This window comes from Streptomyces sp. NPDC037273, assembly GCF_055603625.1.
On sequence record NZ_JBVJVO010000004.1, the window covers coordinates 285,825 to 341,435 of the forward strand.

Sequence of the window (55,611 nt, forward strand, 5' to 3'; positions counted from 1 at the left end):
CTACGAGGAGATCTTCGTCCGCGCCCTCACCGGCCTCCCCCAGGACGGCCTCGACCGTGCCCTGCGCGGACCCCGGCACGACTGAACCGGGCCGCACCGGCGCCGGGGTGCCGGGCCCCCCGGCGCGGCGCACCATGAAGGCATGGACGGAACCCTCAGCGGTCTGGGCGACATCAGCGTGCCGGGGCGGGTGGCCGGCCCCGATGAGGGCATCAGCGAGCAGGAGCTGGCGCTCGCCGCCCGCAACCACGGACTGCCCCTCGAAGCGCTGAGGTACGACGTGACCCCGCCCGGGCTCCACTACGTCCTGGTGCACTACGACATCCCCGCCACCGACCCGGACGGCTGGCGCCTCACCGTCGGCGGCCGGGTCCTGCGACCGCTCTCCCTCGACCTGGCGGCGCTCCGCGCCCGGCCCGCCGTCACCCGCCGCGTGACGCTGGAGTGCGCGGGGAACGGCAGGGCCAGGCTCATGCCCCGGCCCGTCAGCCAGCCCTGGCTCGTCGAGGCCGTCGGCACGGCCGACTGGACGGGCGTGCCGCTCGCCGAGCTCCTCGCGGAGGCGGGCATCGCCGAGGAGGCCGCGGAGGCGGTGTTCACCGGCGCCGACCACGGGGTCGAGCGGGGCGTCGAGCAGGACTACCGGCGCGGCCTGCCCCTCACCTCGGCCGCCGACCCCGCCAGGGACGTCCTCGTCGCCTACGCCATGAACGGCGCGCCGCTGCCCCCGCAGCACGGCAGCCCGCTCAGGCTCGTCGTCCCCGGCTGGTACGGCATGGCCCACGTGAAGTGGCTGCACGACATCACGCTCACCGACACCCCGTACACCGGCTTCCAGCAGAGCGTGGCCTACCGCCTGCGCCAGGAACCGGCCGACCCCGGAGAGCCCGTCACGCTCATCGCGCCCCGGGCCCTCATGGTCCCGCCCGGCTTCCCCGACTTCATGTCCCGCACCCGCGTCGTCCGCCCCGGGCCCGTCACCCTGACCGGGCGCGCCTGGTCGGGCCACGGACCCGTCACCCGTGTCGAGGTCAGCGAGGACGGCGGGGCCGCCTGGACCGAGGCCGACCTCACACCCGACCCCGCGCACCCCTGGGCCTGGTCCGCCTGGAAAGCCCACTGGACCGCCACCCCGGGCCTGCGCCACCTGACCGTCCGGGCCACCGACGCCGCCGGGCACGTCCAGCCCCTCACCGCGCCCTGGAACCGCGGCGGCTTCGCCAACAACCTCGTCCAGCGCGTCGAGGTCCTGTGCGCCCCGGACGCGTCCGCCGCGTGAGTCCCTGGACCGGACCGGGCCCGCGGCGCGGAGTCCCCGGACCGCACCGGCCCCGTGGCGGCGGAGTCCCCGGACGGGTCCGCGGCGCTCGCCCGGCGGCGCGTAGAGTCGACCCCGGCGCACGCCGTACTCCCGGCGCGCCCGCCCGTTCACCGCGTACATCCCGTACGTCCCGCACACCCCGGTCCGCCGCCGACCGAAGCCCGACGAGGAGACCTCCGTGACCGACCCGGCGTCCACCGCCCTCCAGCAGCAGATCGCCCGGGACCTCCAGGTCTCCGACGCCTTCGACCCGGACGTCGAGATCGAGCGCCGGGTGGCCTTCCTCGCCGAGCGGCTCACCTCCACCGGACTGCGGTCGCTCGTCCTCGGCATCAGCGGCGGCGTGGACTCCACGACGGCCGGCCGGCTCTGCCAGCTGGCCGTGGAGCGCGCCCGCGAGACGGGCCACGACGCCACCTTCTACGCGATGCGCCTGCCGTACGGCGTCCAGGCCGACGAGCACGACGCGCAGACCGCGCTCGGCTTCATCCGCGCCGACCGGGTCCTCACCGTGGACGTCAAGGCGGCGAGCGACGCCGCCCTCGACGCCGCCCTCGCCGGCGGCGTCACCTTCCGCGACGCCCACCACCAGGACTTCGTCCAGGGCAACATCAAGGCGCGCCAGCGGATGATCGCCCAGTACGCGGTGGCCGGCGCGCACGACGGGCTCGTCGTCGGCACCGACCACGCCGCCGAGGCCGTCTCCGGCTTCTTCACCAAGTTCGGCGACGGCGCCGCCGACGTCGTCCCGCTCACCGGCCTCACCAAGCGGCGCGTCCGCGCCATCGCCGACCGCCTCGGCGCCCCGGCCGAGCTGGTGTGGAAGACCCCCACCGCCGACCTGGAGACCCTCGACCCCGGCAAGGCCGACGAGGACGCGCTCGGCGTCACCTACGACGACATCGACGACTTCCTGGAGGGCAAGCCCGTCGCCGAGGCCGCCTACGCCACGATCGTCCGCCGCTACGAGCTCACCGAACACAAGCGTCAGCTGCCGATCGCTCCCTGAGCCCGGCCCGCGGGGCGGCTCACAGCGGGCCGCCCCGCCCCCGAACGGCCCGGCCAGGCGTGCGCCGTCCCCCATCGCCGTCTCGAATGGGAGGGTGACGGCACCCCCCGACGACTGCCTCGCCCGCAACGAGTGGATCTGCGGCGACTACGTCTCGACGCGGAGCGAGATCCTCGGCGACGCCGTGGTCCAGCACGTCCAGCTGGCCGGGGCGTCCGTCGCCATCGGGCTCGTGCTCGCGCTGCCGCTGGCGGTCGCGGCGCGCCGCTGGGGCTGGGCCGCGGGGCCCGTCCTCGCGGTCACGACGGTGCTGTACACGATCCCCGCGCTCGCGATGTTCTCGCTGCTGCTGCCCGCCTACGGGCTGTCCGCCGCCCTCGTCGTGGCCGGCCTCGTCCTGTACTCCCTCACCCTGCTCGTCCGGAACATCCTCGCCGGGCTGCGCGCCGTGCCCGAGGAGACCCGGCAGGCCGCGCGCGGCCTCGGATACGGGCCGATCCGGCTGCTCCTCGCGGTCGAACTGCCCCTGGCGCTGCCCGCCGCGATGGCCGGACTGCGGATGGCCACCGTCTCGGCGGTGTCCCTGGTGACGATCGGCGCGATCGTCGGCCACGGCGGCCTGGGCAACCTCATCTACGCCGGGATGAACACCTACTTCAAGGCACAGGTCCTCACCGCCTCCGCCCTGTGCGTGGTGATCGCCGTCGTGGCCGACCTGCTGCTCCTCGGCGCGCAGCGGCTGCTCACCCCCTGGGCCCGCGGGCAGGCCTCGTGACGACGCTCGCGGACGCCTGGTCGTGGCTGACCACGGCGGCGAACTGGTCGGGCGAGAACGGGGTCTGGCACCGGCTCGGGGAGCACGTGTTCCTCACCGTCGTCTGCCTGCTCCTGAGCTGTCTGATCGCCCTGCCCGTCGCGCTCGTCCTCGGCCACCTGGGCAAGGGCGGCGCGCTCGCCGTGAACCTCGCCAACGCCGGGCGGGCCGTCCCCACCTTCGCCGTGCTGGTCCTGCTCCTCCTGAGCCCGCTGGGCACCCACGGGGAGTGGCCGACGGTCATCGCCCTGGTCCTGTTCGCCGTGCCGCCGCTGCTCACCAACGCGTACGTCGGAGTGCGCGGGGTCGACGCCGATGTCGTACGGGCCGCCAGAGGCATGGGCATGACCGGCGGTCAGACGCTGCTGCGGGTCGAGCTGCCCCTCGCGATGCCGCTGATCCTCACCGGGGTGCGGATCGCCGCCGTCCAGCTGGTCGCCACCGCCACCGTCGCCGCGCTCGCCGGCGGCGGCGGGCTCGGCCGGATCATCACCGCCGGGTTCAACCTCGCCTCCACCCCGCAGGTCGTCGCCGGAGCCTGCCTGGTGGCGGTGCTCGCGCTGATCGTGGAGGGGATCTTCGAAGCGGCGCGCAGGCTCGCCCCCACGGGGGCGCGGGGGAGCGGGGCGTGAGGGCGGTCCGGCGAGGCCTCGTCTGCCTGCTGGTAGTCCTGGGAGGTGCCGGGGGCTGCGCGGAGGGCCCCTCCCTCGAGAACCGGGACGCGGTCACCGCCCCGCCCGGCGACAGCCGGGACCTGGTCGTCGGCTCGGCCGGATTCACCGAGAGCGACCTCCTCGCGCAGATGTACGCGCTGCTGCTCCAGGAGGCCGGCTACCGGACGAAGCTCCTGTCGGTCACCAACCGCGAGCTGTACGAACCGGCCCTGGAGAGCGGCCAGATCGACGTCGTACCGGAGTACGCGGCCACGTTCGCCGACTGGCTGAACGCCAAGGTCAACGGGGCGGACGCGCCGACCGTCGGCTCGCCCGACCCGGCCGCCACCATGAGCGCCCTGCGGGCCCTCGCCGGACCGCGCGGGCTCACCGTCCTCGACGCCGGCCGCGCCGTCGACCAGAACGCCTTCGCCGTCACCGCCGCCTACGCCGCCGAGCACCGCCTCAAGACCCTCAGCGACCTCGGCGCCGCCCGCCTGCCCGTACGCCTCGCGGCCGGCGACGAATGCGTCCGGCGGCCTTACTGCGCGCCCGGCCTCAAGGAGGTGTACGGCATCGACGTCACGGCCGTCGACCCCAAGGGCGTCGGGACGACACAGGCGAAGCAGGCGGTCCAGAGCGGCCAGGACCAGCTGGTGCTCACCACGACCACCGACGCCACGCTCGACACCTTCGGGCTCGTCCTCCTCGACGACGACAAGAACCTCCAGAACGCCGACCTCATCGTCCCGGTGGTCAACCGCGCCCGCGCCGGCGGTGCCCGCGTCACCGGGGCCCTCGACCGCCTCAACACCGTGCTGACCACGGCCGATCTCGCGAACCTCAACGAACAGGTGGACAGCTGGCGGCGGCTGCCCGAGGACGTGGCCCGGAACTACCTCGTCGGCAAGGGCCTCCTCCCGCGCTGACACCGAAACCGCCACCCCGTGTGATCCACTGTCCTCGCGGGGGGTCGTACCGAACAGGAGCAGGCACAGCGTGACCACCTACCGGCAGCCGGGACTCGTCCTCACCGACCACCGCTTCCCCGTCCCCCTCGACCACGCGCGCCCCGACGGCGAGCGGATCGAGGTCTACGGCCGTGAGGTGGTGGCGAGCGACAGGGACGGCAAGGACCGCGAGCGGCTGCCCTGGCTGGTCTACCTGGAGGGCGGGCCCGGCTTCGGCGCGCGCCGGTTCATCGGGCCGCAGGCCTGGCTCGGCCGGGCGGTACGGGAGTTCCGCGTCCTGCTGCTCGACCAGCGCGGCACCGGCCGCTCCACCCCCGCCAACCGCCAGACGCTGCCCCTGCGCGGCGGCCCCAAGGAGCAGGCCGACTACCTCGCGCACTTCCGCGCCGACTCCATCGTCAAGGACTGCGAGCTGATCCGCCGCCGGCTCACCGGCGGCGCGCCCTGGACCGTCCTCGGCCAGAGCTTCGGCGGCTTCTGCGCCACCCACTACCTGTCCACCGCGCCCGCAGGCCTGGACACCGTCCTCATCACCGGCGGCCTGCCGTCCCTGGACGCCACCGCCGACGAGGTCTACCGCGCCGCCTACCCGCGGATCCGGCGCAAGAACGAAGCCCACTTCGCCCGCTACCCGCAGGACGCCGAACGGGCCCGCGTGATCGTCACCCACCTCCTCGAACGCGAGGTGACCCTCCCCGGCGGCGGCCTCCTCACCGCCGAGGCCTTCCAGTCCCTCGGCATCCTCCTCGGCTCGGGCGACGGCACCCACCAGCTCCATCTGCTCCTGGAGGGCGCCTTCGTGCCCACCCCCGACGGCCCCGCGCTCGCCGACGCGTTCCTTGAGCAGGTCCAGGCCCACCTCTCGTACGCGGGGCACCCGCTCTACGCCGTGCTTCACGAGGCCATCTACGCGCAGGGGCAGGGGCCCACCGGCTGGGCCGCCGAGCGGGTCCGCGCGGAGTACCCCGAGTTCGACGCCCGTACGGCGCTCGCATCGGGCGCGCCGCTCCTCTTCACCGGCGAGACCGTCCACCCCTGGCACTTCACCACCGACCCCGCGCTGCGCCCGCTCCGCGAGACCGCCGAACGGCTCGCCGACCGGGACGACTGGACTGCGCTGTACGACCCGGAGCGGCTGGCCGTCAACGAGGTGCCGGTCGCCGCCGCCGTCTACCACGACGACATGTACGTGGACACCGGCCACTCCCTGGACACCGCGCGGGCCGTGCGCGGGCTGCGGACCTGGGTGACCGACGAGTTCGAGCACGACGGGGTACGGGCCGGCGGGCCGCGCGTCCTCGACCGGCTCCTGTCCCTCGCCCGGGGCGAGCTCTGACCTCGCGTCGGGCGGGACGCCGGCGCGGCGCGCAAAAGTCCAAGCGGTGACCACCCGTTGCACATGGTGCGTCGCCGTCCGGTGCCGGTAGAACTCGGTCCGGACCCCGCGAGGGGAGCCCACGAGGAGAGGACCCGGACATGAGCACCCACGTCAGCGCGGAGATCGCCGGCCAGCCGGACTGCTGGCGCCGTGCCGCCGACCTGGCGGGCGGCCTCGGCGACCGGCTGCCGGCCCGGGGCGAGCGGGTGGCGGTCGTCGGCTGCGGCACCTCGTACTTCATCGCCCGCGCGTACGCGGCGCTGCGCGAGTCCCTGGGGGCGGGGGAGACCGACGCCTTCCCCGCCTCCGACCCGACGCCGCTGGGCCGGGGCTACGACCGGATCGTCGCCCTCACCCGCTCCGGCATGACGACGGAGGTCGTCGACCTGCTCGCGGCGGCGGCCGGCCGGATCGCCTCCGTCGTCCTCACGGGGACGCCGGAAAGCCCCGCCGGGCGGCTGGCCGACCGGGTCGTCGACCTCGGCTTCGCCGACGAACGCTCCCTGGTCCAGACCCGGTTCGCCACCACGGCCCTCCAACTCCTGCGCGCGGGACTCGGGGTGGACCTCGGGTCGGCCATCGCGGACGCCGAACTCGTTCTGTACGAGCGGCTGCCGGCGGCCTGGGAGCGGCGCGGTCAGTTCACCTTCCTCGGCACCGGCTGGGCCGTCGGGCTCGCCGACGAGGCGGCCCTCATCCTGCGCGAAGTGGCCCGCGCCTGGACCGAGTCGTACGCGGCGATGGAGTACCGCCACGGGCCGATCAGCATCAGCGACCGGGCGAGCCTGGTCTGCTGCCTCGGCCCGGCGCCCTCGGGGCTGCGGGAGGAAGTGGAGTCCACGGGCGCGCTGTTCGCGGCCGACGCGATCGACCCGGTGGCCGCGCTGGTACGGGCCCAGCGGCTCGCGGTGGCGCTCGCGGACCGGCGCGGGCTCAACCCGGACCGGCCGCGGCACGTCTCCCGTTCGGTGATTCTTTCCGGCTCGTTCCGCCCGACGGCCGCTGAGGCGGCCCGTATCCTGCGTTCATGATCGACACGAATGCCACGGACCTCCTGGAGATGCCCGGCGACTGGCAGCGCGCCCTCGCCGTGGTCGCCCACCCCGACGACCTGGAGTACGGCTGCGCGGCGGCCGTCGCCGACTGGACGGACGCCGGCAAGGAGGTCGTGTACGTCCTCGCCACCCGCGGTGAGGCGGGCATCGACTCGCTGGCGCCCGACGTCTGCGGTCCGCTGCGCGAGCGGGAGCAGCGGGACAGCGCCGCCGTCGTCGGCGTGGACACGGTCGAGTTTCTCGACCACCGCGACGGGGTGATCGAGTACGGGCTCGGGCTGCGCCGGGACATCGCGGCCGCGATCCGCCGCCACCGCCCCGAGCTCGTCCTCACCCTCAACCACCGGGACACCTGGGGCGGCGGCCCCGGCGCGCCCTGGAACACCCCTGACCACCTGGCCGTCGGCCGCGCCACCCTGGACGCCGCCGCCGACGCGGGGAACCGCTGGATCTTCCCCGAGCTGACCGAGCGGGGCCTGGAGCCCTGGAACGGCGTGCGCTGGGTGGCGGTGGCCGCTTCCAGCACCCCGACGCACGCCGTCGACGCCGGTCCGGGCCTGGACCGGGCGATCCGCTCGCTGCTGTGCCACCGCGCGTACATCGAGGCCCTGACGGACCAGGACCCCGATGAGTACGTGCGGTCCTTCCTCGCCTCGGCGACCGGCCGCGCGGCGGACCGTTTCGGCGGGCGTCCGGCGGTGACCTTCGAGCTCTTCGCCCGCTGAGGCTCCGTACGGGCGTGGTCAGGGCATCGGCGCGGGCTTGAGGACGGCGAAGGTCGCGCCGAAGGGGTCGGCGAGCCAGGCGATGCGGCCGACGTCGGGGATGTCGGCGGCGGGCATGACGACCGAGCCGCCGTTGCCCCGGGTGGAGAGCGCGATGGCGTCGGCGTCCTCGACGGCGAAGTACGGGACCCAGCGGGGCGTGTCGCCCTGGAGTTCGGCCGCGCCGCCGAAGGAGGCGTCCTCCTGGTCGCCTTCGGCGGTGGAGATCACCCGGTAGGTCATGCCGGGTGCCTCCATCTCCGCCCACCGCCAGCCGAACAGGGTCTGGTAGAAGCCGAGGACGGACTCCGGGTCGGTCACGTGCAGTTCGGCCCAGACGAGGGTGTTGGTGGACGAGGTGCGTTCCAGGCCCTTGACGGCCGCGGGCTCCCAGACGGCGAATTCGGCGCCGCCCGGGTCGGTGAGGCAGGCCATGCGGCCCGCCGGCATGACGTCGAAGGCGGGGAGGCGCACGGTGCCGCCGGCGGACTCGGCGGCCTTGACGCTGGCGTCGGCGTCCGGGGTCTGGAAGTACACCGTCCAGGCGCTGTGGGCGCCCTCCTCGGTGAGCGGGCCGAGGGCGCCGACCGTCTTCCCGTCCTGGCGGAAGAAGCCGTAGTCGCCGGTGTCCGGGCCGGCCGACTCGTACTCCCAGCCGAAGACGGAGCCGTAGAAGGCGGCCGCCGCCTGGATGTCGGTGGTGCCGAGGTCGATCCAGCTGGGGGAGCCCTTGGTGAACTGCGTACCGAGCATGGGAGGTGTTCCGTCCTTCCGTCGTGACCGGCCGAATGCGGCCACCCTGGCCGATCCTCGTCCTTCCACCGGGAGGGCGCAGCCGCTGCCGCGGGGGTTCATCCGGTCGGCCGACCCGACGCCTTCTCCTCCAGGCCGGAGAGCAGCAGCTCGGTGTTGATCGCGACGCCGGCCCGGTAGCCCCGGCTGACGGCGTTGACCACCTGCTCCTGGGTGCCGGTCACGTTCCCGGCCGCCCATACGCCCGGCACGCTGGTCCTGCCGGTCTCGTCCACGGCGACGAACTCCCCGAAGGGTGTCGTCCGCAGCTCGGCGCCCAGCTGCCGCAGCACCCCGTCCCGGGGCGCGAGGCGGGCCGCCGCGGCGAAGACCACGGAGCGGGGGACGATCCGTCCGTCGGCCATCCGTACGCCGGTCAGCGCGTCGTCCGTCACCACGAGCCCCGCCACCTCGCCCCGGACGACCTCGACCCCGGCCGCGTCGAGCAGGGCCGCCTCCTGCGCGGACGGCTCGACGGCGGTGTGCAGGAAGAGGGTGACGTCCTTCGACCAGTGGGAGACCATCAGCGCCTGGTGCGCGGGCATCGCCGGGTGGGCGAGCACGCCGAAGGGACGGTCGCGGACCTCCCAGCCGTGGCAGTACGGGCAGTGCAGGACGTCCCGGCCCCACCGCTGGGCGAGCCCTTCGACGGCCGGCAGGTCCTCGTCGACGAGCCCGGTGGTGACCACGAGCCGCCGTGCGCCGACCGTGGTCCCGTCGGCCAGGTCGACGGTGAAGCCGCCCCGACCGTCGGCGGCCGCGCCGGTCACCAGGCCGGCCCGCCACTCCACCCCGTACGCGGCGATCTCCTCGCGGCCGGTCGCGAGGTACTCGGCCGGGCTCATGCCGTCCCGGGACAGGACGCCCTGCATGTGGGCGGCGGGCGCGTTGCGCGGCTGGCCGGCGTCGACCACGAGGGTGCGGCGGCGGGAGCGGCCGAGGACGAGGGCGGCGCTGAGTCCGGCAGCTCCGCCGCCGATCACCACCGCGTCGTAGCCGTCTTCGATGTCGTTCGTTCGTGCGTTCATGGGACCGAGCGTCGGACAGCGCGGACGGTCCGGCAAATGGTGTTGCCGTTTCTGCAACACTCGACGCATGACCGAAGACGACCGCATCGACGCCGTGCTGAACGAGGTGGGTCCCCGGCTCCGCCGGGTCCGCCGTGACCGGGGGGTGACCCTGGCGGAGCTGTCCGCCGCGACCGGCATCTCCGTGAGCACCCTCTCCCGGCTGGAGTCCGGGCAGCGCAAGCCCAGCCTGGAGCTGCTGCTCCCGCTCGCCCGCGCCCATCAGGTGCCGCTCGACGAGCTGGTCGGCGCCCCGGCGGTGGGTGACCCCCGGGTCAAGGCGAAGCCGATCGTGCGCCACGGGCGCGTGATGTACCCGCTGACCCGGCAGCCCGGTGGCCTCCAGGCGTACAAGGTGATCCAGGAGAAGCCGCAGGAGCCGCCGGAGCCACGGGTCCACGAGGGGTACGAGTGGCTGTACGTGCTGTCCGGGAAGCTGCGTCTGGTGCTCGGGGAGCACGACGTGGTCCTGGGCGCGGGGGAGGCGGCCGAGTTCGACACCCGGGTGCCGCACTGGTTCGGACCGACGGCCGACGGGCCGGTGGAGTTCCTGAGCCTGTACGGGCCGCAGGGGGAGCGCATGCACGTCAGGGCGCGCCCCAAGAAGTCCGGCTGACCCGTTCCCCCCGGGGCAAGCGACCGCTTAGTATGCCACCGACCGCTCGGTACGGAGGAGGCATTCCGGATGCAGGCATGGCGTGTGTACGAGAACGGCGAACCGGGTGCGGTGATGCGCCTCGAAGAGGTGGAACAGCCCACGCCCGGTGACGGCCAGGTCCTCCTCAGGGTCCGCGCCGCCAACGTCAACTTCCCCGACGCGCTGCTCTGCCGCGGCCACTACCAGGTGCGGCCCCCGCTGCCCTTCACCCCCGGCGTCGAGGTCTGCGGCGAGACCGAGGACGGGCGCCGGGTCATCGCCACCGTCGCCCTGCCGCACGGCGGCTTCGCCGAGTACGCCCTCGCCGACGCCGCCGCACTGCTTCCCGCGCCCGAGGCCCTCGACGACGCCGAGGCCGCCGCGCTGCACATCGGCTACCAGACCGGCTGGTTCGGCCTGCACCGCCGCGCCGGACTCCGGGAGGGCGAGACGCTCCTGGTCCACGCGGCGGCCGGCGGGGTCGGCAGCGCCGCCGTCCAGCTCGGCAAGGCGGCCGGCGCCACCGTCATCGGCGTCGTCGGCGGCCCGGACAAGGCGGCCGTCGCCCGCGACCTCGGCTGCGACCTGGTGATCGACCGCCGCTCCGAGGACGTCGTCGCCGCCGTCAAGGCCGCGACCGGCGGCCGGGGCGCCGACGTGATCTACGACCCGGTGGGCGGCGAGGCCTACCAGCAGTCCGCCAAGTGCGTCGCCTTCGAGGGGCGGATCGTGATCGTCGGCTTCGCCAGCGGCACCGTACCCGCCCCCGCCCTCAACCACGCCCTGGTGAAGAACTACTCGGTCCTCGGCCTCCACTGGGGCCTGTACGCGCAGAAGGAACCCGCCTCGATCGCCCGCTGCCACGAGACCCTGACGGCCTACGCCGCCAAGGGCCTCATCAAGCCGCTCATCGGCGAACGCGTCCCCTTCGCCCGGGCGGCCGACGCCGTCCAGCGGGTCGCCGCCGGCACCACCACCGGCCGCCTCGTCGTCCTCCCGGAAGGGGCCCGCGCATGACCGACGCCGACGAACTCCGGTCCCGCGTGCGGCGGTTGCTCGACGAGAATCCGCCCGCGACCACCGACCGCACCGACTTCCTCAAGGCTCGCTTCGACGCCGGACTCGCCTGGGTGCACTACCCCGTGGGCCTCGGCGGGCTCGACGCGCCCCGCTCCCTCCAGGCCGTCGTCGACACCGAACTCGCCGCCGCGGGCGCGCCCGACAACGACCCGCGCCGGATCGGCATCGGCCTCGGCATGGCCGCCCCCACCCTCCTCGCGCACGGCTCCGACGAGGTCAAGCGCCGCTTCCTGCGGCCCCTGTGGGTGGGCGAGGAGGTCTGGTGCCAGCTCTTCAGCGAGCCCGGCGCCGGCTCCGACCTCGCCGCGCTCGGCACCCGGGCCGTCAAGGAGGGCGACTCCTGGATCGTCGACGGGCAGAAGGTGTGGACGTCGAGCGCCCACGTCGCCCGCTGGGCCATCCTCATCGCCCGCACCGACCCGGACGCGCCCAAGCACCGGGGCATCACCTACTTCGTGTGCGACATGACCGACCCCGGCGTCGAGGTCAGGCCGCTGCGCCAGATCACCGGCGAGGCCGAGTTCAACGAGGTGTTCCTCACCGGCGTCCGCATCCCCGACGCCCACCGCCTCGGCGCCGTCGGAGACGGCTGGCGGGTCGCGCAGACCACCCTCATGAACGAGCGGGTCTCCATCGGCGGCGCCCGCATCCCGCGCGAGGGCGGCATGATCGGGAAGCTCGCCGCCACCTGGCGCGAGCGGCCCGAGCTGCGCACCCACGACCTGCACCGGCGGCTCCTCGACCTCTGGGCGGATGCCGAGGTGGCCCGCCTCACCGGCGAGCGGCTGCGCCAGCAGCTCGTCGCGGGCCAACCGGGCCCCGAGGGCAGCGCCATGAAGCTCGGCTTCGCCCGGCTCAACCAGGCCATCAGCGGCCTGGAAGTCGAACTCCTCGGCGAGGAGGGCCTGTTGTACGGGGACTGGACCATGCGCCGCCCCGAACTCGTCGACTTCACCGGCCACGACGCGGGCTACCGCTATCTGCGCTCCAAGGGCAACTCGATCGAGGGCGGCACCACCGAGGTCCTCCTCAACATCGTCGCCGAACGGGTCCTCGGCCTGCCGCCCGAGCCCCGCAACGACAAGGACGTCGCCTGGAAGGACCTCGCCCGATGACGCAACAGCCGCTGGACCTCCTGTACTCGGACACCGAGGACGACCTGCGGGCGGCCGTCCGCGCCCTGCTCGCAGACCGGGCCGGACACCCCGAGGTCCTCGCCCGGATCGAGACGGACAGCCCGTACGTGCCGGGCGTGTGGACCTCGCTCGCGGCCGGCATCGGCGCCGCCGGACTCCTCGTCCCCGAGAAGCTCGGCGGGGCGGGCGCGGGTCACCGCGAAGCCGCGGTCGTCCTGGAGGAGCTCGGCCGGGCCGTGACACCGGTCCCGTACCTCACCAGCTCCGTGGTGGCGACCGAGACGCTGCTCGCGCTCGGCGCGGAGGACGGCGGCCCGGCCGCCGACCTCGTCACCGCCCTGGCCTCCGGTGACCGTGTCGCGGTCCTCGCCGTACCGCTCCCGACCCCGCCGGAGGGCCTCGGCGCGCCCGCCGCGTCCGTGCCGGCCGTCGCCGACGCGGTGGCGGCGGACGTGTTCCTCGTACCGCGCCACGACGGGCTCTACGCCGTCGACGCGGCGGAGGCCGAGGTCGAGCCGCGGACCCCGCTCGACCTCACCCGGCCGCTGGCCGGGGTCACCACGCGGGAGGGGAGCGGCACCCGGCTCGCCGGAGCCGACGCGGGCCGCGCGGCCGTGCGGCGCGGACTGCTCGCCGGGGCGGGACTGCTGGCCTCCGAGCAGCTCGGGCTCGCCGAGTGGTGTCTGGAGGAGACCGTGCGGCACACCCGTGAGCGCCACCAGTTCAACCGGCCGGTCGGCTCGTTCCAGGCGCTCAAGCACCGCATGGCGCAGCTCTGGCTGGACCTCGTCGGCGCCAGGGCGGCGGCCCGCGCCGCGGCCGACGCCCTGGCCACCGGGAGCCCGGACGCGCCGCTCGTCGTGGCGGTGGCGCAGGCCTACTGCTCGAAGGTCGCGGTCCGCGCGGCCGAGGAGTGCGTCCAGCTGCACGGCGGGCTCGGCATGACCTGGGAGCACCCCGCGCACCTGGCGCTCAAGCGGGCCAAGTCCGACCAGATCGCGTTCGGTTCGGCCGGAAGCCACCTGGACGCGGTGGCCGCCCTGGTGGACCTGCCGGCGCCCGCGTGACGGGCGGGGGGCCTCGGTAAGGGGCCCCCTGCGTACGCACCCCTTTACATACTGTTTAATTGCAATCGCTTCGCAATAACAGTCGATCTTCAAAAGGGGTGTGGACCCGATGGCCGCCCGATCCGTTCGCCGCGCGACCGCCGCGCTCGTGACGGGGGCACTCGCCCTCGTCACGGCGGCCTGCTCGAACCCCGGCGGCACCACCGCCGGCTCCGGCGGACCCAAGGACTCCGCGGTCGTCGGCATCGCCTACGAACCCGAGACGCTCAGCCCCCTCCTCGGCTACGGCAAGGACGGCAACTCCAAGATCTTCGACGGGCTCCTCGCCCTCGACGCCGACATGACGCTCAAGCCCGCCCTCGCGAGCGAGCTGCCGAAGATCAGCGCCGACGGACTCACCTACACCTACAAGCTCCGCTCCGGCGTCACCTTCAGCGACGGCGCCCCCTTCACGGCCCAGGACGTCGTCTACACCTACCGGACGATCCTCGACCCGAAGACGAACAACGCCTCCCGCACCGAACTCGACGCCCTCAAGGACGTCCGTGCCGTCGGCGACCACACCGTCGTCTTCACCCTCAAGTACCCCTACGCGCCCTTCGCCGAGCGCACCGTCCACGCCATCGCGCCCCGGCACATCGCCGCCCGGCAGGACGCCAACACCGGCGCCCTCACCACCAAGCCGATCGGCACCGGACCGTACGTCCTCACCGGCTGGTCCAAGGGCGAGAAGCTCACCTTCGCGGCCAACCCCACCTACTGGGGCGGCGCGCCCGCCGTGAAGCGCCTCACCATGGCCGTCGTCAAGGACGACGACGTCCGCGCCACCAGGCTCCGCGCCGGAGACCTCGACGGCGCCGTCCTGCCGCCCAACCTCGCCGCCGGCTTCGCCCGGGACGCCGGGCGCACGACGTACACCGCCAAGACCTACGACTACCGCACGGTCACCCTCCCCACCCACCACCGGGTCGCCGGCGACACCGCCGTCCGCCGCGCCCTCGACCTCGCCGTCGACCGGCAGACCATGGTCGACAAGATCCTCGAAGGCGCCGGAAAGCCCGCCTACGGACCCGTCCCCACCGACAGCCCCTGGTTCGCGAAGGGCACCGAGCGCCGCCACGACCTCGCCGGCGCGCGGAAGATCCTCGACGAGGCCGGCTGGAAGCCCGGCCCCGACGGCGTCCGCGTCAAGGACGGCGTCCGCGCCGCCTTCCCGCTCTGGTACCTCTCCGGCGACAAGCTCCGCCAGGACCACGCCCTCGCCTACGCCTCCGACGCCAAGAAGGCCGGCATCGAGATCACCACCCAGTCCGGCACCTGGGAGGTCATCGAACCCCGGATGAAGACCGACGCCGTCCTCGCCGGCGGCGGCGCGCCCGGCGACCCCGACTTCGACCAGTACCCCCTCCTGAAGTCCACCCTCGCCGGCGACGGCTTCAACAACATGGCCTGGTACGCCGACAAGACCGTCGACAAGGCCCTGGAGGACGGCCGCAGGACCGACGACCCCGCCAAGCGCCGCGCCGCCTACGACACCGTCCAGCGCGAACTGGCGAAGAACCCCGCCTACACCTTCCTCACCCACATCGACCACCTGTACGTCGTCAGCGACCGCTGGGAAGGACTCACCACCCAGGTCGAACCGCACGACCACGGCCTCGCCTCCGGCCCCTGGTGGAACGTCGAGAAGTGGCAGCCGAAGAAGTGAGCCGCCGCCTCCCCTGGGGGGCCATGGCCCGGATGACGGGACGGCGCGCCCTGGCCGCCGTCCCCGTCCTCCTCGCCGTCACCTTCGCGGTGTTCGCCGTCGCCGAAGCCTCCCCCTTCGACCCCGTCAAGGCCTACGCGGGCACCGCAGGACTCACCGCCTCGCAGGAGAACCTCGACCAGCTCCGCGCCAACCTCGGCGCCGACCTGCCCCTGCTCACCCGCTGGTGGGACTGGCTCACCGCCGCCCTCACCGGCGACCTCGGCGACTCCGCCGTGATGCGCAGGCCCGTCGCCGACGTCATCGGCGAACGGCTCGGCTGGTCCGTCCTCCTCGCCGCCACCGCCTTCCTGATCGCCCTCGCCCTCGGCACCCTCCTCGGCGTCCTCGCCGGCCGCCGCCGCGGCGGCCTCCTCGACCGGGCCGTCAGCTCCGCCGCGTACACCCTCGAAGCCGCCCCCGCCTTCTGGCTCGGGCTGCTCGCCATCTGGTTCTTCGCCCTGCGGCTCGGCGTCCTGCCCGCCGGCGGCCTCACCGACACCGCCAGCGACACCGTCACCGCCGGCCAGGTCGCCCGCCACCTCGTGCTGCCCGCGCTCGTCCTCGGGACCTCCCAGCTGCCCTGGTTCTTCCTGTACGTCCGCCAGGGCGTCGGCGACGCCCTCGACGAAGACCCCGTGCGCGGCGCCCGCGCCCGCGGCCTGCGCGAACGCACGGTCCTCACCGGCCACGCCCTGCGCTCCGGAATGCTGCCCATGCTCAGCCTCGTCGGCTCCCGCGTCCCCGAACTCATCACCGGCGCCCTCCTCGTGGAGACCGTCTTCAGCTGGCCCGGCATCGCCGCCGCCACCGTCACGGCCGCCACCTCCGTCGACTTCCCGCTGCTCGCCGCGCTCACCGTCCTCGCCACCGGAGCCGTACTCCTCGGCAACCTCCTCGCCGACCTGCTGTCCGGGCTCGCCGACCCGAGGGTGGGCTTCGATGGCTGACCCGCGCACCCACCGCGTACGGCTGTGGACCTCCGCCGTCACCGTCGGCGGCATCCTCCTCACGGTCTTCCTCGTGCCCCTGTTCGCCCCCCTCGACGAGCAGGCCGTCGACCTCTCCCGCAAGCTCCTACCGCCGTCCTGGGACCACCCCTTCGGCACCGACGACCTCGGCCGCGACCTCCTCCTCCGCTGCGTCCACGGCCTGCGGATCTCGCTCCTCGTCGGCCTGGTCGCCGCGCTCGTCGCCACCGTCGCCGGCACCGCCGTGGGCGCGGCGGCCGGGGCGCTCGGCGGGCGGACCGACCGCGCGCTCATGCGGCTCGTCGACGCCTTCTCGTCCGTCCCGCACCTGCTGCTCGGCATCTTCGTCGTCGCCCTCTTCCGGCCCGGCGTGTGGCCCGTCATCGCCTCCGTCGCCGTCACCCACTGGCTCTCCACCGCCCGGATCGTCCGCACCGAGGTCCTCTCGCTGCGCACCCGGCCGTTCGTCGACGCGGCCGTCTCCGGCGGCGCCTCCCGGTGGCGCGTCACCGTGCGGCACCTGCTGCCCGCCGTACTGCCCCAGGCCGGGCTCGCCGCCGTCCTGATGATCCCGCACGCCATGTGGCACGAGTCCGCGCTCTCCTTCCTCGGCCTCGGACTCCCCAGCCACCGGGCCAGCCTCGGCAACCTCGTGCAGAACGCCCGCTCGTCCCTGCTCGCGGGGGACTGGTGGCCGACGCTCTTCCCCGGCCTTCTGCTGATCATCCCGACCCTCGCCATCGCGGGCCTCGCGGGCGCGTGGCGGGACCGGCTCAACCCGCGCCGCCGATCGGAGCTGACCCTGTGACCGCCGAGAACGTGCTCCGCGCCCTGGCGGCGGTCACCGCCGAACGCGCCGAGGACGCCCTGCTCAGCGTCCGCGGCCTGACCGTCCGCTTCCGGCTGAGCGGCGGCCGGAGCGTCGCCGCCGTCAGCGACGCCGACTTCGACCTCGCGGCGGGGGAGTGCCTCGCCCTCGTCGGCGAGAGCGGCTGCGGCAAGTCCGTCCTCGCCTCGGCCCTCCTCGGCCTGCTGCCCGGCAACGCGGAATCCACCGGCACGGCGATGCTCGCCGACGCGGCCGGAGAAGCCGCCACCGATCTGCTCGCCGCCGACGAGAAGACCCTCGCCCGCACCGTACGCGGGCGGCGCGTCGGCCTCGTCCCGCAGAGCCCGGCGGCCCACCTCACCCCCGTCAGGACCGTGCGGTCCCAGCTGGAGGAGACGGTACGGGCCCTCACCCGCGCCCCACGGCGCGCCCGGCGCGCGGCGGCCGAGAAGGCCGCCGAACGGGCCGCGTTCCCCGCCGGGCACCTCGACCGGTACCCGCACGAGCTCTCCGGCGGGCTCGCACAGCGCGCCGCCACCGCACTCGCCCTCATCGGCGACGCCCGGCTGCTGCTCGCCGACGAACCCACCACGGGCCTCGACCGCGAGCTCGTCGACCGCACGGTCGACGAACTGCGCCGCCACGTCGACGAGGGCCGCGGCCTGCTGCTCATCACCCACGACCTCGCCGCCGCCGCACGCGTCGCGGACCGCGTCGCCGTCATGTACGCCGGACGGATCGTCGAGATCGCCCCCGCCCACCGCTTCTTCGGCCCCACGGGCCCCCGCCACCCCTACGCCCGCGGCCTCCTCGACGCCCTGCCCGACCGGGCGTTCGCCCCCGTCCCCGGCATGCCGCCGGAACTCTCCGCGCTGCCCGAAGGCTGCGCGTTCGCCCCGCGCTGCGCCCGCGCCACCGCCCTCTGCGCCACCCGCCCCGAACCCCGGGCCGGGGTGGCCTGCCACCACCCGGAGCACGGCCGTGCTTGAACTCGACACCGTCACCGCCGGATACGACCGCCGCGCCCCCGTCGTCCGTGGTGCCTCCCTCACCATCGCCCCGGGCGAGTCCGTCGGACTCCTCGGCCCCAGCGGCTGCGGCAAGTCCACCCTCGCCCGGGTCGCCGCCCTCCTCCACCGCCCCGACTCCGGCCGGCTCGTCCTCGACGGAACCGAGGTGCGCGCCTGGCGCCACCGCGCCCCGCGGGAACTCCGCACCGCCGTCGGCGTCGTCTTCCAGCAGCCCCGCACCGCCGCCGACCCCCGCCTGAGCCTCGCCGACCTGATCGCCGAGCCCCTCCGGGCCACCGGGCGGCGGGCCGAGGTCCCCGGGCGCCTCGCCCAACTCGCGCCCGCCGTCGGCCTCACCCCCGACCTGCTCACCCGCCGCCCCCACGAGGTCAGCGACGGGCAACTCCAACGCGCCTGCCTCGCCCGTGCGTTGAGCCTGCACCCGCGTTGGCTGATCTGCGACGAGATGACCGCCATGCTCGACGCCTCCACCACGGCCGCCCTCGTCGCCGCCGTCGAGACCTACCGGGCGGAGACCGGCGCCGGCCTGCTCGCCGTCGGCCACGACCGTGTCCTGCTCCAGCGCTGGTGCGACCGTACGGTGGAGTGGAAGTCCTGCCTGCCCGCCGAGGAGACCCCGTGAGCGCACCCTGGACGCCCGCAGCCGAGGACGACCCCCTCGACGGCCTGCGCGCCGCCCTCGCCGCCGCCCCCTGCGGCTACGAACCCCAGGACGGCTACGAGGACCACTGCTGGATCCTCCACACCATCAAGGACGGTCCGGTACGACTCCGCTGGGACCAGGCACTCGCCCGAGCGGGCCGCCGGCTCGCCGACTGGCCCGGCACCCTCTCGTACCTGGTCTTCGACGACGTGCCGGACGCCGACGACCTCGAAGGACCCGACCCGGCGGAGATGGACCGCGCCTGCCTGGCCCGGCTCGTCACCCACCTGACCCGGCACGCACCCCAGGGCCCGGCCACCCTGTGCGGGGCCGCCCAGGCCCCCGTCTCCACGCTCCCCGACGAGGCGCTCGTCGCCCGGCGGGGCCGCCTCGGCGACGCGCTCGCCCACCACGACGCCATGCCGGACGCGTGGTTCCCCGCCACCTGGTGGGCCGCCGACGGGAGCTGGCTCGTCGTCACCGACTGGGACCTGTGCGCCACCGAGGTCTTCGGCGACGCGGCGCTCATCGCGGGACTCCTCGCCGATCCGGAGGCCGACGCGGTGCGCCGCCCCCGTGTCGCGGAGACCCTCGGCGGCTGATCCGCCCCGAATCTCACCCGTATGGCCGCCCCGCCATACGCCCGGACGGACCGCGCGTTCCGCCACACTGACCGCCGAACGCCGCAATTCCGGTGCGGCGACGGAGGGACGTGAGTGCGATGGCCGTTTCCATTTCCGTGCTGGTGCTCCTGCTGGTGCTGGCCGTGATCTTCCTGCGGAGCGGCGGCCTGAAGTTCACGCACGCCCTCGTCTGCGCCCTGCTCGGCTTCTTCCTCGCCGGCACCAGCATGGCGCCCACCATCCACAACGGCGTCGCCGCCACCGCCAACGTGGTCTCCAGCCTCAGGCCCTGACCCCGCCACTCGTGAACTGTCCATGAAACCAGGGGCTGTTTCCTGTACTTCTCCCGTGCTCACCCCTACCGTCGGGCCCCGGCGCGACGTCCGTACGTACGTGACACGAGGAGTCCCTGTGACCACGCATCCACCCGGCAGACGCGTCCGCGCGCTTGCCGTGATCGCCGCGCTGAGTGCCGCTCTGCTCGCGGGTGCCGCGCCGGTGGCCCAGGCCGAGGAGATACCTCTCGCGCTCGGGCACCGGCTCGTCGACCACTACGAGGGCGCGCCCGCGACCGCGCGGCCGGTGCCCGGCCGGGCACCGGCCCAGCATCCGTACCTGGCGCCGAACGGGCGCAGCGGGATGCACGCCGACGGGGCGGGGAGCGGAACGCATCCGTACTCCGGGCCGCTCGGGCGGGCCCCGCAGGTCGACAGCGAGAAGATCGCGCCGATCGGCGGCGAGTGCGCCACCGTCACCTTCGACGCGGGTGGCCGCCTGGTCACCGTCTGCGGCACCTTCAGCGGCTTCCTCCTGAAGCTGCTCGACCCGCGCACCCTGGACACCCTCGCCGAGTACAAGCTGCCGCAGCGCTCCTCCACGGTCGAGGCCATCACCCGCCTCGACTTCGAGAAGATCTTCAAGAAGTCCTCGCCCTCGGGGCGCTGACCTGCGCAAATGGCTGTATCGGCTGTGCTGACCTGCGAGTTTGCTCGTTTCCGGGGCTTTCACGGTGACGCCGGTTTACGCGGTCGATTCTCCCCAGCCGCTCCCCAACGGCCTTCATTCTCCCCAGATTCTCCCCAGCGGGCACCACTTCCTGAGGCGCGTCGCCGCTGGCGAGAGGCATCATCCGAACCAGACATAGGGACTGCATACCGTAGCGGAAGGTGGGCGGGGTGGATGCCGCCCGCGCGCAGGGTGCTGGGCTGCTTGATCGGAGCCCAGCAGCTTCTTGGTCTGCTGGTAGTGCTTGAGCGTCATCCGGTGGGTCTCGCGGCCGATGCCCGACTGCTTGTAGCCGCCGAAGGCAGCGTGGGCGGAGTTTGACGAAAGCCCGTAGATGTGGAAGGCGGGTGAACAGGCATGATGACGGACGGAGGACGGAGGACGGAGGACGGATACGCGGACGCGGTCACCGGATTCCGTACCGATCGAGAAGGACGACGCGGGCCGTGTCGTGCTCGTCGGCGAGGACGGCCGCCGCCTGGACGCGGTGGACGAGGTCATCGTCCTGGCCGGCCTGCGCCCCAACCTGTCCTTCCTGGACGAACTCCGTCTCGGCCTCGACGAACGCCTCCAGGCCCCCACCGAGCTCACCCCGCTGATCGACCCCAATCACCACTCCTGCGGCACCGTCTACCCGCACGGCGTGGGCGAGCTCTCCCACCCGGAGAAGGACGTCTACCTCGTCGGCATGAAGTCCTACGGCCGCGCCCCCACCTCCCTCGCCATGACCGGCTACGAGCAGGTGCGTTCTATCGCCGCCGTACTCGCCGGGGACCGCGAGGCCGCCGAACGGGTCGAACTCGCCCTCCCCGAAACGGGCGTGTGCGGCGGGGCGGGTCTCTTCGACGAGCCGGAGGCCCCCGAGGAGAGCGGTGGCAGCTGCTGAACCGAGCCCGACACCAAGGCCGGCGTGGCCGCGACCCGAACAGGGGACCGGTCCGGTGCTGGCTGGTCGGGGTTGCCTGCTGTCGCTGCCGCCGGTGCTGAGGGTGGAGGCCGGGGTCGATGCGCACGATGGAACGGCCCCGACGACACACCGGCGCCGGACGCGCCGCCGCCCAGTTCCGTGAAGCGCACGGCGTCCGGGTCGACACCGAGATCTTGCACGGCACCCCGGCTGCATGACCCGCTCCTATGCCGGCCTACGGGGGTGCTCGTCACCAGGCCCGCCGAGGGGGCGGGGGAGTGCGTTCTGTGCTCCAGGCAGCCGAGACAGCAATTTTGTGTGTGCGGTCCGCGGGTCAGGCCTTCTTGACCACGCTGGACTTGAGCTGCATGGCTCCGAAGCCCTCGATCCGGCAGTCGATGTCGTGGCCGTCGATCCCGTCGATCAAGCGAATGTTGCGGACCTTGGTGCCCGCCTTGATGCCCGAGGGACTGCCCTTGACCTTCAACGCCTTCACGACGGTCACGCTGTCTCCATCGCACAGCACGTTGCCGACGGCGTCCTTGACCACCCGCTCCCCGCTGGCGCCGGCGTCACCTTCAGCGCTTTCGGCAGGCACCCATTCGTGGCCGCACTCCGGACAGACACCAGAGCGTTCATCTCGTAGGTGTACTCACTGGAGCACTTCGGACACGGAGGCAGGTTGTCGCTCATTCACGCAGGTTTCTGGACGTCGGGAAGCGGGAGCGCCCTGGAGTAGACCGGCTGGCCGACCGACGGGCGGGTCCGCGCGATGGAGTAGTCACAATAACAAATTGCAAAAGTCTGCAATTTCATAGATGCTGCATGTGCTGTGCTCGTAGGTAGCCGCGGGCACAGCGCCAGGCGTTGCCCCGTTCGGGGCGGTGAGAAGGGTGCGTGACCGTGCCGGTTCCGCTGTACCAGGCGAAGGCCGAGTTCTTCCGGATGCTCGGGCACCCCGTGCGCATAAGGGTCCTGGAGCTGCTGCAGGACGGGCGAATGCCGGTGCGGGACTTGCTGGCCGCGATCGAGATCGAGCCCTCGGCTCTGTCTCAGCAGCTCGCGGTCTTGCGTCGATCGGGGATCGTCACATCGACCCGTGACGGCGCGACGGTCGTCTACGAGCTGGCGGGCGGGGACGTGGCGCAGCTGATGCTGGCGGCGCGGCGGATCCTGACCGAGGTCCTGACGGGGCAGAGCGTACTGCTGGAGGAACTGCGCGAGTCCGAGGGTGCGGCCTCGTGAGCGGGAACACTGCGGTGACGGCCCTGCTGGGCCGGATTCGCTCCGTCCTGCCCGCCCGGGCGGACTACGCGGCGATGGCCCGCAGCCCTCGCCGGGACCTGCTGGCCGGCCTCACCGTGGCGATCGTCGCCCTTCCCCTCGCGCTCGGGTTCGGGGTCTCCTCCGGTTTGGGTGCGGAGGCGGGGCTGGCGACCGCCGTGGTCGCGGGCGCGCTCGCCGCCTTGTTCGGCGGGTCGAATCTCCAGGTGTCCGGGCCGACCGGGGCGATGACCGTGGTCTTGGTGCCGATCGTCGCCCGGTACGGACCCGGCGGCGTCCTCACCGTGGGTCTGATGGCCGGTGTCCTTCTGATCGGTCTCGCCCTGCTGCGGGCCGGGCAGTACATGCGGTACGTGCCGGCGCCGGTGGTGGAGGGCTTCACCCTGGGGATCGCGTGCGTGATCGGCCTCCAGCAGATACCCAACGCACTCGGGGTCGAGAAGCCGGAGGGGGAGAAGGTCCTGCTGGTGGCGTGGCGGGCCGTCGTGGAGTTCGTGGCCTTCCCGAACTGGACGGCGATCGGCCTGTCCGTGGGTGTGGCGGCGGTGATGCTGGCCGGTGCGAGGTGGAAGCCGACGGTTCCGTTCTCGATCGTCGCGGTGATCGCCGCGACCGTGATCGCGCAGCTCTTCCCTCTCGACGCTGCGGCCCCGATCGGGGCCCTTCCCGCCGGGCTCCCCGCCCCGTCGCTGGCCTTCCTCGATGTGTCCGCGTTCAGCTCGCTGCTGGCCCCGGCGGTCGCGGTCGCGGCGCTCGCCGCGCTGGAGTCCCTGCTGTCGGCGACGGTGGCGGACGGGATGACGGTGGGGCAGAAGCACGACCCGGACAAGGAGCTGTTCGGCCAGGGCGTCGCTAACCTGGCGGCCCCGCTGTTCGGCGGCGTCCCGGCCACCGCCGCCATCGCGCGCACCGCGGTCAACGTCCGTACCGGCGCTTCGTCCCGCCTCGCCGCACTCACCCACGCCGCGGTACTTGCCGTGATCGTGTTCGCCGCCGCCCCGCTGGTCTCGAAGGTCCCCCTCGCCGCGCTCGCGGGGGTGCTGTTGGCGACGGCGATCCGGATGGTGGAGGTCGGCTCGCTGCGCGCGATGGCGAAGGCGACCCGCTCTGACGCTGTCGTTCTGGCCCTGACCGCCGCTGCCACCCTGATTCTCGACCTCGTGTACGCGGTGATCATCGGCCTGGTCGTCGCCGGGGCCCTGGCCTTGAAGGCGGTGGCGAGCCAGGCGAGGATGGAGCAGGTCGACTTCCGGCCCGACCTGCCCGGCGAGCACAGCGACGAGGAGCACGCCCTGCTCGCCGAGCACATCGTGGCCTACCGCATCGACGGACCCCTCTTCTTCGCTGGCGCCCACCGATTCCTCCTCGAACTCTCCGAGGTCTCCGACGTGAAGGTGGTGATCCTCCGGATGGCGCGGGTGACCACCCTCGACGCCACCGGCGCCCTCGTCCTCAAAGACGCCGTGGAGAAGCTGAACCGGCGCGGCATAGCCGTCATGACCTCCGGCATCCGGCCCGGCCAGCGCCAGGCCCTGGACGCCGTCGGCGCCCTGGAGCTGCTGCGCTTGGAGGGCCGCGAGTACGCCACCACCCCGGAGGCGATCGCCGGGGCCCGCAAGCATCTGGAGCAGGCGGGCCTGCTGCCGCGTACGCATCACCGACCGCACCGCTTCCGGAAGGCCGCACGATGATCGTCCCCGCCGACCTCCTTATGATCGAGGTCTCCGGCACCGAGGCCCTGTGGCTCCTGGAAGGCTCCGCTCAGGGCCGCCTCATCTACGTCCAACGGGAGGTGGCCGTCGTACGGCCCGCCGCGCACGTGATGAAGTATGGGCGCCTCGTCGTCCGAGCCCCTGTACAGGCCGCCACGATCCCCGGCCGGGCGCTGCTGACCTACCAGGTCGATGAGATCCGCACCCCGGTGGGGACCGGCTGGACGGTCAGCGCCCACGGGCCGGCGGACGTCATCGCCGACCCGGACGAGGCCGCCCACTACCGGCGTACCCTGCCCGGCTGGAGTCACGGCCCGCACGACACCCTGTTGCGCCTGTACCCGCAGTCCGTGTCCGGGTTCCGTCTCGCCCGTACGGTCTCGGGGGCGGGCCGGTGAGTGTCCAGGTCGAGGCGATGCCCTACCGGCATGTGCTGGTCGTGCCAGCCATGGGCTCGGCCGTGCGTATCGCCCGGGAGACCACCGAGCTGGTCCTCGTGGAAGGCGGGGTGGGTCTTCGCCATCCGAGCGTGGGACCGGCGCTGCTGATCGTGGCCGAGTTGGTCACCAACGCCGTCCGTCACGCCGCTGTGTCCTCGCCGATGATCACCGTGACCTACGCCCACGGACCCGGCGCCTTTGCGTTCGCCGTCCACGACCGTCACCCCTATCAGCCCGCTCTGTTCGGTGCGCTCGGCGCCGCGCCGGGCAGCGGCCTGGCCATGGTGGTGGAGATGACGATGGAGCTCGGCGGCACCGCTGTCATGCGGGCGGATGCGGACGGGCGTGGCAAGGCCATCTGGATCACCCTTCCCTTGTGAAGTCGAGGAGCTGACGATGACGATTGAATGGCGCTACACCACCCGTCAGGACCTGGGCGTGCTGTCCTTGACCGGGTATCTCGGCGCGGAGGCCACCGACCGGTTTGCCGGAGCGATCGGCTGGGCGCTCGCCCGGGGCACCGGCCCGGTCATCCTCGATCTGACCGGACTGCTGGGCTGGTCGCCCGGCGGGCAGATCGCCGTCGCCCAGGCCGCCCGCCGCCTCGCCGAGAGCGGACGCCCGCTCGAGCTCGCCGCGATCCCCGCCGACGGTTCGCTCGTCCCCGATGCGACCTGCCCGCCCGTGCCCGTCCACTGCGACCTCGCCGCCGCTCTGGCCGCCCACGGAGCTCGCGGGACGGTCAAGCAGTGGACCACCGACGACTGGCCCACCGGGCAGTCGCCCGAGGCGCCCGCCCTCATCTGAGACCAGCACCACCGTCCAGAGGCCTGGTCCTGAAGACCGGGTTCCTCAAGAAGGCCTGACCGGCGAAGGCCCCGCTCCGGGGAGTCGAAGGTAACGAAGGCACCCCGCCAGGACCCGCGAGTTGCAGGGATCTGCAATTGTGGAGGTCGCAAGGTGTGAAGAGGGCCGAACGGATGCCCTACGAAAGAACGGTTCCGGGTGGATGAGATGGGCAGTCAGGGGAGAGGTGCACAGGTGACCACGCCGCTGTACCAGCTGAAGGCAGAGTTCTTCAAAACGCTGGGGCACCCGGTGCGCATCCGCGTCTTGGAGCTCCTGTCCGAACGCGAGCACGCGGTCGCCGAGATGCTGCCCGAGGTCGGCGTGGAAGCCGCGAGCCTCTCCCAGCAGCTCGCCGTCCTGCGCAAGGCCAACCTGGTGGTCACCCGCCGCGAAGGCTCGAACGTCCACTACAGCCTGACCCATCCCCAGATCGCCGAGCTCCTGCGGGTCGCCCGCGGCATCCTCTCCGGAGTCCTGGAAGGCCAGGCCGAACTCCTGGCCGACCTCAAGGCCGGCCGCCGCACCTGAACAGCGCCCCACGGTGCCGGCCCTACGGGGCCCGCACCCCACATGCGGCGGCCGTCTTCCGTTCGTGCGGGTTCAACGCGCTTCTGACACCGGAAGGCGGCCGCTCTCCCCCATGCCGAACCCGCACCCCAGGCGCGCCTGGATCCCACTCCGGTCCCGGTCTCACTTCTGGGCGTGCTGCCCCACGTAGAAGAGCAACCAGATGAACCCGGCGAACACGTGCGTGCCGAAGATGTAGAGGAAGGCCCGCATCGCGACGCCCTTCTCCTTCCACTTCTCGTGCTCCGCAGCCGTGTCCTTCTCGGGCAGGTTGTCCGTCACGATTCGTCTTCCTTCCTGGTGCCCGGTTCCTCGACCGGGCGGTGGCACGGACGGACGAGGACCTGCATGCCGTGCTCGCCTGCGTGCTCGATGACGGCCGCGACCTCGCCGGCCTCGGCAGTGCGGACCTCCGACTCAGGGCGGGTGCTGAGGTAAGTGATCCCGTACAACTGGGCGGCCTCTCCAGCGCTGTTGGTCACGGCGTGCCTCCCGGAAGGATGAAGCGGACGACAACCGTCTTGCCGCACCCGCCGGAGAAGGGCTCGATACGGACGTCACCGCCGAACGTCCGCGCCAGGTCAGCCAGCGTGCGCAGCCCCTGCCCGGCGGCTCGGCCGGCGTCGGCCGACGTTATCGGGCGCGAGTCCAGGTCCCCGACGGAGGTCACAAGCAGGTGCTCGGTCATGTGGAGAGTGACCTCTGCGTCTGGGGAGTGCTGAGCGTGCCGGACGGCGTTGGTCACGAGCTCGCTGACCACCAAGAGCACGGCTCCGAAGAGCGCCGAGGAGCTCTCCAGCCCGAAGAGGACCAGAGAGCGTTCGCTGCGCTCGCGCGCGGCTCGAACGGAACCCGGCACCAGCGGCACCGTCCACACGTGCTTGCGCACCTGGACAGCCGTCTGCCCGCTGGGGCGCCTGACCATCACCGACGCCCCAGACCCGCCGAGGGCAACCCGAGGTTCATCGGGTGTCCCACGCACCGGTGGCCACGCCGTGATCGTGTGCCACGCGCAGCGCGTCCTCCAGCTCCTCCGCGGCCTGCGCCTCATCGAAGGCATCGTCAGCCTCCTGCGCAGCCTGGAGGCGAGCCCGCGCCGCACGGACCCGTTCCAGCGCCGCTTCCTCGAACTCGGCCACACCGCAACCCCCGTCATATCCAAAACTAGTAAATTGCATAACTCTGCAAGTCTAGCTGCTGTGGGTCCGCCTCGGCGGTAACGCGCGCCCGGACCCGGCGCACGTTCTCGGTGACCGCCGTGTCGATCCGGGCCTCGCCCTCGAGCCCGTGATCGATCGCCGGCCGGATCCGCTCTGCCAAGTAGCGGATGCGCGCCAGGAGCGCGCCGCCGGCCTCGGTGTGCAGGGCAGCGGCGACTGCTCCGCACCCCTGATGACCCAGGATGGCGATCAGCGGGACGGCCAGTTCGCGATGCTGCCCAGGACCGCTTCGTCCAGGACCTCGCCCGCCGACCGCACGGTGAGCTGTACCCGCTGGTCATGATGGACGTCACGCGCCGACGGTGCCGCGCTGAGCCCGCGCGAGCGGCGCGTGGCCACCCTGCCCGCGGGCCGGCCCCGTCCCGGACCGTCCGGGGCGATGCACCCTTGTCGCAAGCACCGTCAGCTGGGAATCGGCCCTGGGCAACGTCTCTTACTCAGTTCAGCGCCTTCGACGCGCTCGTGCCGCCCGGTCTCCAGCACTACCGGAAGGCCAACTTCGGGACGGAGCTGAGCGACGCCGCGATCGAGGCGCACCTGGCGCACGGCCCGCGCCTGACCGCCGTGATCTCGACGGTCCACATCCACCCGATCAACGGCGCCTGCCACCAGGTCGCCCCGGATGCGACGGCCTTCGCCTACCGGCACGCCTCCTTCGCCACCGTCATCGCGGGCATGTGGCCGGACCCCGCCGACAACGAGGCCGACACCGCCTGGGTCCGCGACTACTACGAGACCACCGCTCCCCACTCGGAGCAGGGCGGCTACGTCAACTTCATGGCGGACGACGACCAGGGCCGCTTCCGTGCCAACTACAAGGGAGACTACGACCGCCTCGTCGAGGCCAAGCGCACGTACGACCCGGGGAACCTCCTCCACCTGAACCAGAACATCAGGCCTTAGCGGGTGTCTCACGTGGCGGGTTTCGCGAGCCTCTGCGTTCGCCGGACTCGATGCCGGGCCGAGCGGTGTGCGTGACGAGCCGGTCACGCTGCCACGCACCATCGAGGTCGCGGCTTCGGCCAGGACGGCGACGGCCCCGATGACGGCTGTGATCCGCTGTCCGGAGATGAGGCAGTGATGATGGCGGGGGCGGACACCGGAATCGGGGCGTTGCCCGAGGCGCTCCCCGTACGAGGGCCTCTTCGGCAGCGGGTGACATCCGTCGGTGCTGAGGCCAGGGACCGGGCTGGCCACGGCGGATGTGCGGCCCGCATCGGATCTCGTCTTGGCCGGTGCTCTCGGCCGGGCTGCGAGGTGGCGGGTGCCCGTGCATGCTGGTTTTTGTGGCGGTGAGTATCGGGCCCGCCGGGCCGGCCGTCCTGGATGAGGGTGTGCATGCCGGTGTGGGGTGAAGGGGAAGCGTACGAGCCCTACATCGGGCGGTGGAGCCGGCAGGTGGCGGTGGAGTGCGTCCGCCGGCTGAACGTTGCGGAGGGCAGCGACTGGCGGGACATCGGCTGCGGGACGGGTGCCGTCACCCGAGCGGTCCTGGACGTGGCTGACGCCCAGCGGGTGGTGGGAGTCGAGCCGTCCGACAGCTACGTCCGGTACGCCCGGCAGCACGTCACGGATTGCCGGGCCCAGTTCGTACGCGGCGATGCGATGAGGCTGCCGTTCCCGGATGGCCGGGCGTCGGTGGCCATCAGCGGCCTGGTCCTCAACTTCGTCCCTGCTCCCGAGCGGGCCGTCGCAGAGATGGCCCGCATCGTGCGCCCGGGCGGCACGCTCGCCGCGTACCTCTGGGACTACACCCAGGGGGGCATGGAACTCATCCGCTACTTCTGGGAAGCCGCCGTCTCCCTGGACGAGGGCAGCCGGGAGCTGGACGAGGCCCTGCGGTTCCCTCTGTGCGCGCCCGGTCCGTTGGACGAGTTGCTGCGAGCGGCCGGCCTGGCGGACGTGGAAGTCGACGAGATCAACATCCCCACACGCTTCAGGGATTTCGACGACTACTGGGCCCCGTTCCTGGGCGGGCAAGGGCCTGCCCCGTCCTACCTCGCTTCACTGCCGCCGAAGGGACAGGACGCGTTGCGCGAGCGTCTGCGCTCTCGCGTACCCATCGAGGACGACGGCTCGATCGCCCTCACCGCTCGCGCCTGGAACGGCTGTGGAAGACGTCCGAGCCGCTGACGTCAGGTTACGGGCCTCATGCTCCCTGGCGTACCCAGGGCGGGGCGGGTCAGCCCTGTGCCTTGATGTGGTCGATGACGGTGGTGAAGGCTCCGGTGGGTGAGAAGTCCACGTATTCGCAGTCCTCGAGTGCCACGGGGGCGTGCCCGGGCGGCCAGTAGAAGGCCTGACCCGCTTCGTAGATGTCCTCCCCGTCCTTCGTCACCATCTTCAGCCGCCCTTTGAGCATGTAGCCCCAGTGAGGGCAGGCGCAGAGGCCGTCGGGCAGGCCGGTCAGGGCTGGTCTCATATCGGTGCCCTGCGGAAACCGGACGAAGGCCACGGACAGGTCTTCGCTGATCGCTTGCGTACGGAGTTCGACGCCTCCGCCTTCGATCACGACCGGTGTGTCTTCCCGCGTCGTCGCCGTCATGGCCGTCTCCATTCGCTGGGCTACGGGGAGGGTCCTTCTTCCAGGCTGGCCCCGGCGGCCGGATCGTGCCACGTCGGCGTGGCCGGTCGGTCCGGGCGGGTCGGCCCTGGGGCGGGCGTGTTCGAGCTGGGCTGCTAGGTGGAGGAGGGTTGCCTCGTCGCCGACGCGGCCGAGGAAGTGGACGCCGATGGGTAGGCCGATGCCGGACCAGTACAGGGGTACGGACCACGGCGGGGGCGCCGGTGATGTTGGCGACGACGGCGGGGAAGGCGACGAAGGGGGCGCTCCGCTCGGCGGCGCGTAGTGGTTCGTCCTCTGTCGAGGTCATCTCGACCAGGAGGAGCGGTGGTTGGGCCAGAGTCGGCTTCGACTACGACAATTCTGCCGGGGCGGGAAGGAAGGGAGGAGCTGGCACAGTACCGTCACCTGACCGCTCAAGCCGAGGTCGTGCTCGCGGGCTCAGGGCGACTGTTGTGGAAGTCGGCCCCACCCATGTGGAACTGCGCCTTTCCGGGCCAAAAGTCACCGGACATCTGGCCGGGCTGCACCTCGTTGTCAAAGATCAGTCCCGCCCGGAGCCCCTGGGTGATCGAGTCGGAGACCAGGGCGATGGATCAAGTGGTGGTGGACCTTCGTCGCCCGCACCGACGAGGAGATCCGCCAGGCGAGGGAGGTCTGGATGACGGGCTCCCGCTTCGGCGAGGTGAAGGGGTACGACGGCGGACGCCCGGCGGGTGTGCTTCCCGTGTGTGCTCGTGTGTGAGCAGGCAGGTCTGGTCAGCTGAAAGCTGACCTTTTGCTGACTTTCCTGACGGGGGGCAGTCGTGCCCCGACAGCATGTTGCGGGGTGTCTTGCCCAACCGGAGGGCGACGCGGGCATGTCGGGTCAGCTCCCGGGAGTGGGCTCCGGTGCCACGAGTACGCATCGGGTGCCGGTGTAGATGGTCGGCATGCAGCGATTGCAGTGGACACACAGGGACCTGTTGCTCGTTCCGGCGGTGTAGCGGTTGAGCAGGTCGGGCTCGCGCAGCAAGGCGCGACCCATGGCCACGAAGTCGAAGCCCTCGGACATGGCCTGCCTCGCGGTGGCGAGGTCGGCGATGCCGCCCAGCAGGATCAGCGGCAGGTCCAGCGCGGCGCGGAACTGGCGGGCCGACTCCAGCAAGTACGCCTCCTGGTAGGGGTACTCGATCAGGAAGTGCCGGCCGAACGCCCGTGTGGCCAGCCGCTGTGGCAGGGGCAAGGTGTCGGCGAACTGCCGTAGTGGCGCCTTGCCGCGGAAGAGGTACATCGGGTTGAGCAGGGAGCTGCCCGCAGTGAGCTCCAGCGCGTCGACCGTACCGTCGTCCTGGAGCCAGCGGGCGAGCTGCAGACTCTCGTCCAGCCAGATGCCACCGGGGACGCCGTCGTCCATGTTCAGCTTGGCCGTGACGGCGATGCGGTCGCCGACCGCGTCGCGCACCGCGCGGGCGGCACCGCGGACGACCGCCGCCCGGTTGGCGAGGCTGCCGCCGAACCGGTCCCGACGGCGGTTGAGCCTGGGGCTGAGGAACGCGCTGGCGAAGTAGTTGTGCCCCAGGTGGATCTCCACGGCGGGGTGTACCGTGCCCCCGCTCGCTCATGCCGGGTCAGGCCTTCTCCGGCACGTACGCGGGGACCACGCAGTGGTCAAGGGCGAGGGTCGGGCTGGAGAGCTTCCAGGATGATCGAGGCGTACGTGTGCCGGAGGACGTGGAGGCCGTTCTTGCGGGATGCCTCCGGCCCTCCCTGTCTGCGATGCCCCACGTGGTAGCCGACAGCGTAAACGTCCACTCGCCGGATTCTCCCCAGGGGCGGCCCGTTCGTGGCGACGCTTGCGCTGCTGACGCGACGTCATCGGGCGCATGAGGCGGCTACGCGCCGTGGCTGAGAGGGACGCCCCGGCGGCGGAGCCAGGTGCGGATCGGCTTCGAGCTGTGGCCTTTGTCGCCCAGGACGTGATCGGGCCGGACCCGGGGCGCCCGGGGCGCCCGGGGCGGGCCGCCTGAGTGGTGCGGAGCATCCGGTGGCTCGACGAGGCATACCCAGCCGACGCCCTGTTCGACGCGCACCGCGACGATCCCGAGTCCGGTCAGCGCTTCCTCCTCGACGAGGTCGGCGCCGCCGGTGAGGCGATGGCGGAGCGGACCGCCTGGCGGACCTGCCGGGGCAACGGCTGGTGGAGTGCCTTCGGTAGAGGCCTGCCCCCGCCGGCCCGTGCGGCACACGACTCGGCGGGCCGGCTCGCGGCGAGGTGTCAACGAGACGGGCAACGGGATGCGTCAGTAGGCCAGGACGACGCAACCGTTCGCCCCGGGGAGGCTTTCGGTGTGCTGGTGGGCAAGGCCGTTCGCGGAGCCCGATCCGCCCGCTCCGCCGCCGCCCGCACCGGCTTCGCAGCTGCTGGGTGGCACGGCCCCGGGTGCGCCGCCGGTGCCTCCCGCTCGGGTATCGGCGTTCGCCGCGGCGCCTGCCTGTCCCGTGTAGAGGTCGGGGAAGCTGCCGACGCACCAGCTCATTCCGCGATCGCCTCCCGCGCCTCCGGTGCCGGGAAAGGCGTTCGCGCTGTGGTGCCCGCCGGCGCCGCCCTGCGCACTCGCTCCGCCGGCCGTGTCGTTGACCGTGACGGCGGAGTTCCCGCCGGAGGCGCCGTCCCGGTCCAATCCACTGGCCGGCCCGCCGACGCCGCCGGCGGCGACGGTGATGGTGATCCTGTCGCCGGGCCTGACGGGCAGGAAACAGGAGGAACTCGCTCCGCCGCCTCCGCCACCGCCGCCTGGCCGGGACGTGCCGTCCCCGAACGCGGGGCCGGATCCAACGCCGGCGCCCCCACCGCCCCCACCGGTCAGGCTCACCGCGACATAGGTCACGTCGTCGGGCACCGTGACGGTGTAGGTTCCCGGCGTGCTGTAGGTCCGCGTCTCAAGGGCGTGGGCGGGAGCGGCGGCGGCCAGGGACTGCAGTGCCCCGGCCACCACCAGGAGACCCACAACCCCCGCTCGCGTACGGCAGGTGGAACGAGAGCGGGACCGGCGCCGCGCGCTGGGGATAGCGACCATATGCAGTACGTCTCCTTGCGTATCCGCCCTGTCAGCCGAGGCCACACCGTAGGGCTCCAGGGCTCGGCCGGGCGGAGTTCAAGGACCGGTTCACCCGTATGGGCTTTCTGCGATCCCCTGATGGCCTCCACCTTGAACGTGGCGGACCTGACGGCCTGACGCCCACAGGGCGGCGTCCATTTCCCTGGTGATCACGGAGTTCTCGGCGGCGAGGCCGCGTCTCGAACCGCCATGCCATCGGATGACACGGCTCGGCCAGACGAGTGACAGCAGCCGCCGCGAGCAGTTGCCGGCGGAACCGGTGTTCCAAGATCAGTGCCGTTGCCGAATCCGGCGGCAGCTGCCCTTTACCGCGTCTGCCGTGCGATCGGATCGACCACGGCTGTTTGAGGAGTCTCACCCCATGCGTTCACGCGTCATCGCCGTCACGGCCGCCGCGCTCGCGGCCACCGCGACACTCGCGCAACCCGCCCACGCCGCCCCGCTCGTCGACGGGGTCTACCGGTTCGCGGCTCTCACGGACGGCAAGTGTCTGGTCTGGCCCAAGTCGCACGCGAGTGTCGGAGTGGTGTCGCTGGGCGACTGCGCGGAGACCGCGTTCACCTCGGCGAACTGGCAGGTGCTGCGACGCCCCGACGGAATGATGGAAGTCTCCCCGTCGGGCTCGAACCCGCGCACCTGCCTGAAGGTGACGTCGTACCACGGCGTGTCGGTCACCGACTGCGGTGACAGGTACGCCGAGTGGACCGTCTCCTACGGCTCCGACGGGCCCGGCAGCGTGGTGTGGGCCGACATCGAGCACACACCCGGCGACTTCTCCCCCTCGTTCGGAAAGATCGTGGACGATCCCGGCGTGAACGGCCGGATCGTGGTGAGGCACGCCCCCATCGAACCGCACTACTGGGCATTGCAGCCGGCCGGATAGCAGTCGTCCGCGGGCACGATGGACTTCTGAGAGGGGGCGTGTTGCGGCGGTTGCCCAGCGCCAGTGGGCCGGCACCGCCGGGCGGATCGAGAACAGCCAGGTGGGCGCCTTCCTCGCCTGCGCCTCCAAGCAGAGGGCGGGGACAACCGATCGTCGTTTCCACCTGCCCGAACACCCATGGAGGGTCTCCGAGCGGCCCGCAGGCCGGAGTAACCGAGGACGTCGTTCTCACGACCAAGCCCTCGTCTCGCTGTGCAGATGATCGAGCAGGCGTGGCACGCCGGAGTGAGCACCTCATGGTTGACCGGGGACGAGGTCCCTCGTCAGGACCCCGGCCTGCGGGCCGGGCTGGAGGCCCGTGAGGTCCGCAATGTGCTGGCGGTCTCCTGCGCGACCAGAGTGCGGATCAACCAGGGCCGCACAGCGGTCCGCGTGGACGGGGCCGCCCTTCGCCTGCCCGTCTCGGCCTGGCACCGGCAGGCGACGGCCCACCCGCAACCGGCGCGGACCGCTGAGAACCTGCCGCCGTAGTGCCTTGCCTTGGCGGCGAGCGAGGCGGACGTGCTCGCCGGCCCCTGCCGCCGCCGCTACCCTGTCGGCAGAACCCTGCCTGGCCGCCAGCATGCCCACGGCCCACCCCACCCGGGCGACCAAGTCGACCACGGGCGCCCGAGGACCGGACCCCCCTGGGGCATCGGTCGGGACCCGACTCCCCAGGTCTCGTCCGCTCTGTCAGCGGCCTCACCGGTGCCGGGCCGGACTCGGGCCGACGGAGTGATCCATTCTGCGGCCGGCCGCCCGAGCCGGCGGAGGCCGTCCGGACGACTTCCGCAGGGGCTGGAGTGTCATCCTCATTGGCGTATCGATCGTCTGGTACCAGTCGACAATGTGGCCCTCACGAGCCCGTTCGATCCCAGCTGCCCCGGTCGCGTCCATCGGCAGACCCTGATGCGCCGGTACCGCTCCCTCGCCGGGCGGCACGCCCGCCCTGTCACCGCCCGATGCGCCGTCCGGCCCGACGACCACCTCACCGTCTCCGCGGTAAGCCGCCGGAGCGTGACCCGCCGACGGCCGCCTTGCGTCTCCAGGCGTGCCCTCGGGCCCCCAGCGAGGCTGCGTTGATCGCCATCCGGCACACACCTGCCGTTGCTTCCGATGCCCCCACCAGCCCCGTGAAAGGACCCCGTCGTGACCCAACCCGAGACCTCCGACTTCGCACACAAACTCCGTACGAACTACCGCGCGCTGATCCCGAACGCGGGTGCTCCGGATCCCGTGGCGGACGTCAGGGAGGTCCTCGTACCGGCCCGGTCGCCTGAACGAACCGTCCCGGTGCGGGCCTACCGGTCCTCCAGCGAGGCAGAGGAGGCGCTGCCCGTCGTCGTGTTCGTGCACGGCGGCGGATTCGTCTCGGGGGACCTGGACACCCACGACGTCCTCACCCGTGCCATCGCCGGCCGGGCAGGTGCCTTGGTGCTGTCCGTCGACTACCGCCTGGCCCCCGAGCACCCGTTTCCCGCGGGCGTCGACGACGTCGCGGCCGTGCTGGACTGGGCCGCCGAGCACGCCGGCTCCCTCGGCGGCGACCCCTCCCGCATCGCGGTGAGCGGAGACAGCGCCGGCGGCAACCTCGCGGCCTCGGCAGCCATGATCGCCCGCGACCGGGGTGGCCCCGACCTCAGCGCCCAGCTGCTCATGTACCCCTCCCTGAGCAATAAGATGGACACCCCGTCGTTGGACTCCTACGGCGTCGCGGACACCCATTTTCCCAACCGCACCATCCACGGCCTCGGGCTCGCCGCGTACGTTCCCGACGGCACCAGCCCCTTCGATCCGCTCGTCGCACCCCTGTGGGGCGAGCACGGCGGCCTCCCGCCCACGCTGATCCTGGTCGGCGGGCACGACCCGCTGCGCGACGAATGCACGGACTACGCGGCTGCGCTCGAATCGGCCGGCGTCGCGGCCCGGTGCCGGGTCTACCCGGGCGAGGAGCACGGCTTCATCCAGTTCTTCAAGGACCGTGCCGCCCATCCGCGGGGCGAGGAGGCACTCCAAGACGCCGTCGCCTTCCTGACGGAGAACCTGTCAATGCGTCAGTAGGCTCTCCCCGGCACGGCCGCGGACCGGGCGACACCGGTGGGACCGCGCCGAGGGCCACGACGCACAACGCTCCTGTGCCGCCGCGGAAGGTGGTCGACATCTCAACCGGTCCCCCCCAGAAGCCTCGTTGGTTCCGCGCTTCCCTGCCCCTGCCGCGCTCGAACTGGCGCTGTGCCCTGGACGGGCGCCTCGGCGTCTTCCGCTACCGAATGCGAACTGCTGAGGCGGTCCTCCTGTGGACCCGCCCGGTTCGACAGTGTGTCCGAGCGCATACTGATCTTGTTTCTGACGACCTTTGGGAGCAGGTGGCTCCTGGCGCCGAGTGCGGGACTGGACCGAGGCCGGAGTCTGGCCCCGTCTGCCCGCTGCCCTACGCACCGCACTGCGCCGCGCGGACTCACTGAGCCAGGACGACCGTGCCGTCGACGGCACGCATGTCCGGGCCCTCAAAGGAGGGGACCACATCGTCCCCTCGCCGGTCGACCGCGCCCGCTCCGGCTCCAAGCACCACCTGATCGTCGACCGCCACGGAACCCCGCTGGCCGTCACGCCCACCGGCGGCAACCCCCACGACGTCACCCAACTTCTCCCGTTGTCGGACGCTGTCCCACCGATCCGGGGTCTGCGTGGACGTCCTCGCCACAAGTCCCGGCGCCTGCACGCCGACCGTGGCTACGACTTCGACCGGTACCGCCGCCTGCTGTGGAGGCGCGGAACTGAACCACTGATCGCCCGACGCGGCGTCGCCCACGGTTCCGGGCTGGGCAAGGTTCGGTGGGTGGTAGAGCGTGCGTTCGCCTGGCTGCACCAGTTCACGCGACTCCGCACCCGCTACGAGCGACCCGCCGACCTTCATCAGGGCCTGCTCGAACTCGCCTGCAGCATCATCTGTCTCCGACGGCTCCGAGCAGCAATCCGAAACGATCAGTACGTCACACTGGAGTACTAGACGCTTAGGTGCGTGCCGATCTTCAAGAACATCTGGACCAGGGGGACCTGGGGGACGGCCGGGGAGATGATCTGGGAGGCGTAGTGGACGATCACCAGGTCGAGGGCGGGGCTGATGAAGAGGCGCTGGCCGTGGATGCCGCTGGCCATGAAGGAGCCGTACGGGTCGTTCGGGATCCACCACAGGTCGTGGTACGAGAGCGTGGCGGGCGCGTCGGGCGGTGCGGCGGGGAAGCGCACGCGGTGGGGGTAGCCGTCCGGGACGCCGGAGACGATGGTGGAGGCGACCGCCTCGGGGACGATCTGGCGGCCGCCGATCGCGCCGCCGCAGCGGATCATCTCGCCGAGCCGGGCCAGGTCGCGGGCGGTGGCGCTGAATCCGCCGCAGGCAGCCTCGGCGCCTTCGGAGTCGAGGAGGTAGTACGCGTCTTCCTCGGCGCCGATGCGGGACCAGATCATCTCGGACAGCAGGGATGAGGTAGTGGTGCCGGTGACGCGGCGCAGGACCTCGGCGAGGGCCTCGACGTTGCCGTTCTCGTAGCGGAATTCGATGCCCGGATCGGCGGTCGCCCGGGCGGTGGCGAGGTGTTCGCGGATCGTGGCCGGCCCGGTGTAGCCGTAGGGGCGCAGTTGGGGAGCGAGGACGGCGAAGTAGCGCTGCGCTTCGAGTGCCTTGTCGTACGGGCGGCCCGCGTAGCTCATCTGCGTGCCCATGTGGAGGAGGTGGTCGACCTGGGCGTCCCCGAAGGCGGTGCCGGCGAGCTCGGGGACGATCTTGGCGACCTGCATGCCGCGGTCGAGCTGCCCTTCGTGGGCGAGGACCGCGGCGACGAGGCCGAGGTAGGACTTGGCGGCCGAGGCGTTGAAGTGCGGGACATGAGGCTCGTACCCGTGGAGGTACTCCTCGTGCACGAGCACGCCGCGGTGCATGACCAGCAGGGCGTCGGTCTCGGCCCGGGAGAGCAGCTCTGTGAGCGTGAGGGATTCACCTTGTGGCCCCGTGAACGCGAGGCCGTCGAGGACCCCGGCCGTCGCGGCGGGGAGTGGGGACGCACCGCCGGAGCCTCGCCAGACACGGCGGCTCGGAACGAGTTCCCGACCCGAGGTGGTGTGCCGTCGAGCCCAGGTTGGATCGGTGTATCCCCGCGCCCACACGAGGTCGGCCAGTGAGGGAATGCCTGTCATGCGTCCGCTCCGCTCTTTCGGTCGTGCGCCTACTGGACTCGATACCGTACACAGTGTCTGGTATCTCGGCCAGGTGTGTCAGGCGGGGAGGGTGCGGCCGCGCGGTTCAGGGAGTGAGGTCGAGGGCCCCCGGGGCGTCAGACGGGGCCAGCCCGGTGGCCCAGATGCGACCGTAGACCGACAGGTCGCGCAGATGGGCGGTGATTTCGGCGGCGCTGTAGCCGGTGTCGTTCTCCACCCACCAGGTGAGCAGGGCGATGAGTTCGCCGGTCCAGGCCCGGGCGACGACGTCGAGGGGGATGCGCGGTGTCACCGCGAGCTGCTCGGCCCGCGCGCGGAAGGCGGCCTCCGCGTGGGTGCGGATGAGGTCGGCGAACTCACGCAGGGCTCGTCCGTCGCCCTCGCCCCGCAGGATGACCTGGTAGACGGACTTCTCCTGTTCGGCGTGTTCGAAGATGTACTTCACCGGCAGGCCGGTGAACCCCTCGGCATGCGCCTGCCGGACGGCCGGCAGGAGGCGGTCCCGGTCCTCTGCGAGGTCGCGGACGATGCCGACGAGGAGGTCCTCCTTGTCGCGGTAGTGCGCGTAGAAGGTGGCCCGGCCCACGTCGGCGCGCTCGGTGATCTCCTCAACCGTGACGGCGTGGAACCCCTTGTCCAGGACGAGTTCGACCAGGGCCTGGCGCAGTGCGGCCCGCGTCCTGCGGACGCGGCGGTCTCCCGCGGGCTTCATGTCCACTTCGTTTCCTTCTCTCCGAACCGTTGACCTGACCCTAACGCTGCCTTTACGTTGCCGCACACCAAGCTTGCTACTGGACACACTGTTCGGAAACTCTGGAGGTGCGATGAATCTCGGGCGGTACGTACGCCGGACTGCCGGCCACCAACCCGAAGCCGAGGCCGTGGTCTGCGGACCCGTCCGGCTGACCTACGCGCAACTCGACGACCACAGCGACCGGCTCGCGACGGCCCTGGGTGCCCTCGGCCTGAGCCGGGGTGACCGCGTGGCGACCCTCGCCGGCAACCGCGCGGAACTGGTCGTCACGGAGGTGGCCCTCTACAAGGCCGGCCTGGCCCGGGCGCCGATCAACGCCAGGCTCGGCACCGCCGAGGTGGCCCACCTGCTCACGGAGTCGGACGCGCGGGTGCTGTTGACGGACGCCGCCCATCTGGACATCGCCCGCGCGGCGGTGCCGGGCACGGGGGTGAAGACCGTCCTCGGTTACGACGGCCCGAGCGATCTCGGCCCGGGCTACACCGAGACCCTCGCGGGCACCGAGCCGGAACCCGTCGAGACGGAGTGCGACGAGGGCGACATCGCCGTGCTGCACTTCACCTCGGGCTCCACCGGCAAGCTCAAGGCCGCGGTCCAGACGTACGGCAACCGGCTCGCCCTGATGCGCAAGTCCGTGATGAGCGCCGACACGAGGGTCGGCCCGGGTGACCGGCAGATCCTCGCCGGGCCGGTCACCCACGCCTCGGGCATGCCACTGATGGGCATCTTCTTCGCCGGCGGCTGCGCGGTCGTGCTGCCCCGCTGGGACGCCGAGGAGTTCCTCGCCACCGTCCAGCGCGAGCGCGCCACCCACGCCTTCGTCGTACCGACGATGGTCAACACCGTCCTCGCGCTGCCGAACGCCCGCGACCACGACCTCTCCACCCTGCGCCAGCTGATCTACGGTGCCGCGCCGATGTCACCGGCCCGGATCAGGGCCGCGTGGGACCTCTTCGGCCCTGTCCTGTCCCAGGGGTACGGCTGCGGCGAGACAACTTCCGGCGTGCTGTTCCTCTCCACGGAGGACCACCGGCGGGCGATCGCGGGCGAGGACGAGGAGCTGCTGCTGTCCTGCGGCCGCCCGCTCGCCGAGGCCGAGGTCGCCATCGTCGACGACCACGGACAGCCCGTGCCCGACGGGGAGATCGGCGAGATCGCCGTCCGCGGACCCGACGTCGTCCCCGGCTACCACAACGAGCCGGCCCTCACGGTGGAGACCTTCCGGGACGGCTGGTTCCTCACCGGCGACCTGGCCCGCCGCCGTTCCGACGGCTACGTCTTCATCGTCGACCGCAAGAAGGACATGATCGTCTCCGGCGGGTTCAACATCTACGCCGTCGAGGTCGAGTCCGTCCTGCACCAGCATCCCGATGTCTACGAGGCCGCCGTCGTCGGCGTCCCGGACGAGCAGTGGGGAGAAGCCGTCAAGGCGGTCGTCGTGACACGCAACGGAGCCACGCTCACGGAAGCCGACCTCACCGACTTCTGTGCCGAGCACCTGGCCCGCATGAAGAAGCCCCGCTCGGTCGACTTCGTCGCCGCCCTGCCCCACAACCCCAACGGCAAGATCGACCGCCGCGCCATCCGCGACCGCTACTGGGCGGGCGCCGAGCGCCGCGTCAACTGAACAGGACCCCCGCCATGCCCTTCACCCTCGAACCCTCCTACGACGACAACCCGCGCCTCCAAGACCTCGTCGCTCGGCTGCGTGCCTACCTGCGTGACGAACTCATTCCATACGAGCGCGAGCACGGCATCACCGCGGAGACCAAGCTCGACCGCACCACCCTCGAACACGTCTGGAAGCGCAGTGCCGAACTCGGCTTCTACGGCATCAGCCTGCCCCCCGAGCTCGGCGGCCAGGGGCTGAGCTTCTACGAACTGTGCGCCCTCAAGGAGGAGCTGACCGCCTCCGGTGCCGCGCTCTCCCACTCGGTGCTCGGCGACATGGGCGGTCCGCTGCGTGTCGGCGCGATCGTGAAGTACGCCACCGAGGAACAGCGGGAGCGCTACCTGATGCCCGTCGTCCGGGGCGAGCGGGCGTGCTGCTTCTCCATCACGGAGGAGGACGCGGGCTCCGACGTACGCCGCATGACGACTACCGCCACCCCGGACGGAGACACCTACGTCCTCGACGGCAAGAAGGTGTTCAGCTCCGCCGCCCCCTTCGCGGACTTCGCGATCGTCGTCGCACGCATGGCCGGCACCGAGGAGGCGTACAGCGCCTTCCTCGTCGACCTGGACACCCCGGGCTGCACGGTCCTCGACGGCGAAGTCCCCATGTCCGGACAGCAGATGGAGGGCGACCTCGTCTTCGAAGACTGCCGGATCCCCGCCCCGAACCTCCTCGGCGAGATCGGACAGGGCCTGCGCATCGGCATCGGCCGCATCACCCTCAACCGCCTGCTGCACTGCCCGTCCCTCATCGGCGCCGCACGCCGCGCCTGGGACCTGTCGGTGGAGTACGCCATGAACCGCGTCGTCTTCGGTCAGCCGCTCCTCGCTCACCAGGCCATCCATCACAAGATCGCCGAGATGGCCACCGAGATCTACGCCGCCCGCGCGATGGTGATGACCACCGCCGCGAAGGCCGACCGGGGCGACAACGTCTCCGTCGAGGCCAACATGTGCAAGCTCTTCACCTCCGAGGCGGCCTTCCGCGTTGCCGACCAGGCCGTCCAGATCCACGGCAAAGCCGGACTGACCCGGGGCAACGAGGTCGAGCAGATCTTCCGCAGCCTGCGGATGTTCCGGATCGTCACCGGAACCACCGAGATCCACAAGAACGCCATCGCCAAGGGCCTGATCTGACCCACCCCTTGGTTCCCAGGGCGGTGCCGCGGGCCCCCGCTTCGGCGAGCGGGCCCGCGGCCTCGGGGGACAACCGCCCACCCGTACGGCCCCCTGCTCCACCCGCATCCGCAGGAGTCGCCCCATGGCACCCCGTCCCGCCACCCCGCAGTCCCGGCACATCGCCACCCCGGCAGCCGACCGTCGCAGAGCCTGGCTGATCATGGCGATGATCGTGGCCTTCATGATCGTCAACTTCGCCGACAAGTCGGTCCTCGGTCTCGCCGCCGTTCCGATCATGGAGGAACTCGGCCTCAGCAACAGCACCTACGGCCTGATCTCCAGCTCCTTCTCCTTCCTGTTCAGCGTCTCCGGACTCCTCGTCGGCTTTCTCTCCACGCGGATATCCAGCCGGGTCCTGTTGTTCGTCATGACCGTGGTGTGGGCCGTGGCCCAGCTCCCGGTCCTCGTGGTGGCCTCGGTCCCGACCCTGATGGCCGGCCGCATCCTGCTCGGCGCCGCCGAGGGCCCGGCGGCCTCCATGTCCATGCACGCCCTGTACAAATGGTTCCCGCCCGAGCGCCGCGCCCTGCCCTCGGCCCTCCAGATCGGCGGCGCGGCCCTGGGCACGCTGATCGCGGCACCCTTGGTCACCTGGCTGATCGACGGCTTCGGCTGGCGCTCGGCCTACGCCGTCCTCGCGGTCGTCAGCGCCTGCTGGGCGCTGGTCTGGTGGCGCGTGGGCCACGACGGCCCGTACGACCACAAGCACACGGCCACCGGTTCCGGCGGGCTTCGGCTGCCGTACCGCAGGATCCTGCTGACCGGCACCGTGCTCGGCAGCATCGCCAGCGCCTTCGGAGCGGCGTGGGCCCTGTCCCTCAGCCATGCCTGGCTGCCCGCCTACCTCAGGACGCAGCTCGACATGTCGGCGGCGGCCTCCGCGACCGCCATCAGCGCCATCTCCGGCTTCGGCCTCGTGCTGCTCCTCGCGGTCTCCCCATTCGTGGACGCGCTGAAATCCCGTGGCGTGAGCAGCCGTTGGTCCAGCGGTGCGGCGCAGAGCATCGCCGTGTGCGTGGCGGGGTGCGCGATGGCGGCGTTCCCGTTCGTCGACGCGTCCGGTCCGCGGCTCGTGCTGATCGCGCTGGCCTTCGGCGGCACCGCGATCGCCATCCCCCTCCACTACATGACCACGGCCGAGGTCGTCCCACCCGTCCAACGGGGCGCGGTCTTCGGCATCGTTGCCGGCATCGGGACCCTGCCCGGCCTCGTCGCGCCGTTTCTCACCGGCCACCTCATCGACACGGCCATCACCCCGGCCGACGGCTACACCACCGCCTTCCTCACCGCAGGCGCGGTGATGCTCACGGCCGGCGCCTTCGCGCTGGCAGTCCTCCGGCCGGACCGAGACGCACGACGCCTCGGCCTCGGAACCGGGTCTCGGCCGTTGGGGTAGGGCGTCTACGACCGGCATGGGGCCAGGGCCAGATCCAGGTCGGGGGCTCCGTGAGCATCCACGGCGCCAGGCAGCCCGCCCGCCCCGTCGACTCGGCCAGAACCCCTTACCGACGGTGGGCGGCCCCCGGACTCCAGCTGCCGGATTCGCGCTACCCAACGGCGCGCTTTCCTTTTCGGAGTCGGAATCGGCCCGCTGTCACTCACGGTGACTTACCCCGACATCGATGAGCCGCCCAAGGGGCGGCGAACTATGGCGAACGGGTTTGATGGCGTAGGTGTGAGGTGCTGCTGACAGCCACGTTCTCCCCAGCGCTTCCGGATCCCTAAAAAGGCCAGGTCAGAGGGCCTATGCAGGGAAGGGTGAGGAGATCACTCGCATCACTTCTCCCCAGCGCCCCGTATGGGTGGTTTGCGCGGCGATGTATGCGCAATCAGTGCGCGGCGCGTGTTTGAGACAGGTGCCCGCTACGGCCAGCCTCTCCGCTTGAAAATCACGTACAAACTGCCTCTTACCACCCCTATCAAGCCCCTGGCGAAGGGTACCTGAGGCCCCAGCGCAGCTCCGGCATGGAGTCGAAGTTCATGCCATAAATGGTTCCCACCAGTGTGGGAGCAAAGGGAACCGCCGCCCACGAGAAGATCTTCAAGAAGTCCTCGCCTTTATCGCGCTGACCTGCACGGATGGCTGTGCGAGGTGTGCTGGCCTGCGACTTTGCAGCTTTCCAAGGCTTTCATGATGACGCCGTATTAGCCGGTCGATTCTCCCCAGCCGCTCCCCAGGGCGCCTTCGTTCTCCCCAGATTCTCCCCAGCAGCAGCCAGATCGGGGTGACATCACCGCTGGTGAGCTGACTTCCTCGTGCCTGCGAGACCGCTACTCATCGTCATCGGCCCCGAGCGCGCGCGTGGGTCCTGGGCATGGAGGCCCCCGGGCCGGCAGGAGCAGGGTGGTCAGGGCCCAAGCGGCCCTACGATCTCAGGCACGCTGGCAGCTCGTACTGGCTGTACTCCGGTGTGGACCCGGCTGAATGCGCTCGCTGAGCGTCCGCGACGCGATCGAGCGAGTTCGTCGCCTTCGCGTTGGCTCTCTACGCGGACGATCTCGTCGAGGGCGAGCAGGTCCTACAGATTCCGTACGGTGAGGAACTCGTCTGGGGTGACGTACGTGCACTTCGCCGCAAAGGTCATGAGGCTGTCCGGGACGACCGAGGTCACGGTGCTCTGTCCAGTGGGATACGCCGGGCGGCGGCCGCGAACGCCCGTCATCGCGTTCGTCTGCAGCTCGATCGCCGTGGCAGGCGTGGTCTCGGTGCTGAACACGGCTGCCTGACTATCGCCCGGGACCCAGCGGTGGCACCCGCTCCTCGGGCTGCGGGTGCCGAGCGAACCAGCGGGCGACCGGTTCCGCCGACACCCCGTGCAGGACCACGCTGAGCAGGACCGTCGCTGCGGTCACGTTCACCACGAAGTCCGCTTCTCCCTTCGGGAGTTGGATGGAGGCAAGGACCGCGAAGACGATCGAGGTGACACCGCGTGGCCCGAGCCAGCCGATCGCGACGCGTTCGGGGCGGGTGAAATCGGTGCCGGTGAGCGACACCATCACCGGAACGAACCGGGCCACGGTCAGTACGAGGATCGCGTACGCGAGGACCTGGAGCGCGATCCCGTCGGCGAACGCCTCGGCGGCCAGCGCGCCGAAGGCGTACCAGGCCGCCAGGGCCAGCAGATGGCTGACGTCCTCCACCAGGGTCAGGGAGTCACTCCCGATCACGGAGACGGTGTTCGCATACCAGAGGCCCGCCACGAACGCCGCGACGAAGCCGTTGCCCTCGACCAGCACGGAAGCCGCGTACGTCAGGAACGGCAGGGCGAGCCCCGCCATGCGCAGGCTCGCGGGCTTGGCCCACCCGGACTCCAGCGCCCGGCGCACCACCTGGGAGGCCAGGAACCCGAGGACGCTGCCGATGATCGCCGCGTACACCGCGCCCTTGAGGGCGTTGAGGAGGAGGTCGCCGAACGTGTCGCCCTCGGCGGAGACCAGGTTGGCGACGCAGAAGACGAAGAGCGGCGAGATCAGTCCGTCGTTGAACCCGCCTTCGATGTTGAGCGCCGCTCGCACCCGCAGGGGTACGCGCTCGTCCCGGAGGATCATCAGGACCGGGGCGAGGTCCATGGGCATGACGACGAGCGCCGCGACTGCCAGGAGCCACCAGCTCCTCCCGGGGAAGACGAGGGCGCCCGCCAGGGTGGCGAGCAGGAGGGAGGCCGGCAGGGCGATCCCGAGGAGCCGCCCCTCTCCGACCGGACCCCGCAGCCGGGCGTATTCCCGCGCCTCGGTGGCATCCGTGAACAGCATGACCGCGAGGACGAGTTCGATGGCCCGCTGGAACGTGTGGGTGTCCACGTCGAGCGGCACGACCGGGTGGTCCTGTCCGCTGAGGAGAACGCCGGCCGCGGCGAAGGTGATCGGGGCGGTGATGCTCCACCGTGCCAGCCGGTCGGACACGACGGTCCACAGGAACAGCAGGGACAGCAGGACGAGGAGAGCGATCACGGCGACTCGCAGAGCGGGAGTGGGCAGAAGGCAGGACAAGGTGGGGTGACGCCGAAGCCGACGGTGACATCCTCACAGGTGATGGGTGATCGTCGGCCTCGGACACACCGCGTGCGCCGCTCTCGGCCCTGGGGCCGGGACGCCTGCTCTGTTCTCCTTGCCCCGGAGTGGAGTTCAGCGGCCCAGGTCCGACAGGACCGCCTTCGCCGCGTTCTCACCCGACGTGGCTGCGTCGGCGAGCGACGGCATGTCGAGCTGATAGTCGCCGGCCAGATGGATCGGCCCGAGAGGGTTGCGAAGTGTGGGCAGCGACTCACGTCCCCGGGGTGCCCAGAACGGCACCACACGGCGGTGGCGTCGTACGATCCCGTCGCCGAGTCTCTCTTCGAGCTGGGGGTAGACCGAGAGCAGATCCCTGGAGAAGCGGGCGACGATCTCCTCGTCGGAGAGGTCGAACAGCGCGTCGGCCGAAGCGCCGCCGGCGAAACACGCCAGCGCACCACCCGGCTTCCGCGGACCGTTCTTACGTAGCGCGGCGGCGTGGTTGAACATCGCCTGGAAGGACAGTTGCGGCGTGGACACGGCGAGGAGCCCGTCCCAGGGCTGAGGCCCCTCCTCTTCGGTGAAGAATCCGACGATCACGTACCGCCCGTAGCGGATGTCGCCGAACGCGTTGCGATGTGTCGTCGGAAGTCCGGGAAGGATCTGCAGCGCGATGTCGCTGGGAACCGAGACGATGGCGCGCTTCGCACGTATCCGTTTCGAGCGGCCGGCCGCGACGTAATCCACGACGACGCCGTCCCCGCTCTCCTCCACTGTCCGGACGGTCGCCCCGAGCCGAAGACGCTCGCCGAGGTCGGCGGCCAGGATGTCGGTCAAGGTCTGGTTGCCACCGGCCGGCAGGGCGAAGTTCGGCACCTTCGCCGGGTCCGTCAGAGCGAGTCCGATCGACACCACAAGCTGGGTCGCCGCCGTCTCCTCCGGCTCGCACCCCATCCACTGCCCTGACCACGAACGGACCATGGTCCGGGTCAGCTCGGAGCGGACACCGCGCAGGAGATCCGATGCGGGACGCGCGTCGAGCCCGGCGCGCACCTTCTTCGCGAGGCGGCTGTCCGATTCCAGGAACGGGGCCGCGGCAAGGATGCGGGCACCGACCATGGCCATGCCGACGCGATCCATGAAGCCCATGCGGGTGCGGAACATGAGGGCGAGTACGTCGGACGTGTCGACCAGTGCGCCGTTGAGAACAAGCGCCACGCTCGTGTCGGCCAGGGACCCCATCTCGATGTCGTGCCGATGGAGAGCGTCGATCAAGGGCCCGGTCCCCTCCGTGAACTGGGTGCCGACGTTGATCCAGTACTCGCCCTTCCGGACCGTCTCGACGCGTCCCCCCGACCGATCCGCCGCTTCGAGTACCACGACGTCCGCCCTGTCCGCGAGCGTCGTGGCCGCCATCAGGCCAGACATTCCCGCGCCGACGACCACGACGTCGCAGGTCTCCTCGTCACTGTCTTCCACTGCGGCCATGACTAGCGACTCCTTGTACCGTTCTTCACTGCGCTAAGAATGAAAGTCGACTCGTATTCGAGAATATGCGAGCAGGCGGCGCCAGTACACCCGGAGGACGTGTGGGCGTCACGTGGCGCGGAACCGTCCTGGTTCGACCTCCGCGACGCGGCCCGCGCCGACCAATCGGCTCAGGTGTTGCGCCGCGGTTCGGCGCTCGACCGGCAGCACGTGGGCGCCTTCGACGTGAGAGCCGTAGACCAGGCGGCGATCGGCCATCTCGTCGACGGTCCGGGGTTCGGAGAGGAACGTCAGGAGGGTCGCGTCGCGCTTCGCCATCACGCCGGCGAATGCGTCGAGGCGCTCCGAGAACTCGGTGGCACCTTCGATCACGCCCCGCTGGTGGGCCGTGCCGTACCACCGGGCGTCGATCGCCCTGCAGCGCCGCATGGACGCCTCGAAGTCGGTGAGGCTGCTGCCGACGTCTCCGTAATAGGGACCGAACGACGTCAGGTCGATGTCTGCCACGAAGAGGAATCCGTCCGGCTCGATCAGGAAACCGCAGTGGCCGGCCGTGTGGCCGGGCAGGTGCACGACCGTCACCGTGCGACCGCCGAGGTCGAACACGGTTCCGTCGGTGAACCCCGTCGCGTTGTTGCGGTCCCGGACGTGGAACTGGTCGCGGAGCATCGTCTCGGTCTGCTCAGTGGCTTCCGGTGGGAGGCCGTAGCCGGCGGCCATGACTCTGCGAGATCGCAGGGCGGCGAGGTCCTTCTCGTGGATACGGACGGGCACCTCGTAGCCGCCGAGGCCTGCGACGTGGTCCTCGTGTGCGTGGCTCACGAGGACTATGTCTGCGGGTGGTGCCGAGTCGACGAGCGACAGCGACGGGTCGATGACCAGTGTCTCGGCGCTGCCGCGTACGAGGATGGAGTTGGCGTACGGGTAGGCACCTCGCTCGGCGCCGATCAGTACGGTGACTCCGCCGAACTCCGCTTCTGTGTATCCCGTCGTGAGCAAAGTGGGCACTCCTTGTCCGCGAGTGGCGCAGTGATCGAAATGAGCAGGCGACCGGACCGCATGGCCGGCTGCGTCGCACCGAAGCGGTGGTACGCGTCGCGGTCGGATCGAGGGTGTCGGGCAAGGCCCTGCTTGAGGATCTTGCCGATCGACATCGTCCGCAGGGGCGGTCCGGAACCGCTGGCGCCCGCACCCGACGACACTCCACAGCGATGCGTCGACGGGGCGACACGATGCCGTAGCGTCGGGCTCCGACCAGGTCGGCAGCCGCGTTTCCCGAGGAGTTCGTCTGTGTCCGAGAGGCGTAGCCGGAATCAGTGGCTCTCCGAGCGTCGCCGGTCGGCGGTGAGCGGCCTCATTGCGGTGGGCACGGCTGTGCTCCTCCTCGGCCTTGACCGCGGCTGGGCGCAGATGTCGGTGGCGGACGTGTGCGTCTTGCTGCTGCTTGCCTATCTCTTCCCCTATCTCCTGATCACGGTGATCGCCTTCTCGACCGCCTCTCCCGAGCGCGTACGCAACTGGGCAGGCCGGGAGACACGGGGTACGTGGCTCCAGCGGTACGTGTACGGGACGGCCCCCGGACCGGGAGTCTCCATCTTCATCGCTGCGGCGGCGCTTGTGGTGGCTGTGGTGTGGCGGCCCGGGCACATCGGCTCCTCGTTCGAACCGGTCGCTCGGGCGGTGGTGGCGCTCACCCTGGTCGCCGTCGCCTGGATCTGTGTCGCCGTGTCCTTCGCGGTCGCCTTCCAGGCCGACAATCTCCTGGAGGGTGAGCGGGCGCTGGAGGTCCCCGGCGAGGAGCCCCCGATCTGGAGCGACTACGTCTATTTCGCCTTCTCGGTCATGACGACGTTCGGTACGACCGACGTCACCGTGCTGTCCCGGGAGATGCGTCGGACGGTGACGGTCAACGCGTGCATCGCCTTCGTCTTCAACACCGTCACGGTGGCCAGCCTCGTCTCCGCTCTGGACAGCGTCTGACCAGCACCAGGCCTTGTTCTGGCGGCGCGCCACGCCCACTTCATGACCCCACTCGTGACGCTCTGTCAGGCCATGTCCGAACTCCCGTTCGCTGTGGGTGCGCTCACGGCCACGGCTACTTGCGCCGAGCCCCGACGTTACGGCTGGAATGCCGACCTGAGGCCTTCCTGCATGGGCGACGGGCTGTTCCTCAGATCCGCTCCCACCACCCCAGTGTCAGAATGATGCCCTTCTTGACCGCACACTCGAACGTATGCCCCCTGAGGGAGAACGAGATTGAGGAAAGGGTCACCGATGTCGCCGTCGCCAGGACGATGGCCATGCCGATCTCCCAGGACATGAAGAACCCGAAGAGGAGGGTGGGTATGAGCATGATCAGGCTCCCCACGCTTGCCTCACGGAGAACCCGGCTCCAGCTCGCCTTCTGCCACGACCGTGCTCTGCCGGAATATCCCTGAAGGGGGATGTGGCGGGTAGAGCCGCAGACGTCGTCGGTCATGAAGGTGCTCTCCCGAATGGTTTTTTGCTAGTGCTGCCGGCTGGCGGGGTCGCCCGTGGCGACCTGCGCGAGGGCGTAGAAGCTCTTCTGGCCCAGCCCCGCAGCCTCGGCCGTCTTGAGATTGCCCACGGCGGCCGCCAGCACATTCGCGTGGAAGCCGGCACCCCTCATGCCGTCGACGCAGGTCTCGCCTCCATGGGTGAACACCGAGAGCGTGGCCTGGTCCGTCGTGAAATCGCCGCTGCCGATCGCCGCCACGGCCTCCCCGGCCGCGTCCTTCAGCGCCGCGAGAACCTTGTCGGTGGCCTCGCCGAGGACATCACCCGGAACGCCCTGGCTCTGGGCATAGGCCACGGCGTCGACGTAGGCGGCCAGCGCGGCAACGTACACTCCGCCGACGATCGTGAGGTCGACCGCGCTCGCGGCCTGCACCTGGTCGGAGACGAACCGCATCGCCGGACCGAGTGCGGCGAGCAGCTTCTCGTGCTCCGCCCAGGCCTCGGGGCTCCCCGAGAAGAGCACGTAGCCGCGTTCGGTGCCGATGTCCTGGGGGAAGCAGAGGATCGCGGCGTCCAGGTAGGGGACGCCCTTCTCGACGGCCCATGAACCGGCGTTCTTCGACTCGTCCGTCGAACTCGTTCCCGTGTTGAGAAGTGTCTTGCCGTTCCAGTCCCCGACACACTCCAGGCTTTGGAGCACGGATTCGTAGGACGGGGCGCAGGTCAGGATCAGACGGGCGGACGCGACCGCCGTTTCAAGGTCCGCCTCGGCCTCGATTCCCGGCAGCTCGGTGGCCAGGGCCCGAGCGCGTGCCTTGTCCGGGTCGTACGCGGTCACCGTCCAACCGGACTGTGCCAACGCTCGGGCGATCGACGATCCCATGAGCCCGTTGCCGATCACCGCAACGTCACGCTCGGTGTGGTTAGTCATTCGTGTTCATCTCATTTCTGGACAGGCCCTGAGACGGGTTTGCGGCCGCTTCGTGGCTGCCGAACGGCAGCGAGGGCGAGGACCTGAGAGTGATGCTGTGGTGACAGGGACCCGGAGGGGGTCTCTGTCGAGGTAAAACTCGAACTCGATTCGACTTTAATTTTAGGCTCGTGCGCGGTCAAGCCGGGATTGAGGTTGTGGCGTCAGGAGTGGTCCTGCTCCCGCGTGCCGCCGCCCTCGCGCGAGGGCGATCGACAGGTGCGGCTGATACGATCTCGAATTGTGTTCGAGAAAAAGTTGACAGCCCAGGCGGTGGCTCGTCCGGCTGTGCAGCGTCGCGGCATGGAACGGAGGCGGGCCATCCTGGACGCCGCCGAGGAGCTGCTCTGCGAGCAGGGCTATGAGGCGGCCACCCTGAAGGCTGTCGGTGAGCGGGCGGGCATCCCGATCGCCTCGATGTACCACTACTTCTCCGACCGACATCAGGTCGACGCCGAGCTCCTGCGTCGACATCTGCAGGCGGTCGAGGAGCTCATCACCACCGCCCTGGAAAGCTCCGAGCTGCCCACGCTGAGAGAGGCCGCTGACGTCGTCATCGACCCGATGCGCGACTATTTCCGCGCGCATCGCAGCTGTGTCGAGCTGTGGTTCGCGGGTCGCAACGAGATGGTCAGCGACCTGGTGCGAGAATTCGACGCGGCGCAGGCTGACCGGCTCTGGCGCCTTCTTGTGGAGCGGGGGCTGCTGTCGGCCGACACTCCCCGGCTCGTCCTGCACCTCGCCTTCGAGGTGGGCAATCGTCTCTTCGACATCGCGTATCGGCAATCGCCGACTGGCGACGACGTCACGATCGACGAAGCGCGCCGCATGGTGACCGCGTACCTCGAGACCTACGCCGTCTGATCGGGCGATCCGCGTCACGCGAGCGAGTCGCGCCGCGTGACGACGGGGCGTGGCGGCTGTTTGTGCCCTCCTTCGGGGCGTGCTCGCCGGGCTCGGACGGCCCGGCCCTCCGGTAGGGCGTCGTATGCCGTGTCCGTCTCGATATCGCCCAGTGGATCCGGCCCGCCGATGCGCTCGGTGCCCGCCGACGGCATCGCGACGGCTGCGTATCGGCAGGCGCGGTGTCGGTGGGTGACCAGGGCATCGCCATGACCTGACCTCCCAGGTGCGAGGTCGAGGCGATGCCCTGGTCAGGGTCGAGCCGGGGGCGTCCCTGGCGCACCGACTCGACGACTTGGTGGCGCGATGAGCCCGCGAGTGCGGCACGTCATCGCATTCTCCGTCTTGCCGACGCCTTCGAGCGGGCGAGATCCCTGTCGCGGTCTGGCTCGAAGGCTGCGGCAAGACTCAATGTGGAATTGATTTCGAGTTTAGTTCTAGGGCGGATTCCGTCAAGGTCCCGCCGGTCATGACTTCCACTGGACATGCTGCCCCTCCCCGCGAGCATCCCTGCCCCTCGCCCACCGTGCTCCAAGGCGCCCTCAAAGATCGCCCACGAGCAGGGCCTGCTCCGCCCAGATCACCTTCCCCTCGCGGCCGTGCCGTGTGCCCCAGCGCTTGGCGAACTGGGCGACGAGGAGCAGTCCGCGGCCGCCCTCGTCGTATGTACGGGCGCGTCGTAGGTGTGGGGCGGTGCTGTTGGCGTCGAAGACCTCGCAGGTCAGCGTGGACTGAAGGATCATCCGCAGTCGGATCGGGCTCTTGCCGTAGCGGATCGCGTTCGTCACGAGTTCACTGACGATGAGCTCGGTGGTGAAGGACAGCTCGTCGAGGCCCCAAGCGGTCAGCGTGTCGGAGGCGAAGCGGCGCGCCCCGGCCACGGCAGCCGGGTCCGAGGGGAGGTCGAGGGTTGCCACGTGGTCCGCGTCGAGCGACATGGTGCGGGCCACCAGGAGGGCGATGTCGTCGACGGGGCGCTGGGGCAACAGTGCGGCGATCAGTCGGTCGCAGACCTCGTCCGGTGACTCGGACTCCTGGGTGAGGACGTCGCGCAGCAGCTCGCGAGCGGTGTCGACGTCGCGTGTACGGCTCTGGATGAGGCCGTCGGTGAACAGGACCAGCAGGCTCCCCTCTGCCAGTTCGAACTGCACGGTCTCGAAGGGGAGTCCCCCCAGGCCCAGCGGCGGGCCGATCGGCATCTCCGGGAACTCGACGGACCGGGAGCCGGAGGTGTCGCCCTCGCGGTCCGGGGGAGTGGCCACGGCCGGCAGGACGTGTCCGGCGCTGGCCAGCGAGCACACGCGGGAGACGGGGTCGTAGACCGCGTAAAGGCAGGTGGCGCTGGTCTCGCCCGCATCCTCCCCCTCCTCGTGCTGGAGGCGGATGACCACGTCGTCCAGGTGCGTGAGAAGTTCGTCGGGCATCAGGTCGATGTCGGCGAAGGCACGCACCGCCATGCGGAGGCGGCCCATCGTGGCGGCGGCGCGCAGTCCGCGTCCGACGACATCGCCCACGACGAGGGCCACTCGGGCTCCGGACAGAGGGATCACGTCGTACCAGTCGCCGCCCACGCCGGCGCGGGAGCCACTGGGCAGATAGCGGGAGGCCGCGACGACGGCGGACTGCTCCACCGTGTGCCGCGGCAGCAGGCTCCGCTGGAGGGTGAGCGCGGTGGAACGTTCGTTGGTGTACCGGCGGGCGTTGTCGATGGACACCGCCGCTCTGGCTGCGATCTCCTGGGCGAGGAGGAGATCGTCCTCGTCGAAGGGCGCGCTGCTTCCCGTACGGAAGAACTGGGCGAGGCCCAGTGTCTCCCCACGGGCCGCCAGGGGAAGCAGCATGGCCGAGTGGAACTCACCGCGCGGGTGGCCTCCGCTTGCGTCGTACGAGGCGTCGGATGCCCCGACGCGGCGTAGTACGGGCGTGCCGGTCGCCAGTGCACGGGCCGGCTCCGATTCCGCCGGGTAGCTGTGTGTCCGTCCGGTCGGTACGGTGAACTCCGTGGTGCCGTCGTCCGGTACGGACCGCTGGGCGACGCGGCGGAGCGGTGACGGCTCCGACGGTGGCGACGCGTCCTCGTCGTCGAGGACGGAGGCGAGGAGGTCTACGGTGGTGAAGTCGGCGAAGCCTTCGCCGCCGACGTCCACCAGTTCCTGGCAGGTACGGCCGATGTCGAGCGTGGTTCCGATGCGTCGGCCTGCCTCGTTGGTCAGGATGAGCCGCCGCTGCAGTCGGCGGTCGCGTTCCTCCTGGTAGGCCGTGACGATGTGCGTGGAACTGCGGTCCACGTACGCGAAACCTGCCTCCATCAGCCGTAGTGCCGCGGCGTTGACCAGCTCCGGATCATCGGTGAGCGCGGGGACCTCGGCCTGGATCAGCCGGAGCAGAGCAACATGGCCGAGCCGGTAGCCGCGCAGGAGCGTGCTGATCGGCACCCCGTTCCGGGCGAACCGCCGGGCGAGCTCCACGGACTGGGGGGACGCCGCGACCTCTGCCGCGTCGAGGCCGTGCTCGAGCACGGCCAGAAACGTGACGACGTGACCGGCCGTCTCCTCGGCCGCGAGGGCCGTGATCTCCTCGTACTTCCAGGGCTCGGGAAGCCTGCTGCGGGTGTACCGCAGCATGGCGTCGACCGACTCGTCTGTCCGTGGCCTGAGCTCCTGAGCCAGACGCCGGAGGAGCGCGTCGACATCGGTCCTCATAGTGGCATTGTCCGGAAAGGTGCGGCCGCCTGCCACCGGGTGAGGTGGCGGTCAGGGGGCGGGGGCAATTGACGGACCGCGATCAACCATGCGTAAACTCGAAATCGATTCGGCATCGGTTTCGATTGTACGGTCAGCCGTGCCTGCCTCTCCAGCACCCCGGCCCAACAGGTCGGCTGCGGGGGCCACCCGGACCAGCAACGCCCGACGCGGGCCACGGTGGGACCCGGGCCGTCACCCCACCCGCACCCTCGCTGCCCGGAGGCTTCCGTGCGCTTCCCTTTCGTTCAGGCTCCGCCCGGCGGTCCGCCCGCACCGACACGCGACGCCGACGGTGCCGCGCGGCGCGTCCGGCGAGCATTCCTGGTCGCCAACGCAGTGCCCCTCGCCACAGGTGTCGTACTGTCCTGCTCCACAACCCTTTCCGGGACCCACGTGTACGGGCGGCTCACGTTCGGCCTCATGGGGGGAATCCTGCAACTCGGTGTCTTCCTCGCTGCCGTGGGGTGGTACGAGGACCGGTCGACGTGGCTGTGCGATCCCGCCGAGCAGCCCCTGGCTTCCGGCCGGTCCCACGCCGGTCCTGTGAGTACGTCCTCCACGCGAGAGTCCGGGCGGTGACCCGGTGACGACTCCGCTCCTCCTGAGTTCGGGCGTACTCGACCCCGTCGGCTCGGCCGCCCGGGCTTCCGTGATCAGTGCCTTCCTGGTCTTCATCGGCCTGTGCCTGCTGTGGGTCTTCACCCTCGCGAGCCAGGACGACCGTCCGGAGAACCTCTACGTTGCCGACCGGTCCCTCTCGCCGGTCTTCAACGGCTTCGCCCTGGCAGGTGAGTTCATCACGGTCGTCGCCCTGTTCGCGATCTCGGGGGCGATCGCCCTCTTCGGTTACGACGGGTTCGCCTCTGCCGTCGACAGCGTCCTCGCGCTCGGTGCGCTGCTCCTCCTCGCGGGGAGGATCCGTGCCAGCGGGCACTACACGCTCGGCGGCCTGTTCTCCCTGCGCGCGTCGGGCCGGGGACCGCGCACGGCGGCAGCAGTGGTGACGCTCGTCATCACGATCCCCCTGCTCATCGTCCAGCTACGGGCCGCCGGCA

General features: G+C 71.3%; 57 protein-coding genes and 6 pseudogenes (2 of these 63 running past the window's edge). 41 read left to right on the forward strand and 22 right to left on the reverse strand.

Translation table 11 applies throughout. The annotated features are described in order from the left end of the window. The 9 genes from ACZ7G1_RS13450 to ACZ7G1_RS13490 form a co-directional block, all read left to right on the forward strand. Positions 1-85 carry the end of an ATP-binding protein gene (locus ACZ7G1_RS13450; RefSeq protein WP_470871355.1) on the forward strand. Its footprint begins 2,060 nt before the window's first position, so only the last 85 of its 2,145 coding nucleotides appear in the window; its start codon lies off the left edge, out of view; it ends in the stop codon at positions 83-85. Positions 86-142: 57 nt separating this feature from the next. Then, positions 143-1,279, forward strand: a complete 1,137-nt coding sequence (locus ACZ7G1_RS13455) for a sulfite oxidase (protein ID WP_470871353.1) — start codon at positions 143-145, stop codon at positions 1,277-1,279. A gap of 220 nt (positions 1,280-1,499) precedes the next feature. Then, on the forward strand, positions 1,500-2,330 hold the full coding sequence (gene nadE, locus ACZ7G1_RS13460) for an ammonia-dependent NAD(+) synthetase (RefSeq protein WP_470871351.1): 831 nt from the start codon (positions 1,500-1,502) through the stop codon (positions 2,328-2,330). Between the two features lie 94 nt (positions 2,331-2,424). Continuing rightward, complete coding sequence (locus tag ACZ7G1_RS13465) at positions 2,425-3,105, forward strand: ABC transporter permease (RefSeq protein ID WP_470871350.1); 681 nt, start codon at positions 2,425-2,427, stop codon at positions 3,103-3,105. Next, a complete protein-coding gene (locus tag ACZ7G1_RS13470) occupies positions 3,102-3,776 on the forward strand; it encodes an ABC transporter permease (RefSeq protein WP_470871349.1) in 675 nt (224 codons plus the stop codon). The genes ACZ7G1_RS13465 and ACZ7G1_RS13470 overlap by 4 nt, the downstream gene beginning before the upstream one ends. Next, positions 3,773-4,726, forward strand: coding sequence for an ABC transporter substrate-binding protein (locus ACZ7G1_RS13475; RefSeq protein WP_470871347.1), 954 nt, complete (start codon positions 3,773-3,775; stop codon positions 4,724-4,726). Before ACZ7G1_RS13470 ends, ACZ7G1_RS13475 begins: the two co-directional genes overlap by 4 nt. 70 nt (positions 4,727-4,796) lie before the next feature. Then, entirely contained in the window at positions 4,797-6,104 is a 1,308-nt protein-coding gene (locus ACZ7G1_RS13480) for an alpha/beta fold hydrolase (RefSeq protein WP_470871345.1), read from the forward strand. A gap of 140 nt (positions 6,105-6,244) precedes the next feature. After that, entirely contained in the window at positions 6,245-7,177 is a 933-nt protein-coding gene (locus tag ACZ7G1_RS13485; RefSeq protein ID WP_470871343.1) for an SIS domain-containing protein, read from the forward strand. After that, complete coding sequence (locus ACZ7G1_RS13490) at positions 7,174-7,926, forward strand: PIG-L deacetylase family protein (RefSeq protein WP_470871341.1); 753 nt, start codon at positions 7,174-7,176, stop codon at positions 7,924-7,926. The genes ACZ7G1_RS13485 and ACZ7G1_RS13490 overlap by 4 nt, the downstream gene beginning before the upstream one ends. Before the next feature lie 18 nt (positions 7,927-7,944). Here ACZ7G1_RS13490 and ACZ7G1_RS13495 read toward each other — a convergent pair whose 3' ends face one another. Together ACZ7G1_RS13495 and ACZ7G1_RS13500 are read right to left on the reverse strand one after the other, a co-directional pair. Further along, on the reverse strand, positions 7,945-8,718 hold the full coding sequence (locus tag ACZ7G1_RS13495; protein WP_470871339.1) for a VOC family protein: 774 nt from the start codon (positions 8,716-8,718) through the stop codon (positions 7,945-7,947). 98 nt (positions 8,719-8,816) lie between these two features. Next, positions 8,817-9,785, reverse strand: coding sequence for an NAD(P)/FAD-dependent oxidoreductase (locus tag ACZ7G1_RS13500; RefSeq protein ID WP_470871338.1), 969 nt, complete (start codon positions 9,783-9,785; stop codon positions 8,817-8,819). Between the two features lie 67 nt (positions 9,786-9,852). On the opposite strand from ACZ7G1_RS13500, the gene ACZ7G1_RS13505 reads away from it, so the two are divergent. The 12 genes and pseudogenes from ACZ7G1_RS13505 to ACZ7G1_RS13560 all read left to right on the forward strand — a co-directional run. After that, entirely contained in the window at positions 9,853-10,440 is a 588-nt protein-coding gene (locus tag ACZ7G1_RS13505) for a helix-turn-helix domain-containing protein (protein WP_470871336.1), read from the forward strand. 69 nt (positions 10,441-10,509) lie between these two features. Continuing rightward, positions 10,510-11,478, forward strand: a complete 969-nt coding sequence (locus tag ACZ7G1_RS13510; protein WP_470871334.1) for an NADPH:quinone oxidoreductase family protein — start codon at positions 10,510-10,512, stop codon at positions 11,476-11,478. Beyond that, complete coding sequence (locus ACZ7G1_RS13515; RefSeq protein WP_470871332.1) at positions 11,475-12,656, forward strand: acyl-CoA dehydrogenase family protein; 1,182 nt, start codon at positions 11,475-11,477, stop codon at positions 12,654-12,656. Before ACZ7G1_RS13510 ends, ACZ7G1_RS13515 begins: the two co-directional genes overlap by 4 nt. Beyond that, complete coding sequence (locus ACZ7G1_RS13520) at positions 12,653-13,744, forward strand: acyl-CoA dehydrogenase family protein (RefSeq protein WP_470871330.1); 1,092 nt, start codon at positions 12,653-12,655, stop codon at positions 13,742-13,744. Before ACZ7G1_RS13515 ends, ACZ7G1_RS13520 begins: the two co-directional genes overlap by 4 nt. A 109-nt stretch (positions 13,745-13,853) precedes the next feature. Continuing rightward, a complete protein-coding gene (locus ACZ7G1_RS13525) occupies positions 13,854-15,452 on the forward strand; it encodes an ABC transporter substrate-binding protein (protein ID WP_470871328.1) in 1,599 nt (532 codons plus the stop codon). Beyond that, positions 15,449-16,441, forward strand: a complete 993-nt coding sequence (locus ACZ7G1_RS13530) for an ABC transporter permease (protein ID WP_470871986.1) — start codon at positions 15,449-15,451, stop codon at positions 16,439-16,441. The genes ACZ7G1_RS13525 and ACZ7G1_RS13530 overlap by 4 nt, the downstream gene beginning before the upstream one ends. After that, entirely contained in the window at positions 16,434-17,270 is an 837-nt protein-coding gene (locus tag ACZ7G1_RS13535) for an ABC transporter permease (RefSeq protein WP_470871326.1), read from the forward strand. The genes ACZ7G1_RS13530 and ACZ7G1_RS13535 overlap by 8 nt, the downstream gene beginning before the upstream one ends. Before the next feature lie 11 nt (positions 17,271-17,281). Continuing rightward, complete coding sequence (locus tag ACZ7G1_RS13540) at positions 17,282-18,280, forward strand: ABC transporter ATP-binding protein (protein ID WP_470871985.1); 999 nt, start codon at positions 17,282-17,284, stop codon at positions 18,278-18,280. Further along, positions 18,273-18,944 (forward strand): ABC transporter ATP-binding protein, encoded by a 672-nt coding sequence (locus ACZ7G1_RS13545; protein ID WP_470871324.1) that lies wholly within the window; start codon positions 18,273-18,275, stop codon positions 18,942-18,944. The genes ACZ7G1_RS13540 and ACZ7G1_RS13545 overlap by 8 nt, the downstream gene beginning before the upstream one ends. Beyond that, on the forward strand, positions 18,941-19,567 hold the full coding sequence (locus ACZ7G1_RS13550) for a hypothetical protein (protein WP_470871322.1): 627 nt from the start codon (positions 18,941-18,943) through the stop codon (positions 19,565-19,567). Before ACZ7G1_RS13545 ends, ACZ7G1_RS13550 begins: the two co-directional genes overlap by 4 nt. A gap of 119 nt (positions 19,568-19,686) precedes the next feature. Beyond that, positions 19,687-19,881, forward strand: coding sequence for a hypothetical protein (locus ACZ7G1_RS13555; RefSeq protein WP_470871320.1), 195 nt, complete (start codon positions 19,687-19,689; stop codon positions 19,879-19,881). A 118-nt stretch (positions 19,882-19,999) separates the two neighbouring features. Beyond that, a pseudogene (locus ACZ7G1_RS13560) lies at positions 20,000-20,518 on the forward strand (hypothetical protein); the annotation flags it as partial. A 285-nt stretch (positions 20,519-20,803) separates the two neighbouring features. On the opposite strand, the pseudogene ACZ7G1_RS13565 reads toward ACZ7G1_RS13560, so the two are convergent. Then, positions 20,804-20,905 (reverse strand): annotated as a pseudogene (locus ACZ7G1_RS13565) (aldehyde dehydrogenase family protein); the annotation flags it as partial. A 72-nt stretch (positions 20,906-20,977) separates the two neighbouring features. On the opposite strand from ACZ7G1_RS13565, the pseudogene ACZ7G1_RS13570 reads away from it, so the two are divergent. Then, positions 20,978-21,479, forward strand: a pseudogene (locus tag ACZ7G1_RS13570) (flavoprotein); the annotation flags it as partial. 355 nt (positions 21,480-21,834) lie between these two features. On the opposite strand, the pseudogene ACZ7G1_RS13575 reads toward ACZ7G1_RS13570, so the two are convergent. Then, positions 21,835-22,193, reverse strand: a pseudogene (locus tag ACZ7G1_RS13575) (zinc ribbon domain-containing protein YjdM). Between the two features lie 210 nt (positions 22,194-22,403). Between ACZ7G1_RS13575 and ACZ7G1_RS13580 the strand changes: the two are divergent. The 6 genes from ACZ7G1_RS13580 to ACZ7G1_RS13605 all read left to right on the forward strand — a co-directional run bounded on the left by ACZ7G1_RS13580 (position 22,404) and on the right by ACZ7G1_RS13605 (position 26,313). Next, positions 22,404-22,745, forward strand: a complete 342-nt coding sequence (locus tag ACZ7G1_RS13580; protein ID WP_470871983.1) for an ArsR/SmtB family transcription factor — start codon at positions 22,404-22,406, stop codon at positions 22,743-22,745. 74 nt (positions 22,746-22,819) lie between these two features. Next, positions 22,820-24,475, forward strand: a complete 1,656-nt coding sequence (locus ACZ7G1_RS13585) for a SulP family inorganic anion transporter (RefSeq protein WP_470871981.1) — start codon at positions 22,820-22,822, stop codon at positions 24,473-24,475. Next, on the forward strand, positions 24,472-24,894 hold the full coding sequence (locus ACZ7G1_RS13590; protein ID WP_470871318.1) for a pyridoxamine 5'-phosphate oxidase family protein: 423 nt from the start codon (positions 24,472-24,474) through the stop codon (positions 24,892-24,894). The genes ACZ7G1_RS13585 and ACZ7G1_RS13590 overlap by 4 nt, the downstream gene beginning before the upstream one ends. Continuing rightward, positions 24,891-25,316 (forward strand): ATP-binding protein, encoded by a 426-nt coding sequence (locus ACZ7G1_RS13595; RefSeq protein ID WP_470871316.1) that lies wholly within the window; start codon positions 24,891-24,893, stop codon positions 25,314-25,316. Before ACZ7G1_RS13590 ends, ACZ7G1_RS13595 begins: the two co-directional genes overlap by 4 nt. A 16-nt stretch (positions 25,317-25,332) precedes the next feature. After that, a complete protein-coding gene (locus tag ACZ7G1_RS13600) occupies positions 25,333-25,743 on the forward strand; it encodes an STAS domain-containing protein (RefSeq protein ID WP_470871314.1) in 411 nt (136 codons plus the stop codon). 234 nt (positions 25,744-25,977) lie between these two features. Beyond that, positions 25,978-26,313, forward strand: a complete 336-nt coding sequence (locus ACZ7G1_RS13605) for an ArsR/SmtB family transcription factor (protein ID WP_470871312.1) — start codon at positions 25,978-25,980, stop codon at positions 26,311-26,313. Between the two features lie 162 nt (positions 26,314-26,475). Here the strand turns inward: ACZ7G1_RS13605 and ACZ7G1_RS13610 are convergent, their stop codons facing one another. The 5 genes from ACZ7G1_RS13610 to ACZ7G1_RS13630 all read right to left on the reverse strand — a co-directional run bounded on the left by ACZ7G1_RS13610 (position 26,476) and on the right by ACZ7G1_RS13630 (position 27,777). Continuing rightward, complete coding sequence (locus tag ACZ7G1_RS13610; protein WP_470871980.1) at positions 26,476-26,622, reverse strand: DUF6126 family protein; 147 nt, start codon at positions 26,620-26,622, stop codon at positions 26,476-26,478. 8 nt (positions 26,623-26,630) lie between these two features. Then, positions 26,631-26,834, reverse strand: a complete 204-nt coding sequence (locus tag ACZ7G1_RS13615) for a hypothetical protein (protein WP_470871310.1) — start codon at positions 26,832-26,834, stop codon at positions 26,631-26,633. Then, positions 26,831-27,241 (reverse strand): ATP-binding protein, encoded by a 411-nt coding sequence (locus ACZ7G1_RS13620; protein WP_470871308.1) that lies wholly within the window; start codon positions 27,239-27,241, stop codon positions 26,831-26,833. Before ACZ7G1_RS13620 ends, ACZ7G1_RS13615 begins: the two co-directional genes overlap by 4 nt. Before the next feature lie 73 nt (positions 27,242-27,314). Next, positions 27,315-27,491 carry a hypothetical protein gene (locus ACZ7G1_RS13625; RefSeq protein ID WP_470871306.1) on the reverse strand — a complete coding sequence of 59 codons (177 nt, stop codon included), beginning with the start codon at positions 27,489-27,491 and terminating at the stop codon, positions 27,315-27,317. Between the two features lie 25 nt (positions 27,492-27,516). Further along, complete coding sequence (locus ACZ7G1_RS13630; protein WP_471204132.1) at positions 27,517-27,777, reverse strand: carbonic anhydrase; 261 nt, start codon at positions 27,775-27,777, stop codon at positions 27,517-27,519. 257 nt (positions 27,778-28,034) lie between these two features. Here ACZ7G1_RS13630 and ACZ7G1_RS13635 point away from each other — a divergent pair, with 257 nt between their 5' ends. Together ACZ7G1_RS13635 and ACZ7G1_RS13640 are read left to right on the forward strand one after the other, a co-directional pair. Continuing rightward, the gene (locus tag ACZ7G1_RS13635; RefSeq protein ID WP_470871304.1) at positions 28,035-28,475 is read left to right on the forward strand and encodes a BBE domain-containing protein; all 441 of its coding nucleotides are present in this window, start codon (positions 28,035-28,037) and stop codon (positions 28,473-28,475) included. Between the two features lie 435 nt (positions 28,476-28,910). After that, positions 28,911-29,705: a class I SAM-dependent methyltransferase gene (locus tag ACZ7G1_RS13640; protein ID WP_470871302.1), complete on the forward strand. Its 795-nt coding sequence runs from the start codon at positions 28,911-28,913 to the stop codon at positions 29,703-29,705. A gap of 49 nt (positions 29,706-29,754) precedes the next feature. Here ACZ7G1_RS13640 and ACZ7G1_RS13645 read toward each other — a convergent pair whose 3' ends face one another. Then, entirely contained in the window at positions 29,755-30,117 is a 363-nt protein-coding gene (locus ACZ7G1_RS13645) for a cupin domain-containing protein (RefSeq protein ID WP_470871300.1), read from the reverse strand. A gap of 640 nt (positions 30,118-30,757) precedes the next feature. Here ACZ7G1_RS13645 and ACZ7G1_RS13650 point away from each other — a divergent pair. Next, positions 30,758-30,880, forward strand: a pseudogene (locus tag ACZ7G1_RS13650) (pirin family protein); the annotation flags it as partial. A gap of 123 nt (positions 30,881-31,003) precedes the next feature. Here the strand turns inward: ACZ7G1_RS13650 and ACZ7G1_RS13655 are convergent. Together ACZ7G1_RS13655 and ACZ7G1_RS13660 are read right to left on the reverse strand one after the other, a co-directional pair. Beyond that, positions 31,004-31,708, reverse strand: a complete 705-nt coding sequence (locus tag ACZ7G1_RS13655; protein ID WP_470871298.1) for an oxidoreductase — start codon at positions 31,706-31,708, stop codon at positions 31,004-31,006. Between the two features lie 709 nt (positions 31,709-32,417). Beyond that, positions 32,418-33,110 (reverse strand): glycine-rich domain-containing protein, encoded by a 693-nt coding sequence (locus ACZ7G1_RS13660; protein ID WP_470871296.1) that lies wholly within the window; start codon positions 33,108-33,110, stop codon positions 32,418-32,420. A 487-nt stretch (positions 33,111-33,597) separates the two neighbouring features. Here ACZ7G1_RS13660 and ACZ7G1_RS13665 point away from each other — a divergent pair, with 487 nt between their 5' ends. The 4 genes from ACZ7G1_RS13665 to ACZ7G1_RS13680 all read left to right on the forward strand — a co-directional run bounded on the left by ACZ7G1_RS13665 (position 33,598) and on the right by ACZ7G1_RS13680 (position 37,168). After that, positions 33,598-34,119: a hypothetical protein gene (locus ACZ7G1_RS13665; RefSeq protein ID WP_470871294.1), complete on the forward strand. Its 522-nt coding sequence runs from the start codon at positions 33,598-33,600 to the stop codon at positions 34,117-34,119. Positions 34,120-34,377: 258 nt separating this feature from the next. Beyond that, positions 34,378-34,650, forward strand: coding sequence for a hypothetical protein (locus ACZ7G1_RS13670; protein ID WP_470871292.1), 273 nt, complete (start codon positions 34,378-34,380; stop codon positions 34,648-34,650). A 657-nt stretch (positions 34,651-35,307) separates the two neighbouring features. Continuing rightward, positions 35,308-36,219, forward strand: a complete 912-nt coding sequence (locus ACZ7G1_RS13675) for an alpha/beta hydrolase (protein ID WP_470871290.1) — start codon at positions 35,308-35,310, stop codon at positions 36,217-36,219. Positions 36,220-36,293: 74 nt separating this feature from the next. Then, positions 36,294-37,168 (forward strand): IS5 family transposase gene (locus tag ACZ7G1_RS13680; RefSeq protein ID WP_470871288.1). Its coding sequence is split into 2 segments (ribosomal slippage): positions 36,294-36,510 and positions 36,510-37,168, totalling 876 coding nucleotides; the frame shifts between segments, so codons are not numbered across the junction. Here ACZ7G1_RS13680 and ACZ7G1_RS13685 read toward each other — a convergent pair. Further along, positions 37,165-38,352, reverse strand: coding sequence for a serine hydrolase domain-containing protein (locus tag ACZ7G1_RS13685; protein WP_470871286.1), 1,188 nt, complete (start codon positions 38,350-38,352; stop codon positions 37,165-37,167). The genes ACZ7G1_RS13680 and ACZ7G1_RS13685 overlap by 4 nt on opposite strands. Before the next feature lie 106 nt (positions 38,353-38,458). Further along, on the reverse strand, positions 38,459-39,085 hold the full coding sequence (locus tag ACZ7G1_RS13690) for a TetR/AcrR family transcriptional regulator (protein WP_470871284.1): 627 nt from the start codon (positions 39,083-39,085) through the stop codon (positions 38,459-38,461). 112 nt (positions 39,086-39,197) lie between these two features. On the opposite strand from ACZ7G1_RS13690, the gene ACZ7G1_RS13695 reads away from it, so the two are divergent. From ACZ7G1_RS13695 to ACZ7G1_RS13705, 3 genes are all read left to right on the forward strand, one after another. Continuing rightward, positions 39,198-40,754: an acyl-CoA synthetase gene (locus ACZ7G1_RS13695; RefSeq protein WP_470871282.1), complete on the forward strand. Its 1,557-nt coding sequence runs from the start codon at positions 39,198-39,200 to the stop codon at positions 40,752-40,754. 14 nt (positions 40,755-40,768) lie between these two features. Continuing rightward, on the forward strand, positions 40,769-41,938 hold the full coding sequence (locus ACZ7G1_RS13700) for an acyl-CoA dehydrogenase family protein (protein WP_470871280.1): 1,170 nt from the start codon (positions 40,769-40,771) through the stop codon (positions 41,936-41,938). Between the two features lie 124 nt (positions 41,939-42,062). After that, a complete protein-coding gene (locus ACZ7G1_RS13705; protein ID WP_470871278.1) occupies positions 42,063-43,376 on the forward strand; it encodes an MFS transporter in 1,314 nt (437 codons plus the stop codon). 467 nt (positions 43,377-43,843) lie between these two features. On the opposite strand, the pseudogene ACZ7G1_RS13710 reads toward ACZ7G1_RS13705, so the two are convergent. From ACZ7G1_RS13710 to ACZ7G1_RS13730, 5 genes and pseudogenes are all read right to left on the reverse strand, one after another. Further along, positions 43,844-44,028 (reverse strand): annotated as a pseudogene (locus tag ACZ7G1_RS13710) (CorA family divalent cation transporter); the annotation flags it as partial. 471 nt (positions 44,029-44,499) lie between these two features. Next, complete coding sequence (locus tag ACZ7G1_RS13715; protein ID WP_470871276.1) at positions 44,500-44,697, reverse strand: hypothetical protein; 198 nt, start codon at positions 44,695-44,697, stop codon at positions 44,500-44,502. Between the two features lie 10 nt (positions 44,698-44,707). After that, complete coding sequence (locus ACZ7G1_RS13720) at positions 44,708-45,931, reverse strand: cation:proton antiporter domain-containing protein (protein WP_385554689.1); 1,224 nt, start codon at positions 45,929-45,931, stop codon at positions 44,708-44,710. 174 nt (positions 45,932-46,105) lie between these two features. After that, positions 46,106-47,461 (reverse strand): flavin monoamine oxidase family protein, encoded by a 1,356-nt coding sequence (locus ACZ7G1_RS13725; RefSeq protein WP_470871273.1) that lies wholly within the window; start codon positions 47,459-47,461, stop codon positions 46,106-46,108. Between the two features lie 108 nt (positions 47,462-47,569). After that, positions 47,570-48,460 carry an MBL fold metallo-hydrolase gene (locus tag ACZ7G1_RS13730; protein WP_471204113.1) on the reverse strand — a complete coding sequence of 297 codons (891 nt, stop codon included), beginning with the start codon at positions 48,458-48,460 and terminating at the stop codon, positions 47,570-47,572. Between the two features lie 291 nt (positions 48,461-48,751). Here ACZ7G1_RS13730 and ACZ7G1_RS13735 point away from each other — a divergent pair, with 291 nt between their 5' ends. Beyond that, entirely contained in the window at positions 48,752-49,441 is a 690-nt protein-coding gene (locus ACZ7G1_RS13735; protein ID WP_452909517.1) for a DUF1345 domain-containing protein, read from the forward strand. A gap of 190 nt (positions 49,442-49,631) precedes the next feature. On the opposite strand, the gene ACZ7G1_RS13740 is transcribed toward ACZ7G1_RS13735, so the two are convergent. Together ACZ7G1_RS13740 and ACZ7G1_RS13745 are read right to left on the reverse strand one after the other, a co-directional pair. After that, entirely contained in the window at positions 49,632-49,940 is a 309-nt protein-coding gene (locus tag ACZ7G1_RS13740; RefSeq protein WP_385554694.1) for a hypothetical protein, read from the reverse strand. A 27-nt stretch (positions 49,941-49,967) separates the two neighbouring features. Beyond that, positions 49,968-50,870, reverse strand: coding sequence for an FAD-dependent oxidoreductase (locus ACZ7G1_RS13745; protein WP_470871269.1), 903 nt, complete (start codon positions 50,868-50,870; stop codon positions 49,968-49,970). A 282-nt stretch (positions 50,871-51,152) separates the two neighbouring features. On the opposite strand from ACZ7G1_RS13745, the gene ACZ7G1_RS13750 reads away from it, so the two are divergent. After that, positions 51,153-51,773: a TetR/AcrR family transcriptional regulator gene (locus ACZ7G1_RS13750; protein WP_017241827.1), complete on the forward strand. Its 621-nt coding sequence runs from the start codon at positions 51,153-51,155 to the stop codon at positions 51,771-51,773. Between the two features lie 581 nt (positions 51,774-52,354). On the opposite strand, the gene ACZ7G1_RS13755 is transcribed toward ACZ7G1_RS13750, so the two are convergent. Continuing rightward, on the reverse strand, positions 52,355-54,514 hold the full coding sequence (locus tag ACZ7G1_RS13755; RefSeq protein WP_470871267.1) for an ATP-binding SpoIIE family protein phosphatase: 2,160 nt from the start codon (positions 54,512-54,514) through the stop codon (positions 52,355-52,357). Positions 54,515-55,139: 625 nt separating this feature from the next. Between ACZ7G1_RS13755 and ACZ7G1_RS13760 the strand changes: the two genes are divergently transcribed. Further along, positions 55,140-55,611, forward strand: the beginning of a protein-coding gene (locus tag ACZ7G1_RS13760) for a sodium:solute symporter family transporter (RefSeq protein WP_470871265.1). 1,151 nt of this gene lie beyond the right edge of the window; 472 of the gene's 1,623 nt are visible here — the first part of the coding sequence; the start codon lies at positions 55,140-55,142; the stop codon falls past the right edge of the window.

Bases quoted from the DNA above. Each gene is read 5' to 3' on its own strand.
- ACZ7G1_RS13510 (WP_470871334.1), top strand. From the start codon at position 10,510: ATGCAGGCATGGCGTGTGTACGAGAACGGCGAACCGGGTGCGGTGATG.
- ACZ7G1_RS13700 (WP_470871280.1), top strand. From the start codon at position 40,769: ATGCCCTTCACCCTCGAACCCTCCTACGACGACAACCCGCGCCTCCAA.
- ACZ7G1_RS13590 (WP_470871318.1), top strand. From the start codon at position 24,472: ATGATCGTCCCCGCCGACCTCCTTATGATCGAGGTCTCCGGCACCGAG.
- ACZ7G1_RS13705 (WP_470871278.1), top strand. From the start codon at position 42,063: ATGGCACCCCGTCCCGCCACCCCGCAGTCCCGGCACATCGCCACCCCG.
- ACZ7G1_RS13745 (WP_470871269.1), bottom strand. From the start codon at position 50,870: ATGACTAACCACACCGAGCGTGACGTTGCGGTGATCGGCAACGGGCTC.
- ACZ7G1_RS13695 (WP_470871282.1), top strand. From the start codon at position 39,198: ATGAATCTCGGGCGGTACGTACGCCGGACTGCCGGCCACCAACCCGAA.
- ACZ7G1_RS13490 (WP_470871341.1), top strand. From the start codon at position 7,174: ATGATCGACACGAATGCCACGGACCTCCTGGAGATGCCCGGCGACTGG.
- ACZ7G1_RS13515 (WP_470871332.1), top strand. From the start codon at position 11,475: ATGACCGACGCCGACGAACTCCGGTCCCGCGTGCGGCGGTTGCTCGAC.
- ACZ7G1_RS13690 (WP_470871284.1), bottom strand. From the start codon at position 39,085: ATGAAGCCCGCGGGAGACCGCCGCGTCCGCAGGACGCGGGCCGCACTG.
- ACZ7G1_RS13585 (WP_470871981.1), top strand. From the start codon at position 22,820: ATGGCCCGCAGCCCTCGCCGGGACCTGCTGGCCGGCCTCACCGTGGCG.
- ACZ7G1_RS13725 (WP_470871273.1), bottom strand. From the start codon at position 47,461: ATGGCCGCAGTGGAAGACAGTGACGAGGAGACCTGCGACGTCGTGGTC.
- ACZ7G1_RS13505 (WP_470871336.1), top strand. From the start codon at position 9,853: ATGACCGAAGACGACCGCATCGACGCCGTGCTGAACGAGGTGGGTCCC.
- ACZ7G1_RS13645 (WP_470871300.1), bottom strand. From the start codon at position 30,117: ATGACGGCGACGACGCGGGAAGACACACCGGTCGTGATCGAAGGCGGA.
- ACZ7G1_RS13535 (WP_470871326.1), top strand. From the start codon at position 16,434: ATGGCTGACCCGCGCACCCACCGCGTACGGCTGTGGACCTCCGCCGTC.
- ACZ7G1_RS13640 (WP_470871302.1), top strand. From the start codon at position 28,911: ATGCCGGTGTGGGGTGAAGGGGAAGCGTACGAGCCCTACATCGGGCGG.
- ACZ7G1_RS13600 (WP_470871314.1), top strand. From the start codon at position 25,333: ATGACGATTGAATGGCGCTACACCACCCGTCAGGACCTGGGCGTGCTG.
- ACZ7G1_RS13665 (WP_470871294.1), top strand. From the start codon at position 33,598: ATGCGTTCACGCGTCATCGCCGTCACGGCCGCCGCGCTCGCGGCCACC.
- ACZ7G1_RS13755 (WP_470871267.1), bottom strand. From the start codon at position 54,514: ATGAGGACCGATGTCGACGCGCTCCTCCGGCGTCTGGCTCAGGAGCTC.
- ACZ7G1_RS13685 (WP_470871286.1), bottom strand. From the start codon at position 38,352: ATGACAGGCATTCCCTCACTGGCCGACCTCGTGTGGGCGCGGGGATAC.
- ACZ7G1_RS13455 (WP_470871353.1), top strand. From the start codon at position 143: ATGGACGGAACCCTCAGCGGTCTGGGCGACATCAGCGTGCCGGGGCGG.
- ACZ7G1_RS13670 (WP_470871292.1), top strand. From the start codon at position 34,378: ATGATCGAGCAGGCGTGGCACGCCGGAGTGAGCACCTCATGGTTGACC.
- ACZ7G1_RS13485 (WP_470871343.1), top strand. From the start codon at position 6,245: ATGAGCACCCACGTCAGCGCGGAGATCGCCGGCCAGCCGGACTGCTGG.
- ACZ7G1_RS13495 (WP_470871339.1), bottom strand. From the start codon at position 8,718: ATGCTCGGTACGCAGTTCACCAAGGGCTCCCCCAGCTGGATCGACCTC.
- ACZ7G1_RS13525 (WP_470871328.1), top strand. From the start codon at position 13,854: ATGGCCGCCCGATCCGTTCGCCGCGCGACCGCCGCGCTCGTGACGGGG.
- ACZ7G1_RS13555 (WP_470871320.1), top strand. From the start codon at position 19,687: ATGGCCGTTTCCATTTCCGTGCTGGTGCTCCTGCTGGTGCTGGCCGTG.
- ACZ7G1_RS13500 (WP_470871338.1), bottom strand. From the start codon at position 9,785: ATGAACGCACGAACGAACGACATCGAAGACGGCTACGACGCGGTGGTG.
- ACZ7G1_RS13520 (WP_470871330.1), top strand. From the start codon at position 12,653: ATGACGCAACAGCCGCTGGACCTCCTGTACTCGGACACCGAGGACGAC.
- ACZ7G1_RS13740 (WP_385554694.1), bottom strand. From the start codon at position 49,940: ATGACCGACGACGTCTGCGGCTCTACCCGCCACATCCCCCTTCAGGGA.